This is a genomic window from Mycobacterium sp. NGS68 (assembly GCF_059812195.1).
In genome coordinates, this window is record NZ_JCALCE010000006.1 from 169,582 (window position 1) to 225,562 (window position 55,981).

Consider the following 55,981-nt stretch of genomic DNA (forward strand, 5'->3'; position numbering starts at 1 on the left):
AACGGGTCACCTTCACCGGGTCGGCAACGCCGGCCTTCAGCAGGTCCTCGTACTCACCGGTGGCGGCGTTCAGGCCGGTGCCGGCGGGCGCGTTGCGGACCTTCTCGGCGACAACGCCGGGCTCCAGCCCGGAGTTGAAGGCGATCTGCTTCAGCGGAGCCTCGAGCGCCACGCGCACGATGTTGGCGCCGGTCGCCTCGTCACCCTTGAGGTCGAGCTCGGCCAGGGCCGGAGCCGACTGCAGCAGGGCCACGCCACCACCGGCGACGATGCCCTCCTCGACGGCGGCCTTGGCGTTGCGGACGGCGTCCTCGATGCGGTGCTTGCGCTCCTTGAGCTCCACCTCGGTGGCGGCCCCGGCCTTGATCACCGCAACACCGCCGGCCAGCTTGGCCAGGCGCTCCTGCAGCTTCTCGCGGTCGTAGTCGGAGTCGCTGTTCTCGATTTCGCCGCGGATCTGGGCCACCCGGCCGGCGATGGCGTCCGGGTCACCGGCGCCCTCGACGATGGTGGTCTCGTCCTTGGTGATAACCACCTTGCGGGCCTTGCCCAGCAGCGAGATGTCGGCGGTCTCGAGGGACAGGCCGACCTCTTCGCTGATGACCTGGCCACCGGTGAGGATCGCCATGTCCTGCAGCATCGCCTTGCGACGGTCACCGAAGCCGGGGGCCTTTACGGCCACCGACTTGAAGGTGCCGCGGATCTTGTTGACGACCAGCGTGGACAGCGCCTCGCCCTCGACGTCCTCGGCGATGATCAGCAGCGGCTTGCCGCCCTGAATGACCTTCTCCAGCAGCGGCAGCAGGTCCTTGACGGTCGACACCTTCGACGACACCAGCAGGATGTAGGGGTCCTCGAGGACCGCTTCCTGACGCTCGGCGTCGGTGACGAAGTAGCCCGAGATGTAGCCCTTGTCGAACCGCATGCCCTCGGTGAGCTCGAGCTGCAGGCCGAAGGTGTTGGACTCCTCGACGGTGATGACGCCCTCGTTGCCGACCTTGTCCATCGCCTCGGCGATCAGGTCGCCGATCGACTGGTCGCCCGCGGAGATGCCCGCGGTGGCCGCGATCTGCTCCTTGGTCTCGACGTCCTTGGCCGACTTGAGCAGGGTCTCGGTGACCTTCTCGACGGCCTTCTCGATGCCGCGCTTGAGACCCAGCGGGTTGGCGCCGGCGGCAACGTTGCGCAGGCCCTCCTTGACCAGCGCCTGAGCCAGCACCGTGGCCGTCGTCGTGCCGTCACCGGCAACGTCGTCGGTCTTCTTGGCGACTTCCTTGACCAGCTCGGCGCCGATCTTCTCGTACGGGTCCTCCAGCTCGATCTCCTTGGCGATGGACACACCATCGTTGGTGATCGTGGGGGCACCCCACTTCTTCTCCAGTACGACGTTGCGACCCTTGGGGCCCAACGTCACCTTTACCGCGTCGGCGAGGGCGTTGAGGCCCCGCTCGAGACCGCGACGGGCCTCTTCGTCGTACGCAATTGTCTTGGCCATTGCGAAGTGATTCCTCCGGATTGGGGATGACTACGTTCTGGCCGGGCGCAGTGCCCGCGACGGACGACCAAAGCTGGTCTCACCGTCCCGACCTAGCACTCGCCGGTCGCGAGTGCCAACGTCATTCTTAGCACTCGCCTATCCCGAGTGCAAGAAAGGGTCCGCGGGTTCCGCCGGGAGCGTAACGGCGCGACGTCAGCCGGCGACGTCAGCGACGTGACATACCCCGCGAGTGCGGACGCGATCCCCGAACTCAGCGATCGCCGCCTCCAGATGTTCGCGAGTGAAGTCGGGCCACATTACGTCCACGAAGTGCAGCTCCGAGTACGACGAGTGCCAAAGGAATCCGTTCGAGAGGCGCCGCTCGCCGCCCGTTCGGATGATCAGGTCCGGGTCTTGCATCTCGGGGGCATACAGCAGACGCCGGAACTCCTGCTCGCCGCCGCCGATGTAGCGCTGGGCCGCATCGAGCACCTCCTGGCGTCCGCCGTAGTTGAGCGCGACGAACAGCGTCATCCCGGTGTTGTGCGCAGTGGCTGCCTCGGCGTGGTCGATTGCATCGACCACATCTGTCGGTAGGCCGTTGCGTACCCCGAGTAATCGGATCTTGATGCCGCAGGGTTCCAACACCTCCACGGCGCGACCGAAATTCCGTGCGAACACCCCCATCAGGGTGTCGACTTCGCCGACCGGGCGCGACCAGTTCTCCGTCGAGAAGCTGTACAGCGAGAGCTGTTCGATGCCTAGTTCGGCCGCGTCCCGCGCGCGCAGGATCGAAACGGTGGCCGCCGCCAGGTACCCTTCTTCGGCGGTCAGCCCGCGGGCCTCTGCCCAACGCGAGTTGCCGTCGGGAATCAGGGCCAGCGTGCGCAGTCGGCCCGCCGTGAACGTCGCCGGCAAAACGCTGTTCATCGAGTGCATTGCATCCGGCTTTCAGTGAGCGGTCGATTTTCGGGCGTTAGTTGGTTGCGGGCGGTGAAAGATCCGCGGGCATCTCCTCGATATCCGGACCGGCTGCGCCGCGAGCGGGCAGGACGGCGGCGACCGCCGCGGCGGCGAGCAACGCGATACCTGCACAAACCAGACAGCTCGCCGTCAGACCATTGAGAAACGCCGCTTGCACCGCATGCCGCATCGACTCGGCCTGCGCTGCCGATTGCTGGTCGATCGTGTGCTGCGCTGCCGCCATCGACTCGCGCATCGCCTGGCGCGCGGCGGGATCGAGGCCGGCGAAGGCGGACCTGCGATCTAGTCCGGAGTGATACACCGATGCAAAGACGCTGCCGGCGATCGCTACGCCGAACGTGGCGCCGAGTTGGCGGGTGACCCCGGCAACCGCCGATCCCACGCCGGCGGCGTCGACGCTCAATGAACCCATGATCGCCTCGGTCGCCGGGGGCATGATGAACCCGACGCCGGCGCCCAAAAGTGTCATCGCGCCTCCGATCACCCAGTAAGGGGTACCGGTACCGAAGAAGCCCGACCCCGCGATCGCGGCGGCAAAGATCACCAACCCACCGACTACTACCGCCGTCGTGCCGAACCGTTCGGCGAGCCGCGGGGCCACAACGCTTGCGACCGCGACCGAAACGGCCAGGGGCAGCAACCGCACGCCGGTTTCGAACGCCGTATAGGTCGTGACAAATTGCAGATACTGCGTCATCACGAAGACAAATCCGCACAGCGCCAGGTAGGCGGCAGTCCCGGCGAGGTTGCCTCCGGAGAATCGCCGGTCGGCGAACATCGACAGATCCAGCATCGGGTGCGCCGTCCGCGATTCGTGCCAGACGAAAGCGGTGATCGCGACGGCGGCCACTACGAATCCGCCAGTGGTACGAATATCGGACCATCCGACGTTGGGCGCCTCGATAATCGTGTAGATCAATGCGGTAACCCCAGCTGCGGACAGCAGCAGTCCCGCGATATCGATCGGTGTCCCGGCAGGATCACGTGAAGTCGGCACGAACACCGTCACGCCCGCCGCGGCCACGACGCAGATGGGGACATTGATCCAGAAGATGGACCCCACCGAGAAGTGTTGAAGCAACGCCCCTCCGGTGATGGGCCCCACGACCACGCCGAGTCCGTTCATCGCCGACCACAGCCCTATCGCTTTGGCGCGCTGAGCGGGTTCGGTGAAGATGTTGGTGATCAGCGCGAGCGTCGTCGGAAAAATGATGGCCGCACCGGCTCCCATCGCGGCGCGGGCGGCGATGAGCGCTTGGGGAGATGTTGCGCCGGCAGCGGCTGCGGACGCTACGGCGAAAAGTGCCAGGCCGAATGTGAGCCAGCCCCGCCTGCCGTAGCGATCGCCGAGGTTGCCGGCCGGCAGTAGCAGGCCCGCCGCGATCAGGAAGTACGCGTCGACAATCCACTGCAGTTCGGCATTGTCGGCGCGCAGTTCGCGCGACAACGAGGGCAGTGCGACGTTGACGATGGTCAGATCGATGCTGGCGACGAAATTGCTCAGGCACATGACGGCGAGCACGGTGCCGAGGCGAACACGAGCAGTCATATGGATCGTGCCGCCATAGGTAGCCGGGATTCGTGGACTGTGGGCCAACGCCGGGGGTCGGGCCCGAGCGCCGTCAACAGGTGGACCTGGCTGCGGCACCAGGGCGACACGGGAACGATGGCGCCGATGGTGAGATCGCGTACGAACTCGGGCCAGGGCAGCCATCGGAAAGCACCGACCTCATCGAAGTTCGGTCGCGGTTCGGCGTTGCTTCGTACCCGATACACCGGGCACATTTCGTTTTCCACGGTGCCATCGGCCATGACGGCCCGGTAGCGGAAATCGGGCAGGATCAGATCGATGCCATCGGCTACCAGGCCGAGCTCGGTCGCCAGCCGCCGTGCGACGGCGTCGGGCAGGGCTTCGCCGGGCAACGGATGTCCGCAACAACTGTTTGTCCACACGCCGGACCAAGTCAGTTTCGTCGCGGCCCGGCGCGTAACCAGCACGCGCCCGGCGGCGTCGAACACATAGCAGGAGAACGCGAGGTGCAGCGGAGTGTGCGCGGAATGCACCGTTGCCTTTTCGGCAACGCCGACTGCGACACCGCACTCGTCGAGCAACACCACCTGCTCGACCGCCGTTGCGGACCCGACGACGACATCCAACGGGTTTCGCATCAAGAAGTCCGGCTCGTGATCAATTCAGCCAATGCGTGCAGCTCGATTTGCCCACGCGAGTGCGGACGCGCGGCGTGCAGCGCTTCCAGCGCGGCGGATCGGTGCCGCGTCGCTTCGACTTCGGCCCACGCTCGACCCCCCGCGTCGTCAATCAACTCGGCCATGCGCGCCAATTCCGAATCGTCGGGTCCGGCGGTGCTGTTATAACGGGCCGCCAATTCGCGCCCAGCCGGTGTTCCTGAACACAAGGCGGCGACCACCGGCAATGTCTTCTTTCTCGATTTCAGATCGGAGTAGACGGGCTTGCCGGTGGCCGCCCCCTCTCCCCAAATCCCAAGGATGTCGTCGATGAACTGAAATGCCAGTCCGAGATGACGGCCGAACTGCCGGTACATCTCCGCCAGCGCCATATCGTCGACCGCCGCCAGCGAACCGAGTTGGCATGCGACACCGAACAGCGCTCCGGTTTTTTGCTCAGCCATCCGCAAACACTCTTCCGGCGAAACGTCGTTGCGCTCTTCGAACGCCAAATCGCTGGATTGGCCGGCGCAAAGTTCGAGCACGGCGGCCCGCAGGGCGTCGCCGCAGACACCGCTGCCCAAGACGTCGAAAGCCAGCACCAGCAGCGCGTCCCCAGTCAGCAGCGCCCGCGGTACACCAAACGCCGACCAGGCCGTCGGACGGTGCCGCCGCACGAGATCACCATCCATGATGTCGTCGTGCAGCAACGAAAAGTCGTGCACCAATTCCACCGCTACCGCGGGTCGGATCGCCGCTTCCGGCGGACCGCCCGCAGCACGCGCACACGCGATGGTCAGCGCCGAGCGTATTGACTTGCCACGCGCTGCCTCGACTTCGCGGCCGGAAGCGTCCCACCATCCCGAATGGAAACCGGCGACGTGCCCGACATCGGGCGGCAGTGCGTCAAGGACCGCACGCTGCGTCGGTTCGATGAGTAGCCGGGCCCGCGCCAACGCAGCTTCGATGATCGCCGAACCCTGGTGCCGAATGGGAGGATCGACGATCTCGGTCATGCGTACCGCCCTTCTGCGCACGGCTTCCGGCTGCGAAAGAAAAGCCGCCCAGGACTACGGAATTTACTTCAGCGTCAGCACGTCCACACCCGAATTCGTCGCAAATCGGCGGCCTCAAGGAAACTTCACGGGGACATGTGTTCGCGCAGGCATGTCGGGCCGCGTCGCGATTGTCACGGGCGCAACACGGGCCTCGGCTATGAAACCGCGGCTGACCAGGCCCGGGCCGGGGCATACGTGGTGGCGCGCACCCTGGCTAACGGCAAAGCAGCCGCTGCCGCTCGAGAAGCACTCCCCCGGCGATGGTTTCGCGCTGACCCCGCTTGGGCAAGCCCGCGGGTGCGTATGTTCTTGGCATGACCTCAAACGCCACCGAGACCCGCAAATGGTCGGATTCCGACATCCCGGACCAGAGCGGCCGCGTCGTCGTCATCACCGGCGCCAACACCGGTCTGGGCTATCACACCGCCGCCGCGCTGGCCTTCCGCAGCGCGCACGTGGTGCTCGCGGTGCGCAACCTGGAAAAGGGCAACGCCGCGCTGGCCCGCATCGTCGCCGCCGCGGGCGGGGAGCGCGCGAAAGCGGACGTCACGCTGCAGGCCCTGGACCTGACCTCGCTGGATTCGATCCGCTCCGCCGCGGACGCGCTGCGCGCCGCCTACCCGCGCATCGACCTGCTGATCAACAACGCCGGGGTGATGTGGACGCCCAAACAGCTCACCCAGGACGGCTTCGAGCTGCAGTTCGGCACCAACCACCTGGGCCACTTCGCGCTGACCGGGCTGCTCCTCGACCACCTGCTGCCGGTGCGCGGTTCGCGCGTGGTGACCGTGAGCAGCCTCGGACACCGGATGCGCGCCGCGATCCACTTCGACGACCTGCAGTGGGAGCACGGCTATGAGCGGATCGGCGCCTATGGCCAGTCCAAGCTGGCCAACCTGCTGTTCACCTACGAGCTGCAGCGCCGGCTGGCCGCCAGCCCGACGGCCGCCACCATCGCCGTGGCCGCCCATCCGGGCGGCTCCGCCACCGAGCTGGCCCGCAACGTCCCGCGGATCCTGCGGCCCCTCAACATCCTTGCGCCGCTGCTCTTCCAGAGCGCGGAGTCCGGTGCCTGGCCGACGCTGCGGGCCGCCACCGATCCGAGCGTGGAAGGCGGGCAGTACTACGGCCCCGACGGCTTCGCCGAGCAGCGTGGCCGTCCCAAGCTGGTCCAATCCAGCGCGCAGTCCCACGACGAGAACCTGCAGCGACGGCTCTGGACCGTTTCCGAGGAACTCACCGGCGTCAACTTCCCGGTGTAGACCATGCGATCGGTACACGAACATCAGCGCGTCGTCGGCGAGATGATCCAGGCGCGGCCGGCAGCCGCGGTCGCTTTGACGGCCGCGCAGGGACTGGTCCTGGCCGACGACGTCGTGGCGCGGTTGGCGCTGCCCGTCTTCGACAACTCCGCGATGGACGGCTACGCGGTGTGCGCCGACGACGTCGCCGCGGCCACGGACGAGACTCCCGTCGTGCTGCCGGTCGTCGAGGACATACCCGCCGGGCGCACCGACGAGCTGACGTTGCAGCCCGGCACGGCCCACCGGATCATGACGGGCGCGCCGCTGCCCGCCGGGGTGACGGCCGTCGTCCCCGTCGAGGACACCGACGGCGGGGAGGCCGCGGTGGCGATCAGGCGGTCCCGGCCGGCCGGCGCGCACATCCGGCGCGCCGGGGAGGACGTCGCCACGGGCACCACCGTGCTGCGCGCGGGCCAGGTCGTGACGCCGGCCGTGCTGGGCCTGGCTGCGGCGCTGGGCATGGCCGAGCTGCCGGTGGTCCCGCGGCAGCGGGTGCTGGTGATCTCCACCGGATCGGAACTCGTGGCGGCCGGGACCCCGCTGCGGCCCGGACAGATCTACGAGTCCAACTCGGTCATGCTGGCCGCGGCCGTCCGCGACGCGGGGGCCGAGGTCGTCGCCACCTGCACCGCCGGCGACGACGTCGCGCAGTTCAGCGCGGTCCTCGATCGCTACGCTGCGGGCGCGGACCTGATCATCACCAGCGGGGGCGTCAGCGCCGGCGCGTACGAGGTGGTCAAGGACGCTTTCGGCAGGGACGGTGGCCAAGGTGTCGAGTTCGTCAAGGTGGCGATGCAGCCGGGCATGCCGCAGGGCGTCGGCCGGGTGGCCGGCGTGCCGATCGTGACGCTGCCCGGCAATCCGGTCAGCGCGCAGGTGTCGTTCGAGGTGTTCATCCGGCCGGCGCTGCGCAGGGCGATGGGACTGCCGGATCCCGAACGCTCGCACCGACTGGCGCTGCTCACCGAGACGCTGAGTTCGCCGCGCGGCAAGCGGCAGTTCCGCCGCGCGGTGTTCGACCCCGAAGCCGGCACGGTGACCAGCTACGGCCCGCCCGCGTCGCACCACCTGCGCTGGCTGGCGTCGGCCAACGGGCTGTTGGACATCCCGGAGGACGTCGTCGAGGTGACGGCGGGAACCCAGGTGCAAGTGTGGGATCTGACCTAGTGGCGAACGCGAGCGCGGCGCAGCCGGTGTCAGCCCGACTGGCCAGAGGCGCCGTGGCTCAAGGGGCCGGTGCCGCCGCCGCCCACCCCGCCGGCCGCGCCGGTGGTACCGCCATTACCGCCGCCGCCGATGGTTTCGGGGCCGACGGGGAAGCCGGCTCCGCCGGTGCTACCTGAGCCGGGCTGGCCGGTCCGGGTCGCGGGACCGTTGATGAATCCGCCGCTGCCGCCGCCACCGCCGGCACCGGAATCGGTCTGCACGCCGATACCAGCGCCGACCGTGCTGCTGCCGGTGGCGCTGCCACCGGTACCGCCGGTACCGCCGGTGCCGGAGACGATGGAGCCGGACGCTCCGCCACCGCCACCGCCACCGCCAAAGGCCACCAACGTGTTCGGGTCCGCGCTTGTGGAGTAGCCGCCACCGCCACCGCCACCGCCACCGCCGCCCGCTCCGCCGGTAGCGCCGGAGGCGGTGTCACCGGAGCCACCGGTCCCGCCGCCCCCGCCGCGTCCGATCGCGATGCCGCCCGCGTTGGCAGTACCGCCGGCGCCTCCCGAGCCGCCCAAGCCTCCGGCGCCACCGCTCGCGCCGGCGCCGCCGGCGTCACCACCGGCTCCGCCGGGCCCACCGCCGCCACCACCACCAGCCAAGGCGGCGCTGTTGACGGTGGTGGCGTTGCCTCCACCGCCACCGGTACCGCCGTTGCCGCCTTGGCCGCCGTCACCGTTGGTGCCGCCGCCGCTGGCTGCGCCGCCGGCGCCCCCTGCCCCGCCGGTACCGCCGTTGCCGCCGGTGAGGCCGGGGCTGGTGCCGATGATGTTGTTGGCTCCGGTGTCGCCGCGTCCGCCGTTGCCGCCGGCACCGCCGTGGCCGCCAACGCCGGACGACCCGCCGGTCCCGCTGCCGCCGCCGGCGTCGCCGGCCGCCGCGCCGACGCCGCCCTGACCGCCGTCGCCGCCGCCGGCGCCGGTGCCGGTGGTGCCGAAGCTGTAGCCGTCGGCGCCCTGGCCGCCCTGGCCGCCGTCGCCGCCGGTGCCCCTGATGCCGCCGCTGCCCGCGCTGCCGCCCGCACCGCCGGCGCCGCCGGCCCCGCCGGTGCCGCCGGTGTGGCTGCTGGGGCCACCGGTGTCGGCCCGGCCGCCGGAACCACCGTTGCCGCCGTGTCCGCCGCTGCCCGCATGACCCGCGGCTCCGGTGCCGACGCCCGCCGCCCCCGCGGCGCCGCCGTCACCGCCGTGGCCGCCGTTGCCGCCGTTGTTGCCGGTTCCGGTGCCGGCATTGCTGTAGCTGTAGCCGACACCGCCGCCACCGCCCCCACCGCCGCTGCCGCCGTTGCCGTTGGTGCCGCCGGCGCCCGCGCTGCCGCCCGCTCCGCCGGCCCCGCCGTCGCCGCCGCTGAGGCCCGCGATGGTCACCAAGCCGTTGCCGTTGTCGCCGCGGCCGCCCTGCCCGCCATGGCCGCCGTCACCGGCGGTGCCCGCATGCCCGGCGGCACCGGTCGCCCCCAAGACGGCGCTCGAAGCGCCTCCGGCCCCACCGGCGCCGGCACCCCCGCCGGCCCCGCCGGTACCGCCGTCACCGCCGACCGTGCTGTAGCCCAACCCCGAGCCACCGTCCCCGCCGGCCCCGCCGCCGCTGCCGTCGCCGCCGATACCGCCGGCCCCGCCGGTCCCGCCCAGCCACGCGGCGTTGGCGCCACCGGCGCCACCGGCCCCGCCGGAGCCACCGGACCCGCCGGACCCGCCGGTCTTCCCCGGAATGGTGGTGGAGGCCCCGTCCGTGCCGGCCCCGCCGGCACCGCCGTCCCCGCCGGACCCACCCACACCGTTGACCGAGAACAGCTGCCTGTTGGCCCCGCCGGCCCCACCGGTGCCACCGGCGCCGCCAGAGGAGAGGGGGCCACCGACGCTGCCCGCGGCACCGTCACCGCCCGCCCCGCCGGCTCCGCCGTTGCCGCCGCCGAGGAGCCCGTTGGCGCCCCCGTTGCCGCCGGCGCCGCCGACGCCACCGTCCGCGGTGGCGTCACCGCCGGCGCCGCCGCGCCCGCCCGCGCCCCACAAGCCCGCCGACCCCCCGGCGCCGCCGCTGCCGCCGCTGGGGCCGTCGGCCCCGGCCGCCCCCTTACCGCCGTTACCGATCAGCCATCCGCCGTCACCGCCGCTGCCGCCGGGCGTGGTCGCATCGGCACCGTTACCCACCAACGGGCGCCCGGTCACATCCTTGACCGGGGAAAACACCGCCAACGCCTGCAACTGCTGCTGCAGGGACTGCAACGGGGCGGCATTGGCGGCCTCGGCCGCCGCATATTCCTGACCCGCGCGGGCCACCAGCCCGGCGAAGCGGGCGTGAAAAGCCGCCGTCTGCACGCTCAGTGCCTGAAAGTCCTGGCCGTAGCCGGCGAACAGCCGGGCCAGCGCACGGGACACGTCGTCGGCGCCGGCCGCCACGATCGAGGTCGTCGCGGGCGCCGACGCCGAGGTGGCGTGTCGCAGCGCCTGCCCGATCCCCGTCAAATCCGCCGACGCGTCGGCCAATTCCTGCGCGGAAGCAATTAGCAAAGACGACATCGCGAACTCCCTTACCGCTCGAGCCCAGGGAAACCGACAGCGTCCACATCGTAGCTGGTCAAGCCCCATGCGCAAGGGTTTTCGGGTGCCCCCGTGAACGGATCTAGGCCGCGTCGCGGTGGAACTCGTCGGCGGCGTCGAGCGCCTTGGTGCAGCGGATGACGACCGCCGCGACCGACAGCATCACCGGGATGGTGATCAGCGCCGCCGACAGGCCGAACGCGTCGGACAGGTAGCCGATCAGCGGCGGTCCGAGCAGGTAGCCCACCCATCCGACCGCGGCGACGATCGCGATCGCCGACCCGGCGCCGCCGGCCGAGTAGGCGGCGCTGAACGCGGTCGGGACCAGCAAGGCCACCCCGGCGCCCAGGCAGGCGAAGCCGACGACGCTGACCCCGGGGTTGGCGGCCGCCAGCGTCACGCTCATCCCGACGACGGCGAGCATCGCCAGGGCCGGCAGCAGCCGCCGACTGGCGACGCGTGCGTGCAGCCGGATCGCACCGAACCGGGTGGCGACCATCGCCGCCGTATACGCCGCATAGCTCAGTGCCGAGACTCCGGCTCCGGCGCCGACCACGCTGTGCACGTAGTTGGCCGACCAGTCGGCCGCGGCGCCCTCGCACAGGAACGACGCGAACGCCACGGCCGCGAGGATCGCCACGGTCCGGTTCATCCAGGCCCGCTTGGTGCCGCCCGTTTCGGGTGAGTCCGCGGCCTGGTCCGGAATCAGGTTGCGCGCCAGCGGTTCGACGACGGCGGCGACGACGACCCCGGTCACCGCCAGCTGCAGGGTGAGGTCGATGCCCGCGATCACGCACGCCGCGCCGATCGACGCCCCGATCAGCCCGCCGACACTCCACATGCCGTGGAAGCGGGCCATGATCGGGGCCCGGGCGAGCCGCTCGACCGTCCCGGCCTGGGTGTTCATCGCCACGTCCAGCCCACCCTGGAGCAGTCCCCACAACGCCAGGGCCAAGAACAGCGTCAGCCACGACCGGGACAGCCCGATCGTCATGGCCGCGGCGGCGTAGCCCGCGGCCGTGATGGGCACCAACCGCTGGCTCCCCCAGCGTGGCAGCGCCCACTGGCTCAGCACCGTGGCCGCGACCGACCCGACCGGCGCACCGAGCAGGGCGGTTCCGAGCGCGCCGTCGGACAGGGCGAGTTCGGCCTTGATGTGGGGGATGTGGGCCACCCACGACGACGCCACCACGGCGTGCGCGACGAAGGTCGCGGTGACGGCGACCTTCGCCCGGCTGAGCTGGGTTTCAGCGTTAAGTCGCGACATCCGCCGGGTCCCGGTGGAACTCGTCGGCGGCGTCGAGCGCGCGCGTGCAGCCGATGACGACGGCCACGATCGTCAGCATCACCGGGATCGTGATCAGCGCCGCCGACAGTCCGACCAACCCGGCGAGTTCACCGATCAGCGGCGGACCGAGCAGGTGTCCCACGAAGCCGGCGGTGGCCACGATCGAGATGGCCGATCCGGCGCTGCTGACCGAATAGGCGGCGCTGAACGCGGTCGGCACCAGCAGCGCCACGCCGGCCCCCAAGCCGGCGAAGCCGATCACGCCGAGCACCGGGCTGGCGGTCGCCAGCGCGACGCCCATGCCCACCGCCGCGAGCAGAGCGAGCGCCGGGAGCAGCCGCCGGCTGGACACGCGCGAACGTAGTCCCAGCGTGCCGAACCGCGTCACGACCATCATCAGCGCGTAGGCCGTATAGCTCAGCGCCGACAGGCTCGGGCCGGCGCCGACCACCTCATGCAGGTAGGTGGCAGACCAGTCGTTGGCGGTGCGCTCGCACAAGAACGACACGAACACCACCGCGGCAAGCACGGCCACCGGGGTCGTCAGGTACGCCCGCTTCGGCGGCGCCGGATCGGCTGCGACGGTGGGTTGCCGGGCGTCGGGAGCCAGCCGCCACGTCAGCGGCACCACGACGACCAGCACGACGCCGGCAAGGATCACCAGCTGGTCCGTCAGCCCGATACCCGCGCTGACGGACGCCACACCGATCACCGCGCCCAGCAACGCGCCCAGGCTCCACATCCCGTGGAAGCGCGGCATGATCGGGGCCCGCGCGAGCCGCTCGACGGTGGCGGCCTGGGTGTTCATCGCGACGTCCAGCGCGCCCATGAACATCCCCCACAGCGCCAGCGCAGCGAACAGCTGCGGCCCCGACTTGGCCAGTCCCACAGTCACGCCGACGGTCGCGTAGCCCGCGACCGTGACGGGCACCAGCCGGTGGCTGCCCCACCGCGGCAGCGCCCAGTGGCAGAGGACGGCGGCCACCACCGACCCGAGCGGGACACCGAACAGGGCGGTCCCCAACTCGGGGTCCGACAGCCGCAGGTGCTGCTTGACGGCCGGGATGTGGGCCGCCCACGACGAGAACACCACGGCGTGCGCTATGAATGCCGCCGTCACGCCAACCTTCGCGCGACGCAGCCGCCTGGCGTCACGACCGAGCGATTGCGTGGAAATTCCCGGCCCCCTCAGTCAGTCGCGGACAAGGGAATTCCCAAGACGGCCACGGACCAACCGTAAGATGACCGCGTGGCAAGACGCCCTGCCGGCCCTTCCGGCCCCCAGCACCTCGTTGACTTGGTGCGCTCCACCGTTCCGCCGATACATCCGGCCGGGCTGCCGTTCATCTCGGCCGGGCTCGCAACCGCGTTGGCCGGCCGACGCTACCGGTGGTTGCGCCGCGGCGGCCTGTTTGCGGCCGGCGCCTGCGCGGCGTTCTTCCGTCACCCGCCACGGGTGCCACCCCCTCGTCCCGGCGTCGTCGTCGCGCCCGCCGACGGCCTGATCTGCGTGATCGACTCCGCCGCCCCGCCCGCCGAGCTAAGCATGGGTGACGCGCCGCTGCCGCGGATCAGCATCTTCCTGTCGATCTTGGACGTCCACGTGCAGCGCGCGCCAGTCGGCGGCGAGGTGATCGCGGTGCAACACCGGCCCGGCCGGTTCCTGTCCGCCGATCTGCCCGAGGCCAGCGCCGAGAACGAGCGCACCAGCCTGCGGATCCGCACCGCCAGCGGCGCCGACGTCGTCGCCGTGCAGATCGCCGGCCTGGTGGCGCGGCGCATCGTGTGCGACGCGCACGTCGGGGACAAACTGTCGATCGGCGACACCTACGGCCTGATCCGCTTCGGGTCCCGCCTGGACACCTACCTGCCGCCGGGCTCCGAGCCGCTGGTCAAGGTCGGGCAGCGCGCGATCGGCGCCGAAACCGTGCTGGCGGAGCTGCCGTGAAGCCGCGGCTGCGGACGCCGACCGCGAGCCTGCGCCTGCTGCCCAGCGCCATGACCGTCGCCGCGATCTGCCTCGGCCTGTCCGCGGTGAAGTTCGCCAACGACCAGCGCTACACCGAGGCGATGGCGATGCTGGCCGTCGCGGCGATCCTCGACGCGCTCGACGGCCGGGTCGCGCGGCTGCTCAACGCCACCTCGAAGATGGGCGAGGAGATCGACTCGCTGGCCGACGCGGTGAACTTCGGCGTGGCGCCGGCCCTGATCGTCTACCACACCCTGCTGTCGCACGCCCGGGTCGGCTGGATCGTCATTTTGGTCTATGCGGTGTGCATCGTGCTGCGACTGGCGCGCTATAACGCCAGCCTGCACGGCGACGGCCCCGCCTACGAAAACCAGTTCTTCACCGGGATGCCCGCCCCGGCGGGCGCGATCGGAGCCATCGGACCGCTCGCGGCCAAGATGCAGTTCGGCGACGGCTGGTGGACGTCGGAGGTGGCGGTGTCACTGTGGATGGTCGGCGTGTCGCTGCTGGTGGTGAGCACGATTCCGATGCGCAAGATCCACACCTTCGCGGCGCCGCCGAAGATGGTCGTTCCCTTGCTGGTGCTGCTGGCGATCGGCGTCGCCGCCGCGATCGAGTACGGCTACCTGGTGATTCTGGCGATCATCGTCGCCTACGTCATCCACATCCCGTTCGCCGTGCGCACGAAGGCCTGGCTGGCCGCGCACCCGGAGGTGTGGGAGGACCAGCCCAAGCAGCAGCGCCAGGTCCGCCGGGCGCAGCGCCGGGCGCAGCACCCGAATCGGCGGATCGTGGTCCGCCGTTCCAACGACCGCCTGGGGCTGCGCAAGCCGCGCGGGCGCGTGCCGTGACTTTCCCCGGCCCGGGGGACGCGCGCCGCCAGCTGGCCCTGACGGCCCGGCTGAACACTTCCGCCGTGGACTCGCGCCGAGGCGTCATCCGGCTGCACCCGAGCGCCGTTGCCGCGCTTGGCATCCGGGAGTGGGACGCGGTTGCGTTGACCGGGTCGCGGACCACCGCGGCGGTCGCCGGCATGGCCGGTGCCGATGTCCCCGTCGGCACCGTGCTGCTGGACGACGTGACGCTGTCCAACGCCGGCCTGCGCGAGGGCACCGCGGTGATCGTCAGCCCCGTGATCGTCTACGGCGCGCGGACGGTCACGCTGAGTGGGTCCACCCTGGCCACCCAGTCGATCTCGTCGGTCACGCTGCGCCAGGCGCTGCTCGGCAAGGTGATGACCGTCGGCGACGCGGTGTCGCTGCTGCCCCGCGACCTCGGCCCGGGCACCTCCACGTCGACAGCGACCCGCGCGCTGGCCACCTCGGTCGGCATCAGCTGGACCTCCGAGCTGCTGACGGTCACCGGAGTCGATCCCGACGGCCCGGTCAGCGTGCAGCCCAACTCGCTGGTCACTTGGGGTGTCGGGGTTCCGGTCGACGCCGCGGCGTCCGCCCGCGAGCACGCCAGCGTCTCGACCCCGGAGATCCAGGTGGAGGAGCTCAAGGGTGCCCAGCCGCAGGCCGCCAAGCTCACCGAATGGCTCAAGCTGGCGCTCGACGAGCCGCACCTACTCAAGACGCTGGGCGCGGGGACCAACCTGGGCGTGCTGGTGTCGGGCCCGGCCGGCGTCGGGAAGGTGACGCTGGTGCGCGCGGTGTGCGCCGGCCGCCGGCTGGTGTCGCTGGACGGCCCGGAGGTGGGCGCGCTGGCCGCCGAGGACCGGCTCAAGGCCGTGGCGTCCGCGGTGACCGCGGTCCGCGGTGACGGTTTGCAAGGGGGCGGGGTGCTGCTGATCACCGACGTGGATGCCCTGCTGCCGGCCACCGCCGAGCCAGTGGCCGCGCTGATCCTGGCCGAACTGCGCACCGCGGTGGCCAGCGACGGCGTGGCGCTGATCGCCACCTCCGCGCGCCCCGACCAGCTCGATCCCCGGCTGCGTGCGCCCGAGCTGTGCGACCGGGAGCTGGGCCTGCCGCTGCCCGACGCCGCGACCCGCAAGGCGCTGCTGGAGGCCTTGCTGCGACAGGTGCCCACCGGCGACCTCGAGCTCGACGAGATCGCGCGACGCACACCGGGTTTCGTCGTCGCCGACCTGGCCGCCCTGATGCGGGAGGCGGCGCTGCGGGCCGCCGGACGGGCCAGCGCCGACGGCCAGGCGCCCACACTCAGCCAGGAGGACCTGCTCGGCGCGCTGACCGTCATCCGGCCGCTGTCCCGCTCGGGCAGCGAAGAGGTCGCCGTCGGAAGCGTGACGCTCGACGACGTCGGCGACATGGCCGACGCCAAGCAGGCCCTGACCGAGTCGGTGCTGTGGCCGTTGCAGCACCCCGACACCTTCGCCCGCCTCGGCGTCGACCCGCCGCGCGGCGTGTTGCTGTACGGCCCGCCCGGGTGCGGCAAGACGTTCGTGGTGCGTGCCCTGGCCAGCACCGGTCAGCTCAGCGTGCACGCCGTCAAGGGCTCCGAGCTGATGGATAAGTGGGTGGGCTCGTCGGAGAAGGCGGTGCGCGAATTGTTCCGCCGCGCCCGCGATTCCGCGCCGTCGCTGGTGTTCCTCGACGAGGTGGACGCGCTGGCGCCGCGGCGCGGACAGAGCTTCGACTCCGGCGTGACGGACCGGGTGGTGGCCGCGCTGCTGACCGAGCTCGACGGCATCGACCCGCTGCGCGACGTCGTCGTGCTGGGTGCCACCAACCGGCCCGACCTGATCGACCCGGCGTTGCTGCGGCCCGGCCGGCTGGAGCGGCTGGTGTTCGTCGAACCGCCCGACGCCGCCGCCCGACGCGAAATACTGCGCACCGCGGGCAAGTCGATTCCGCTGAGCGCCGATGTCGACCTGGACAGGGTGGCCGCTCAGCTCGAAGGCTACAGCGCCGCCGACTGCGTGGCGTTGCTGCGCGAGGCCGCGTTGACCGCGATGCGCCGGTCTATCGACGCCGCCGACGTGACCGCCGCCGACCTCGAAGCGGCCCGCAAGGCCGTGCGACCGTCGCTGGATCCGCTGCAGGTGGAGGCTTTGCGCGCGTTCGCGGGGTCCGGGTAGCGCGTTTGCCGTTCGCGGCGTTGGGTATCGCTGTCCGATGCAGCGTTGGCGTAGCCCCTTGCGGGGGCCCTGGCTGACGTCGGTGTTCGGGCTGGTCCTGCTGGTGGGGCTGCCGATCGTGATCCTGACAGGTTTGCTGTCCTACATCGCGTACGGACCGCAGTTCGGGCGGGCGTTGCCGGTAGACGTGGGGTGGCTCAAGCTGCCCAGCTTCGACTGGCCCACCCGCCCCGTGTGGCTGTATCGACTCAGCCAGGGCCTGCACGTCGGGCTGGGTCTGGTGCTCATCCCGGTGGTGCTGGCCAAGCTGTGGTCGGTGATCCCGCGGCTGTTCGCCTGGCCCCCGATTCGGTCGATAGCCCAAGGGCTGGAACGGCTTTCGATCACGATGCTGGTTGGCGGCATCCTGTTCGAGATCGCCACCGGCGTGCTGTACATCCAGTACGACTACGTCTTCGGGTTCAGCTTCTTCCCGGCCCACTACTACGGGGCCTGGGTGTTCATCGCCGGGTTCGTGATGCACGTCGTCGTCAAACTCCCGCGCATGATTAGCGCGTTGCGATCGATGTCGCTGCGCGACGTGCTGCGCACCGGCCGCGCCGATACCCGCCCCGAGCCACCCGATCCCGACGAACTCGTCGCCGCACACCCCGCCGAGCCCACGATGAGCCGGCGCGGAGCGCTCGGTCTCGTCGGCGGCGGGGTGTTGCTGACCGCATTGGTCACCGCGGGCCAGACGCTCGGCGGCGTAGCCCGTCACTTGCCGTTGATGCTCACCACCGGTGATACCACGGGCAAGGGCCCCAACGACTTTCGGATCAACAAGACCGCGGCCGGCGTTGGCGTCAACCCGGCGGACGCCGGTGACGACTGGCGGCTGCGCCTGGGGGGCGGGCCGGCGCCGGTGGCGCTGCGGCGGGCGGACCTGGCTTCGATGGCGCAGCACACCGCGCGGTTGCCGATCGCCTGCGTGCAGGGCTGGTCGACGGTTCAGGCGTGGAGCGGCGTGCGACTGGCCGAATTGGCAGCCCGCGCCGGGGTGCCGCGGCCGCGCTGCGCGCAAGTGTCGTCGCTGGGACAGAAAGGCTACTTCAACAGCGCCACACTGGCCGCGAACCAGATCGCCGATCCGGACGCCATGTTGGCGCTGCGGGTGAATGGCGCCGACCTCTCGCTGGATCACGGCTACCCGGCGCGGATCATCGTCCCCGCCCTGCCCGGCGTGCACAACACCAAGTGGGTGACCGCGATCGACTTCGAGGCGGGCTGAGATGCCGCGGTATGGCTCGAGTCTGCTCCACTTGCTGACGATGGTGGCCGGTTTCGCCCTGGCGGGCTACCTGGTCGTCACCGCTGGCCCGGCGGTCCTGTGGAAGCCGGAGGGCGCCTGGTGGAAGTCGATGGCGGTGTGGTTCGCCGCGGCGATCGTCTTCCATGACCTGGTGCTGTTCCCGCTGTATGCCCTGACCGATCGGCTCACCGGCATGTGCAATTACCTACGCGTTCCGGCGCTGGGTTCCGGCCTGCTGCTGCTCGTCTTTCTGCCCGGCATCATCAAGCAGGGGGCCACGAAGTATGCCGAAGACACCGGCCTCACCCAGGCCCCTTTTCTCGGCAGGTGGCTGGTGCTGACCGCGGCGATGTTCGCGACCAGTGCAGGTGTATACGCCGTGCGGCGCGTCCTCGCGCACCGCGCTGCGGAGTTTCGGCGGTGACAACCACAGAGGTGGGCACCGCCCGGCGCTGGTCGATGCTGCTGGTATCGCAGGCGGCGACGCTGTCGGCCAACGTGTTCATCAACGGCGTCGCGTTTTTGATTCCCGCCCTTACCCACCGCGGCAACAGCCTGGTGCAGGGCGCGCTGCTGGCGTCGATGCCGAGTGTCGGCATGATGTTCACGCTGATCGGCTGGGGCTACCTGCTGGACCGCGTCGGCGAGCGGATCGTGCTGTCGTTGGGTCTGGGCTTGACGGCCGCGGCGGGGTTCGCCGCGGCCTCGATGCACTCGATGGTGTTGGTCGGAACGTTTCTGGTGCTCGGCGGCATGGCGGCCGCGAGCTGCATCACAGCCAGCGGGCGGCTGGTCACCGGCTGGTTCCCCGAGCATCGTCGAGCCCTGGCGATGGGGATCCGGCAGACGGCGCAGCCGTTGGGAATCGCGGTGGCCGCCTTAGCCATGCCGGAACTCGGCAAACGCAGCCTGTCGCTGGCGCTGTTGTTTGCCGCGGGGCTGTGCGCGTTGGCGGCGGTGGTGAGCGCGGTTGCGGTTCACGATCCCCCGCGCGAGGAACGATCCGACGTCGACATGCAGGAACTTGCCGACCTGTATCGCGGAACGGCGTTGTGGCGCATCCACTTTGCCTCAGCGCTGCTGATGGTGCCGCAACCGGTGGTGCTGACGTTCATGCTGGTCTGGTTCACCGTCGAGCACCACCTGTCCGTGGCGTGGGCGGGTGTGCTGGTCGGTGTCTCGCAACTGTTGGGGGCGGCGGTGCGGGTGGCGGCCGGGAGCTGGGCGGACCGGATCGGGTCGCGGATGCGGCCCGTCCGCACGATCGCCGTGGTCACCGCCGTGGTGATGCTGCTCCTGGCGCTGACCGATCAGTTCAACTGGCCGATCTCCCTGGCCCTGATGGTCGCCGCGTCGGCGATCACCGGAGACAACGGGTTGCCGTTCACCAAGATCCCGGAGATCGCCGGGCCGTTCTGGAGCGGATGGGCGCTGGGCAAGCAGAACACGTTCGAGCGGCTGGTGGTGGCCGTCGCGCCGCCGGTGTTCGCTCAGCTCATCATGGTGGCCGGCTATCCGCTGGCGTTCGCGGTGTCGGGCCTGTTCCCCTTGGCGGCGCTGCCCCTGGTGCCGGTGCGCTCGCGGTAGGCCTGCAGCACCGCCCGGGCGGAGGCGGCGACGTCGGACTCGAGCCAGCCGGGCAGCGGGTCGTCGTGCGCGTGCCGTCGTACGACGGCGTACGGCAGGTCGGCCACCGCCCTGCTGACGGCGTCGACGGCCCGGGCGTCGGCGCTGCCGTACAGCTGCGCGGCCAACTCCCGAACTCGTTGCAGCAGCGGGGCGTTCATGTCGGCGAGCGTCTTCGTGAAGTCCGCGTCGGGCGCACCGTCGCGCAGGTCGTCGGGCCGGATGGTCAGCAGCAGGCGCGCGTCATCGGGCGATTCGCGCGCAAAGCCGATGGCCGATACCGCCATCTCTGTGGCGGTGTCGAGGGCGGTGGCCCCCGACGCGGCGAGCGCTCCCGCCTGGAAGCGCCGCAGGGCCCGCAGCCAGGCGGCGGTCACCACGCCGTCTCGGTTGCCGAACCGGTGATACAGCGTGCCGGCCGGCGCGCCGCTGGCCTTGGCGATCGCCGCCACGCTCGCCGCCCGCGGCCCGTGGGCGAGCACCAGGTCGCGCGTCGCGTCAAGGATCGCATCGGTTTCATGCTTTCGCGGAGGTGCCACGATCTAGTACAGTCCTTCTATATGGAACGATTACCCTATATCGATGAGCATGCTATCTCAATCGACGCGTCCGCCGCGGAAGTCTGGTCGGCGCTGCTGCGCGTGATGTGCCGCGATCCCGCCGACCCGAGCACCGTCCCGTTCGGCTTCGTGCTCGACGAGGCGACGGAACCGCGACGGCTGGCGCTGAAGGGCCGGCACCCGTTCGCGGTCTACCGCTGGGTGTTCGAGCTGGACTCGGACGGCAGCGTTGTCCGTCTGCGGGCGTTGTCGTGGGCCGCATTCCCGGGGCCGCACGGCAAGGTGTACCGCGCGCTGGTGATCGGTACCGGCGGGCATCGCGTCGCGGTGCGCGCGACGCTACGACGCGTGAAAAGTGCAGTGGCACAGGATCGGCGGCGGGCGACGGTATGAACTGGGGTGTGCGGGCGGCGGAACTCGCCGCCCCGCTCCCCTGCGACGCGCTGTGCCCGCGTGGTTTGGGGGCGGACCGCGCGATCAGCATCGCGGCCCCGCCGCGCGTCGTGTTCGCCTGGCTGTGCCAGCTGCGCGTGGCGCCCTACAGCTACGACCTGCTGGACAACTTCGGCCGGCGCAGCCCGCGGCGACGCGACCCCGACCTGGTTCACCTGGGCGTCGGGCAGCGGTTCATGACGCTGTTCACCCTGTGCTCGTTCGTCGACGACGAGCAGGTGACGTTGCGGGCCCGGGGCGTGGCGGTGACCTACGCGGTGCGCCCCGAGGGCGACGGCACCCGGTTGCACGTCCGCGTAAGGTTCGGCGGGCGCCGGCCGCTTGCCCGATTGGTCTCGCTGGGCGACCTGGTGATGATGCGCAAGCAACTTTTGACGCTGAAGTCGCTCGCCGAGCGGGAGACAGCCCTGCCGAGCAGACGCGTCCCGCCTGGGCTAGCGTCACCCGACATGACCACACCTCCGACTGCGCTCGACGTCGTGGATGGGATCGACCTATCAGGCAAGGTGTGTGTCATCACCGGCGCCTCGTCGGGGCTGGGCCGCGAGTCCGCGCGGGCGCTGGCCGCCGCGGGCGCGCACGTGATTCTGGCCGCCCGCAACCAGGACGCCCTGGATCAGGCCGTGCATTGGATACGTGACGAGGTGCCCGACGCGCGCGCCTCGACGGTGCGCCTGGACCTGACCGCGCTGGCCGGCGTGCGCTCGGCGGCGGCTGCGATCCGCGAAATGGCGCCGGTGATCCACGTGCTGATGAACAACGCCGGCGTCATGTTCACCCCCTTCGGGCGCACGCAAGACGGTTTTGAGATGCAAATCGGCACAAACCATTTCGGCCACTTCGAGCTGACGAGGTTGCTCACCGCGCAGCTCGCCGCCGCCGCGGGCGCCCGCGTCGTCAACCTGTCCTCGGGAGGCCACGTCCTCGGCGACGTCGATCTGACGGACCCCAACTGGGAGCGCCGCGAATACGACAAGTTCGTCGCCTACGGCGCAGCAAAGACCGCCAATATCCTGCACGCCGTGGAGGCCGACCGTCGACTGCGAGACGACGGAATCCGTTGCTACGCTGTCCATCCCGGCACCGTCGCCACCTCGCTGGCGCGGTACATGTCCCGGTCGGATTTCGCACAACTGCGCGAAATGGCCAACGGCCCGCTCGACCTCGTCACACCCAACCGCGGCGCGGTCACCCAGGTCTGGGCCGCGGTGAGCCCCGTCCTCGCCGACCGGGGCGGGCTCTATCTCGAGGACTGCCGGATCAGCGAAGCGGCGCCCCACGCCGTCGACGGACGGCACGCCGAGGAGCTGTGGGCGCTCTCCGAGGAGCTGTGCGCGAGCGCCGCGGCGCATTAGAGCAAAAGCCCCAACATCCGCCGACGGAATCGTGATACTGAGAGCAAATTAACGCGGCGGAAGGTAATGCCTGATGTCATACGTAATCGCGGCAACGGAAGCGCTCTCGGCGGCGTCGGAGGACTTGAGCGGGGTCGGGTCGGCCATCCGCGCGGCCAACTCGGCCGCGGCGGCGTCGACCACGCAGGTGCTGCCCGCCGCGCAGGACGAAATCTCGGCGGCCATCGCGGCGCTGTTCGGCTCCCACGCTGCGGAGTATCAGGCGCTCAGCGCGCGGATCTCGGGTTTCCACGCGCAGTTCGTGCGGCTGTTGAACTCCGGCGGGGCGGCGTATGCAGCAGCCGAGGCAGCTAACGCCTCTCCCCTGCAAGGGCTCGAAGACCTTGCGGTGTTCTCGCCGGTCAAGCTGGCCACGGGACGACCGCTGGTCGGTAATGGCTCCAACGGAGTCGACGGCACCGGCAACGGCGGCGGCGCCGGCGGCTGGCTGTACGGCAACGGCGGCAAGGGCGGGTCCGGGGTGGCCGGCGGCACCGGCGGGGCCGGCGGGGCAGCCGGGTTGTTCGGCCGCGGCGGCGACGGCGGGGCCGGCGGCAACGCGACGGCGGCGGGCGGGTCCGGCGGCAACGGCGGCGCCGGCGGAGCGGGTGGACTGCTCGGCGGGGGCGGCGGCGGCAATGGCGGCAAGGGCGGCGACGGGCTGGCCGGCGCGTCGGGTCAGGCCGGGGGTAACGGCGGGGCCGGCGGCGCGGGCGGGGCCAATCAGCAGCTCTACGGGGGCACCGCCGGTAACGGCGGCGCAGGTGGCGCCGGCGCGGCGAGCGGGGCCAATCCCACGGCCGACCTGACCGGGACCGGCAGCGTCGGCTTCACGGGCGGTACCGGCGGCGACGGAGGGGCCGGCGGGGCCAACCACGCGCTGGCGTCCGGGACCGCCGGCGACGGCGGTGACGGCGGTGCAGGCGGGACGGGCGGGACTGGCGGTAAGGGCGCGCCTGCCCTGATCGGCAACGACGGCTACCAGGGTGGGGCCGGCGGCGCCGGCGGCGCCGGCGGAGCGGCGGGCGCGGCGGGCGCCGGCGGCGGCGGCAGCGCGGGTGTCGGCGGTACCGGCGGCGAGGGTGGCACCGGAGGTGACGGCAGCCAAGGCAGCATCATGGGTCGCGGCGGTAACGGCGGCCAGGGCGGCGTCGGCGGCAGCGGCGGCGGCACTCCCCACGGCGGCACCAATGGGAGCGGCGGCCAGGGCGGCGACGGCGGCGGCGGGGGTGCCGGCGGCGACAACGTCTCCAGCGTGGCCGGCAGCCAAATCGCGGGCGGCGGGGGCGGCGGCGGCGGGGCCGGCGGAACGGGCGGCGCTGCCGGCACCGGCACCGGCGATGGCGGCAACGGCGGAGCAGGCGGAAGCGGCGGCGGGGGCGGCGCCGGCGGCAGCGCGACCGTCAGCAAGACGAGCACGAGCGGAAACACCACCTACAGCACGTCGATGACCGCATCGGGCGGGGCCGGCGGTGCCGGCGGCATCGGGGCCAGCACCACCGGCGCCACCGGCGGCGCGGGCGGCGGTGGCGGTGGCGGCGGCGCGGGCGGTCAGGCCAGCTTGAACCTTGCCATCGGCGGTGGCGGTGGCGGCGGTGGTGCCGGGGGTCTCGACACCTCCGGCGGCGGCACCAGCGGCACCGGGGGCAACGGCGGCAACGGCGGCGGTGCCAGTCACACCGACTCGACCGTTACTCCCCCGGTAGGCGGAAACCCTGGCGGTGGTACTTTCTCCACCACCCACCAGCAGGGTGGCAATCGTGGGATCGGCGGCGACGGCATCGGCGGAGGCGGGGGCGGCGGGGGCGGCGCCGTCGGCGCGGCCGCTTCTTCGAGCGGCATCGGCGCGGGGGGCGACGATGGTGTCAACGGCGGGGCAGGCGGCTTGGGCGCCCTCAACAACAACTACGGCAACGCCGGTGGCCAGGGCGGCACCAGCAGCGGCAGCGGCGGGGGTGGCGGCGTCGGCGCCTTCTCACTTATCGACGGCAGCTCCGGCCAGAACAGCTGACGCCCCCCGCCGAGCACCTACTGGCCCAGCCGGAACTCCACGGCGGCGGCCACGGATTCGACGGCGTCGGTCAAAGCGACCAGCCGATCCGCGGCCGACGGCGCCGACAACACGGCATACCGGTCGGCCGCGCCGATCGGTATGCGCTGCGCCAACCCAAACAGCCGCTGCCCCGGGTCATCTCGATCGATGTCGCCGTAGTCCAGCAACACCTCGCGGCCCGGCAACCGCGCGCCGCGGGCGTCGGCGATCCGGCCGAACAGCTCCATCACCCGGTCTTCCAGGTTGACCAGCTGCGCCTCGATCACGGGATCACCGGGCTCGTCCGGCCAGAGCTCGACGCGCGCGCGAGGGTAGGGATCGTCGGGCAGCCAGTCGCGCACGCGAATCCGGCCGCCGGTCCGGCACTGCAGCGAATACCGGCCGGCGCCGCGATCGACGCAGTCGGCGATCCGCGACAGCACGCCGACGTCGCAACGGTCGTCGCCGCCGCCGACCTCCCGCCCGCGCTCGATCATCACGACACCGAACGGCTCGGCCGTCTGAAGGCAGTGCCGCACCAGCGCGCCGTAGCGCGGCTCGAAGATGCGCAGCGGCAGATCCTGATTCGGCAGCATCGGCGATTCCAACGGAAACATCGCCCACTCCACGACGTTGCCGGGTTCGGGCATGCTAGATCTCCAGTTCGGCGACCAGCGCGTCCACGACGGCGCGCAGATCGCCATCATGCTCCTCGGCCACTCGCCGCTGCCGCTGGTACGACGCTCCGCGACGGTAGATGTCGGCCACGGCGGCCAACTCGTCGACACAGTGCAGGGACCGCGCGATCGGCTGCAGCCGGGTCAGCAGGTCGTCGAGGTCCTCGGTGACCAGCCGTTCGTTGCTATCGGCGTCCAGGATGATCACCGCGTCCAGGCCGTAGCGCGCCGCGCGCCACTTGTTCTCCTGGACGTGCCACGGCGGCATCGTCGGCAGCGACTCGTCGGCCTCCAGACGCCGGTCCAGATCGACGATCAGGCAGTGCGTCAGCGCCACTAAAGCGCCCAGCTCCGTAAGGTTGGACACGCCGTCGAAGATACGTACCTCCAGCGTGCCGAGGTGCGGCGAAGGCCGGATATCCCAACGGATTTCGTTCATGTGGTCGATGATGCCGGTCTTCTTCTGGTCGGAGACGAAACCCTCGAACTCCGCCCAGGTCTGGAAGTGGAACGGCAGCCCCGCGGTGGGTAGCTGCTGAAACATCATCGCCCGGTTGCTGGCGTAGCCGGTGTCGTGTCCACCCCACCACGGCGACGACGCCGAGAGCGCCAGCAGATGCGGATAGTAGTTGAGCAGCGAGGTCATGATCGGCATGACCTTGTGCGCCGAGGAAATGCCCACGTGCACGTGCACTCCCCAGATCAGCATCTGCCGGCCCCACCACTGGGTGCGCTTGATCAACTCGGCGTATCGCGGTGCGTCGGTGAACTTCTGGGAGGACCACACCGCGAACGGGTGGGTGCCGGCGCAGAACAGCTCCATGCCACGCTCCCGCACGATTCGCCGCGCCGGGCCCAGCGTTTCCCGCAGATCCTCCATTGCCTCGGCCGCCGACCCGCAGATGCCGCTGACCACCTCCACGGTGTTGCGCAGCAATTCCTTGTGCACACGCGGGTTTTCACCGATCTCGGCGATCACTGCGGTGGCTTCGTTGCTCAGGTCCCGGGTCTGCGCGTCGACTAGCGCGAACTCCCACTCCACGCCGACCGTCGGCCGAGGCGAGCGTGCGAAATCGATATGGACCGGCGAGTTAGCCGGTACCGATGACACCGCACGCCACCCGCTTGCCGGCGTCACCCGTCTTCATCGTCTCCTCGTCGGGACCCGACGCCCCGTTGGCCTGCTTGTAGCGATCCGGGATGTTGGCGAAGTTGTCGGTGCCGGCGTGGATGATGATCGAGGTCTTGTCGCCGGCCAGCAGTTCCTCCGCGGTGAAGCCGTCGGTGGTGGTCACCAGCAGCGCGCCGCCGTCCTTGCGCACCTGCAGCGAGGTCAGGTCACCGCTGGAGTGCCCGCTGTGGCCCGGCGCCTGGAAGTGGCCGCCGGCCGACAGGAAGTCGCCCTTGGGCCCGTCGGTGCCGGGCGCCACCGAATCCGCTTCGCACTTGCCCACCTTGTGCACGTGCATGCCGTGGAAGCCGGGCGTGAGCTTGTTGCCGGTCGCCGTGACCGTGACCGTGGCATAGCCGTTGTTGAACTCGAACTTCGCCGTCGCGACCTCGCTGCCGTCGGGAGCCTTCAGCACCGCGGTCAGGGGCCGCCCACCGGCCGGCGCCGCGGTGCCCGACGCGGGGGTAGTGCTGGCGTGCCCCGAGTGGCTTTCCGGCGCGGACGACGATCCGGTCCACACCGGCGGCTGGGTGCCCGGCGTCGACGACGGCTGTTGGGGGGACGAGCACGCGCTGAGCAGGACTACACAACTGGCCGCGGAAACAGCGGATATGGCGGCAGTGGCGGCGTTGCGGTGACCGGCGAAAATAGGCATAGCCAGCAGCCTAGCGTGGCGACGATCCGCGCCGAAACCATTCAGCCTCACTCGGTTACCAGGACGATGACCCCGGGCGGCTTGTCGACGAGCGCTTGGATGCGCCGCTCGACCGGCGCCCCCAGATTCTTGCCCACCGCTTCCGCGGTGGCCTTCTCGCCCTCGGCGTCGCCGTAGTACACCGTGGTGGCCGAGACGTCGGACACGCTCATGTTGGTGACCTCGGTCACCTTGAAGTTGGCGGCCTTCAGCTGGTCCCCGACCCGCGCGGCGGCACCCTCTTTGGACGAGATGTTGTAAACCCGCACCTCGGACTGCGCCGGAGCCGGCTTGCCGCTGCTCGAGCCCGGCGCGGCGGGGGCGCTGCCGCCGGGGGCCGACGAGGCCGACGAAGACGACGACGCCCCAGACGAGGAAAAGTCGTCGGAGTTCCCGGACGAGCCCAGCGCCCGAAAGCCGAGCAGCAGGAAAATGACGCCGAGGAACAACAGCACCATCACCATGGCCCGTAGGGGAAGCCCCGAAGAGTCGGGTACGCGCGCGTTCATCGAGTTCACTGTAGCCAGGAGAAGTCCAGAACCCGCAAAAGCGCTCGCCGCGACGCGCGGAAAGTCAGGTCACTTCGAAGCCGAGGCGCCGCGCGGCGCGCGCCTTCTGCCGGCTGGCGCGCAGCCGTCGCAGCCGTTTGACCAACATCGGGTCGGCGGCCAACGCTTCGGGACGATCCACCAGTGCGTTGAGCACCTGGTAGTAGCGCGTCGCCGACATCGAGAACAACTCCTTGATGGCGTCTTCCTTGACACCGGCGAACTTCCACCACTGCCGTTCGAAGGCCAGAATGTCGTGTTCGCGGCGGGTCAACCCGTCGGCGATCTCCGCATCGTCCCCCGATCGATTTGCCCGCGCCATGGCGCTGTCCATATCGCTTCCCCTGGACCCTTTCGGAGAATCTGCTGCTCGATGACTTGACTTACAGACGGGCACGTTTCGGCGATTATTGAACCACGCCGGGAACTATCGCGCCGGAATGCAGACCCGCGAGTCGTTGGATTGATCACATAAGCTAGCCGACCATGGCAGTCGTTCCCATCCGGATCGTGGGAGATCCCGTCCTGCACACGCCCACGACGCCGGTGCAGGTGACCGCCGACGGCTCGCTGCCGCCGGAGGTCACCGAGCTGATCTCGACCATGTACCAGACCATGGACGAAGCGCACGGTGTCGGCCTGGCCGCCAACCAGATCGGTTATGGGCTAAGGCTGTTCGTCTACGACTGCGCCGACGACCGCGGCCAGACCGCCCGTCGCCGCGGCGTGGTGGTCAACCCGGTGCTGGAAACCTCCGAAATTCCAGAGACCATGCCCGATCCCGGCGACGACGACGAGGGTTGCCTGTCGGTGCCCGGCGAGTCGTTCCCCACCGGCCGCGCCAAGTGGGCGCGGGTCAGCGGGCTGGACGCCGACGGCAATCAGGTCACCATCGAGGGCACCGGCCTGTTCGCCCGCATGCTGCAGCACGAAACCGGGCACCTGGACGGCTTTTTGTACCTGGACCGCCTCATCGGCCGACACGCCCGCGCCGCCAAGCGCGCCGTCAAGTCGCACGGCTGGGGCGTGCCCGGCCTGTCGTGGACTCCGGGTGAAGGACCCGACCCGTTCGGTCACTGATGGTGTCGTGGCCGGCCCTGGGGACGCGGGTGTCGGTGCGCTACCGGCGGCCCCCGGGGTCGGTTCCGCCGCTGACCGACGCGGTGGGCCACCTACTCGCCGTCGAGCCAATGGCGCGGGTACGCACGAAGACCGGCGCGGTGGTGGAGTTCGCGGCCGCCGACGCGGTGGCGCTGCGGGTCCTGACCGACGCGCCGGTGCGCACTGCGGAGATCCGCTCGCTCGAACACGCCGCGGCCGCGGCCGCGCCCGGCCGCGAACAGACGTGGCTGCACGGCTGGCTGCTGCGAACCGGGGACGGCGTCGATTACGCGGTGCCGCTTGACGTTTCGGCGTCCGCGAGCACCTTGCCGGCGATCGTCGACTGGTACACACGGCGCGGCCTGCGGCCACGGCTGGCCATCCCCGACCGGCTGCTGAGGCCACCGCCCGGCCTGACCGGCGAGCACACCGAGCGGGTGCTGGTGCGCGATGTGGGCAACGTCACGCCGGCCTCGTCCGACGAAACCCGCTGGGTGGGCGTGTCGGCGGACCGCGCCGCCGAAGACCTGGCGTCGGCCGCCGCGCATGGTGCCACCCGCGCCTACGTGTGCGTGCGCGACGACCCGGACCATGCCGCCGCCGTCGAGGCGTTGGGTTTCCGGCTCCACCACCGCCGCCGCTACTTCGCGGTGCCGCCGGGCGCCTGCGATACCTTCTAGCCATGGTTAATGGCGACGACCCGCTGCGCCCGGCTTCGCCGCGCTTGCGATCGCCACTGGCCGATCGCGACGACCCACTGCTGCGCCTGGCCACCTGGAATGTGAATTCGATCCGCTCCCGACTGGACCGCGTCGTCGACTGGTTGGAGCGCGCCGAGATCGACGTGCTGGCCATGCAGGAAACCAAGTGTTCCGACAGCCAGTTCCCCACGCTGCCCTGGTACGAACTCGGCTACGAGGTGGCGCACGTCGGCTTCAACCAGTGGAATGGCGTGGCGATCGCGTCCCGCGTCGGGCTCGACGACGTGCAGATCGGCTTCGACGGCCAGCCCACCTGGAGCAGCAAGCCCGACGTGGCCGCCAGCGCGGAGGCCCGCGCCCTCGGCGCCACCTGCGGCGGGGTGCGGGTGTGGAGCCTCTACGTGCCCAACGGCCGAACGCTGGATGATCCGCACTACACCTACAAGCTGGATTGGCTTGCCGCGCTGCGTGATACAGCCGCCGGTTGGCTGCGCGAGGATCCCGCGGCGCCGATCGCACTGGTCGGCGACTGGAACATCGCCCCCACCGACGAGGACGTCTGGAGTCCAGAATTTTACGTCGGCTCCACCCACGTCTCACAGCCGGAGCGCGACGCCTTCAGCGCCATCGTCGACGCCCAATTCACCGACGTGGTAAGGCCTTTCACGCCGGGGCCCGGGGTGTACACCTACTGGGATTACACCCAGCTGCGGTTTCCGAAGAAGCAGGGCATGCGGATCGACTTCATCCTCGCCTCGCCGGCGCTGGCGGCCCGGGTGACCGACGCGCAGATCGTCCGCGAGGAGCGCAAAGGCAAGGCACCCAGCGATCATGCGCCGGTGCTGGTCGACGTCCGCACGGACTAATTCGACGCACCGCGCGCGCTCTACCAGCGTTCATTGTCTGCGACTTTGTAACGTGGCAGGCTTTTATTTGAAACATGGTAGGAACAACCTTTTGTTGCTGTGAGTGTTTGACGCGCAGGTATATAAAGGTGAATAAAACAGGGAGTGAACATGAGTGTCGTCGGCGGAGCGGTTCGTGGTGCTAGTCGAGCGGTGAACCGTGCTGCATCCGCGACCACGGCCGCCGCGGGCGCCGTCGGCGGCGCGGCGGTGAATGGCGTCGTCGGGGGTGTCAAGGGAGCCGCTGAAGGCATCCAGAAAGGCATCGGCAGCGGCAGCAAGTCGACGGCCGCGGCCGCTGTGGGGCTCGGCGCGCTGGGCGTGGCCGGCCTCGTGGAATGGCCGATCCTGCTCGCGGTCGGCGGCGGGGCGCTGGTATTGCGCAAGATGACGCAGAAACCCGAAGAGTCCCAAAAGTCGGGGGCAGCGCCCGCGAAGACGAAGCTCGCGCCGGTGCCGGATGAGCCCGCGCCGGAACCGGCCGATGCACCGCAGAAGGCGCCCGCCAAAGCACCCGCCAAGACTGCCGCGAAGAAGACGGCCGGCCGGCGGGCGGGGTCGACCAACCTGCGCAGCACCAACTAATCGGCAGCGTAGATCAGCAATTGAGCATTACATCGAACGCTTTGTCATTGCCCCTGCGCGTTTTCTCGTCGGGTTTCGGCGCCGCGACGGCCGTCGCGGGCACAATCACCAGGACCGCCGAGTCGGTCGCCAAGACCGGCGCGGAAATCGCGGCCATCCCGCTGCGCGAGGGCACCAAGGTGCTCTCCGGCGACCTCTCCCTCGAGACGCTCAGCCGGCACTGCTGGCGCGGCGAGGACCGGGCCTGGATCGAGGTACGCGGCCTGGCCGGGACCAGCGACGGCCTGTTGGGGCAGGCCGTGCTCGACGCGGTCCGCGCCCACCCTGGCGTCAGCACCGCCAGCCTGAACTACCCGCTGTCGCGGGTGGTCGTCGGCTTCGGCGGCACGGACCAGGGCACAGCGACGCTGCGTGAACTGTGCCGGGTGGTCGACGACGCCGAGACCCGTTGCCGTGCACTGCGAGACGAATCGGCTCCGGGACGCAGCCTGCCGGGCGACGGCGTGGTCCTGGCCACCAGAGCGGCCATCGTGGCAGCCAACGCGGCCGGGCTGGGCGTAGCGCTCACCGGCCGCATTCTGCGTCTGCCGACGCTGCCCGTCGCCATCGCCGCCGGGATCACGTTCTTCGACTACCAGCCCTGGCTGCGCCGTCAGCTGGACCAACGGATCGGCGGGCCGGCGACCGACACGGTGGTGACGCTGGTCCAGGCGACCAGCCAGACCCTGTCCCAGTCCGTGACGTCGTTGGCGATCGGGCTGACCATCCAATCGATGAAGGCCGCCGAGGTCCAGGCCGAGCAGAAGGTCTGGGAGCTGCACGAACCGGCCCTGGCGCAGCACGCCGACCAGCCACCCACGTACTTTTCGCCGCGGCCGCAGCCGTCGCGGGGCATGGAGCGCAACGTCCGTCGTTTCGCGCTGCTGCAAGCGATCAGCTCCGGGGCGCTTGGCTTCAGCAGCCGCAATTTGCTGACGACCGCCACCGCCGTGCAGGTGACCACGCCCAAGGCCAACCGCACCACCCCGGAGTCCTTCGCCACCACCCTGGCCCGCGGCCTGGCCGAACGGCACTCGGTGCTGCCGCTGCGGCCCGAAAGCCTGCGCAGGCTGGACCAGGTCGACGCGATCGTCATCGATCCGCGCGTGTTGTGTACCGGCGCGCTGCGCGTGTCGCGCATCCGCGGCGCCGACGACAGCGAACTGGCCGCGGCGTGGAGCCGGGCCCAGCTCATGCTGGAGAACGCCAGCGTGCGCCCGGGCTGGCGCGCGGTGCGCGGGATATCCGGCGTCCGGCCGGACGCCAAGGTCGAGGCGCTGTTCTTGCCCGTGCACGATCCGCTGGCCTCGGCCGTCGTCGCCGAAGCCCACCGCACCGGCGCGGAACTGATCACGGTGGACGCCGAGGCGCTGGACGACCTGCGGGCGGCGTTCGACGAGGTGCGGCCGCTGCGCAGCGGGTCGGACAAGGCCATCGACGACGCGCTGGCCGCCGCGGTGGCCGCCGCGCAACAGCAGGACAGGACGGTCGCGGTGTTGTCATCGTCTGCCGCACAGGCGATTTCGTCGGCCAACCTGGCACTGGCCGTGGCGCCGGCTCAGGACGGTGGCGCGCCACTGTTCAACGCCGACCTGCTGTTGCCGGACCTGACGGCCGCCTGGCGGGTGGTGCACGCGCTGCCCGCGGCCAAGGCCGCAACCGCCCGCGGCGCCGGGATCGCTGCGGGCGCCACCGCGATGGGATCGCTGTTCATGATCCCGGGCGTGCGCGGCAACCTGGGCTCGGAGACGGTGAACGTCGGCGCGGCGGCGGGCCTGCTGTCGGGCTATCTGCTCGCCCGCGGCATCCTCAACGCGGACACCCCCCGCCCGGCGGCCGTGCACGAATGGCATGCGATGCCCGTCGAGCAGGTCCGCAAAGCCTTGCCCACGCCCGACGGTGACGCCGCGCCGGAGCCCTACCACCGCGGCACGCAGCCGACGGAATCCCCGCTGGAGTCGGTCTGGCAGCTCGCCAAGGCCGTTCGGGCCGAGCTGTCCGACCCGCTGACGCCGGTGATGGCGCTGGGCTCGGCGGCCAGCGCGATCCTCGGTTCGCCCGTGGATGCGGTGCTGGTGGGCACGGTCCTGACGGGCAATTCGATCCTGGCCGCCGCCCAGCGGCTGCGCGCCGAGAAGCGGCTGACCCATCTGCTGGCGCTGCACACCCCGCCGGCCCGCAGGGTCACCACCGGCCCGGACGGTGAGCGGATCTACACCGAAGTCGACGCCGCGCACCTGCGCCCCGGCGACGTCATCGAGGTGCGCACCCACGAGGTGGTGCCCGCCGACGGCCGGATCATGGAAGAGGTCGACGTCGAGGTCGACGAGTCGAGCCTCACCGGCGAGTCGCTGTCGGTGGACAAACAGGTCGAGGCAACGCCCGGCGCCCCGCTCGCCGAGCGTCACTGCATGTTGTTCGCCGGGACGACGGTCGTGGCCGGCACCGCCCTGGTGCTGGTGACCGCGGTCGGCGCCGACACCCAGCAGCGCCGCGCCGCCGACCTGATCTCCGGCGAGCTGTCGTCGGAAATCGGCCTACAGCATCAGCTCGGCCAGCTCACCACGCGGGCGCTGCCGGTCAGCATCACCGGCGGCGCGCTGGTCGGCGCGCTCGGCCTGGTGCGCCGTATCCCGCTGCAGCACGCGGTGTCCAGCGCCATCGCGATCGCGGTCGCCGCGGTTCCCGAGGGGATGCCGCTGGTGGCGACGCTGGCCCAGGCCGCATCCGCCCGACGGCTGACGAAATTCGGTGCGCTGGTTCGTGTTCCGCGGTCCGTGGAGGCGCTGGGCCGAATCGAGGTGGTCTGCTTCGACAAGACCGGCACTCTGAGCGAGAACCGCCTGCGGGTGTCGGAGGTCCACCCGCAGACCGGCCACTCCGAGGACGAGGTGCTGCGCTGCGCGGCCCACGCCGCGCCGGCGGCGAAGGGCAGCCTGCAGGCGCACGCGACCGACGTCGCGATCGTCGAGGGTGCCGTCGCGGCCGGCGCGTTCGACGCGGACAGCGGCGCGGTCCCCACCGCGCACCTGCCGTTCCGCTCCGGCCGGGCGTTCTCGGCGTCGGTGACCGGCGCCGAGCTCACCGTCAAGGGCGCGCCCGAGGTGGTGCTGGCGGCGTCGGGCCAGGACGCGCTGCTGGACAGCACGGTCGCCGGACTGGCCGCCGGCGGGCTGCGGGTGATCGCGGTGGCGCGGCGCACGCTGACGGCGAAGCAGGCGCAGGCGATCGCGGACAACCCCGACGACATCGCCGAGTACGCCAAGGACGGCCTGACCCTGCTGGGTTTCCTCGGCCTGTCCGACACGCCGCGGCCGCAGGCGGCCGGCCTGCTCTCCACCCTGCGGTCCCAGGGGGTCGGCATCAAGCTGATCACCGGGGATCACCCGATCACCGCGACCGCGATCGCCGAGGAACTCGGCCTACCGGTCACCGCCGAGCAGGTCATCACCGGCGCCCAGTGGGAGGCGCTGTCCCGCAAGGACCAGGAACGCGTCGTGACCGAACGGGTGATCTTCGCCCGCATGACACCGGAGAACAAGGTCCAGGTGGTGCAGACGCTGGAGAACGCCGACGTGCGGACCGCGATGGTCGGCGACGGGGCCAACGACGCCGCGGCCATCCGGGCGGCGACGGTCGGCATCGGTGTCGTCGCGCACGGCAGCGACCCGGCCCACCTGGTGGCCGACGTGGTGCTGATCGACGGCCGCATCGACGCGCTGCTGGAAGCCATCGAGGAGGGCCGGCAGCTCTGGCGGCGCGTGCAGGCGGCCGTGCAGGTCCTGCTCGGCGGCAATGCCGGTGAGGTGATCTTCGCGATCATCGCCAGCGCGATCACCGGCACGTCGCCGCTGAACACCCGCCAGCTGCTGCTGGTGAACACCATGACCGACGCGCTGCCGGCCGCGGCGCTGGCGGTGAGCAAGCCGCGCGGCACCGTCGACCCCAACCTGCGCGGCGTGGATCAGCCCGCGCTGTGGAACGCCGTCGCGATCCGCGGCGTCGCCACCGCGGCGGCGGCCAGCGCGGCCTGGCTGATGGCCGGGGGCACCGGACTGGCGGGTCTGCCCGGGCTGCCGTGGCTCCCCGCGCTGCCCGCGCTGCCGGGGGCGGGGCTGCTCGGCGCCGCGGGCATGGGAGCGGCGCAGCGCGCGTCGACGGCCGCGCTGGTCGCGCTGATCGGGGCCGAACTGGGCCAGACGCTGCTGGAGTCCCAGGCCCCCATGGTGGTGCTCACCGCGGTGGGCTCGCTGGTCGGCGTGGGCGTCCTGATCAGCATCCCGGGCGTCAGCCAACTGTTCGGCTGCACCCCGCTCGACCCACTCGGCTGGATCGAAGGCCTGGGTGCCGCCACCGCCGCGACCATCGGCGTCGCGGTGCTCAGCCGCTTCTTCGACGCTCGCGAGCTGCCGGCGGCGCCGCAGCCCCCACCGGCTCCCGCTCCGCCGCCCGAATCTCCAGGACGCCCGCGCGCCACAGGAACGCATAAAGTTCCTGCAAAGGGGCACGCAAGAGCGAGACAATCGGCGAAATCAGTGGATCGGCCTGCGGGGGGTCGGTCCTCAACATACGTCCGACGGTGACCGCGCGATCGGGCTCCGCGGCAAATCCTTCGTTACCGAAAGGCAAATGATGGCGGAAAAGAAGACACGTCGGTCTACCTCCCAGCGTGACGCCCTGGAGCAGATCCGCGAGGGTGAAACGTTCGCCATCAACCTGCCGGTGATCGGTCAGGTGGAGATCCCGCGACCCGAGCAACTGGCCTACTACGCCGGTCTGGCCGCCCTGGCCGCGTTCGAACTCATCGACTGGCCGGTCGCGGTGGTTATCGCGGCCGGGCACCTGATGGCGAGCAACCATCACAACCGGCTCCTCGAGGAGTTCGGCGAGGCCATGGAAGAGGCCTAGCAAGCCCTGTCCCAGTCCCCCTAACCACGGTCGCGAGGTCAGCCGGCAGGGTCGCGCCCACTATCGCTCGACGTCCTCGGGGGTTTGGTGCCCGCCAGCGCGTCGGCGAGCGTCGGGTAGAGGTCGAAGATGCGATCCAGCTCTGTGACCTGGATCGGCTGCAGCACCGGCCCGTGGTTGGCTACCAGCCGGACCGCGGTCCCGGTCTTTCGGCCCTGCTCGTGACACTCGAGCACCGCGTTCAATCCGGCGCTGCCGAAGAAGCTCACCGGTTGCAAATCGACGATGAGCAGCCGGGCCGGGTGGGCCCCGGCCATGTCCAGTGCGTCGGTCAGGTTGGCGACCAGCTGATCGACGGTGCTGGAGTCGACATCGCCCTTGACGCACACGACGACCGAGTCATCGCGGGCCTCGTGATCGACCACCAACAGATCCATTGCGTTTCTCCGCCTCGAATGCGTCAAATCCGGCTGGTAGACGACCTGCGGAGCCCGATGCCGCCGCCGTCCAAAACGCTATGAGCCTAATCGGCCTGCTAGGCGGGGTCAGCACCGATCCGCTCGTGCACCGTGAGCAATAGATGGTCGAACTTGTTCTGTGTGGTGGCCGACATCGGCGGCAGGGTCTGCACCTCGGCGACCAGCTGGGCCGCCAGCGCCCGCAGCTTGACATTCGTCTCCTGTGAGCGCCACTGCAGGACCCGAAACGCCTGGTCAGCGCTGACGCGGTAGACGGCCATCAGCACGCCTTTGGCTTGCTCGATCGCCGCCCGGCTCTCGAACAGGTCCGGCAGCGCCTCGTCCAGCACCTCCTGGCGCGTCTCGTCGAACGTGTCGGTGAGATCGATGTAATGCCCGGCGGTGCCGAGCACCGCACCGGACTCGTCCAGCATGCGGTCGGCCACCACGATCGCGTCGTGCTCGTTGCCCGCGGTGTCGACGAACCGGTGCCGGCTCGAGAACGACTCCCCCGACCGCAGCGCGTAGTCGAGCAGGTCTTGGACGTGCGCGCGGTCCTCCGGATGCTTGTGCGACAGCAGCAGCTTGGTCGTCGGCACCACGGACCCGGGTTCATACCCGTGCATCCGCGCCACCTCGTCGGACCACTCCCAGCGCTGACCCACGAACCAGAACCGGAAGCTCCCCACATTCAGGTACTTGCCGCCGCCGACCGCCGCGCTGATCAGCTGATCGGGCGTCTCGGATGCGCCTTTCTTGGCCGGTTGTTGCACGCCTTGAATCATCCCATTGCGCAGCGGCAGCGGCTACCACTAGTGCGAACAACGCCGCTTCGGCTCGCGCGCCCGGCGGGCTTTAGGCGTGAGCCAGGCCTTTCGACGTCAGCCGGCGGCTGCTACTGCACCGGCAGTTTCAACACCCGATTATTCTCCGCGTCGGCGACATAGACATTCCCGACGGCATCCACTGCCACGCCTGCCGGCTTGCTGAGGCCGATGAATGGCAGTACTTCCTGGCTGGTCGACCCGATTGCCAGCATAAGCACCTGATTGCTTGCCGAGTCGCTGACGTAGACGTCGCCGGCGGCATTCAATGCCAAACCGTTAGGGGTCTGCAGCCCGGTGATCGGCAGCACTTCCTGCCTCGAGGAGCCAGCCGCCAGCTTGAGCACCCGGCTGCCGTTGGCGTTGCCACCGGCAGAGGCGACATAAACGTTGCCGGACGCACTTACCGCGATGGCGGACGGAAAACCATCGATGTCGAATGGCAGCACTTGTTGACTCGTCGCCCCCGCCGGAACCTTCAGCGCTCTCATGCTGGCGCTACTCATGTCGGTCACATAGACAGCGCCGGTGGCATCTACCGCCAGAGCGAGCGGCTGGTTCAGTCCGGTGAAAGGCACCACCTGCTGGCTGAACGACGCTGTCGTCAGCCGTAGCACTTGGTTGGTCTGCACGTCGGTGACGTACACGTTGCCAGCGGTGTGGGCCGCCACACGGCCTGGAGCGAAATTGCCCGTGAACGACCGCTCTTGCTGGCTGGACGAGCCGGCCGGCAGTTCCAGCACCCGCATTTTGCGGTCGACAACATAGAGGTTGTTAGCGGTGTCCACGGCCACGCTGAGGGGCGCCGCGAGGCCATTGAACGGCAGCTCGACTTGGGCGCGATAGCCGCGCTGCGATGAGGTCGGCGGCCCAGGAGAGTGATTTCTCGTGAGGACCGGAATGGCTATGCCGGCCGCGCTCGCGGCCAGCGCACCGCCGGCGATCAACTGCAGTGTGGTGCGCCGACTGATCCCACCGCCTTTCTTGGGGGTCGACGGTGTGGGTCGCCGGGACACCGTCGCGGTGGCGGCGTCGGGCGAGTCCTTCACGGTCGCAGCTGCTGCGTTGGCGGGCTTCGCCGCCGACTGCTTCGTTCGGATGCGTGTCGGATTCGCGATGGGTTCGTCGATGGGGACGATGATGGCGTCGTGGGCGGCGGTGGCCAATTCCACTGTGGTGGCATACCGCCGGTCGGGGTCTTTGGCCATCCCGGTGGCGATCACCTCGTCAACCGACATGGGCACTTGCGGTCGGGTGATCGAGGGCCGCGGAGGCGGGTCATGCAGATGCGCGGCGATCAGCCGTGGCGTTGTATCCCCGGTGAACGGCTGCTGTCCGGTCAGGGCTTCGTAGAGCACACAGGCCAGCGAGTAGATATCGACGCGACCGTCCTCTTCTCCCCGGCCATGCAACCGTTCCGGGGCGATGTAGGCAAATGTGCCAATGGTGTTGCCGGACTTAGTCAATCGTGTCTCATCGGCAGCGCGGGCGATCCCGAAATCGATCAGATACGCGAAATCGTCCTCGTCGAGCAGGATGTTGGACGGTTTGACGTCGCGGTGGATCAGCCCGATCTTGTGCGCGGCGTGCAAGGCCTTGGCGACCTGCTCGATGATGCGCACTGCCCGCGCAGGTTCCAGCGGCCCGTCACACAGCACGCTGGCCAAATCGCGGCCCTCCACCAGCCGCATGCTCACAAACAAGCGGTCCTCGATCTCCCCGTAGTCATAAATCGGGATGACGTGTGGGCTATTCAGGCTGGCCGCCGCCTCGGCCTCGCGGCGAAACCGCTGCGCGAACTCCTCCTCGTGACCCATCTGCGCCGGCAACACCTTGATAGCCACCGTCCGCTTCGTCACCGTGTCAAACGCGCGCCACACCTCACCCATGCCGCCGCGGCCCAGCACCTCGACCAGCCGGTAGCGACCGAACGGCGTGCCCTCGCCATCACCGTCCACGTTCTCGATTCCTTCCGAGACGAAACACAAAGTACCGCGAATTACGACCCTAGAAGCTTCGACGGACCCACCACAGCCGAACGCCAGTCAAGCTTTCGCGCAGCGCCTCGCAGAACTCTCGAACTCAGCCTCGGTGATCCGCTGACCTGCATGACCGGAGATCCGCTCAGCAGAATTGCGCGGCGACCGGGCGATGGAGTTGCGGTGTGCGGGCCTGGATTGTGACGCGACGGCCGAACTTTCCAGGGCAGTGTCGCGCGGGCTGGTCACCAGCCAGGGCGCCGCGCATTGCCCTCGCTCACCACCGCGCGGGCTGCCAATCACCCCAGCGCTGCGCTAGCGTGGGAAACGACCCAACCAAACACACGCGGGAGCGCATGCCCAGTGCGCTGAGAGGACGGCTCGGGGCCGTCGACCGTAGGAACCTGACCGGGTAATGCCGGCGTAGGGAGATGCAGGATGACCGTAACGATCGAACCGTCGGTGACCACCGGACCCATCGCGGGCAGCAGCAAGTTCTACCACGACGTGCAGGGCATGCAGGTGCCGTTCCGCCGGGTGCACCTGTCCACCGGCGACCACTTCGACCTCTACGACACCTCCGGGCCGTACACCGACCCGAGTGCCGTCATCGACCTGGCCGCCGGGCTGCCGCCCCGGCCCGGCGTGGTCCGCGACCGTGGCACCCAGCTGCAGCGCGCCCGCGCCGGCGAGATCACCGCGGAGATGGCGTTCATCGCGGCCCGCGAAGGCATGCCCGCCGAGCTGGTGCGCGACGAGGTCGCCCGCGGCCGGGCGATCATCCCGGCCAACCACAACCACCCCGAAAGCGAGCCGATGATCATCGGCAAGGCCTTCGCGGTCAAGGTCAACGCGAACATCGGCAACTCGGCCGTCACGTCGTCGATCGCCGAGGAGGTCGACAAGATGGTGTGGGCCACCCGCTGGGGTGCGGACACCATCATGGACCTGTCCACCGGCAAGAACATCCACGAGACCCGCGAGTGGATCCTGCGCAACTCGCCGGTGCCCGTCGGCACCGTGCCGATCTACCAGGCGCTGGAGAAGGTCAAGGGCGACCCCACCGAGCTGACCTGGGAGCTCTACCGCGACACCGTGATCGAGCAGTGCGAGCAGGGCGTGGACTACATGACCGTGCACGCCGGCGTGCTGCTGCGCTATGTGCCGCTGACCGCCAAGCGGGTCACCGGCATCGTGTCCCGCGGCGGCTCGATCATGGCCGCCTGGTGCCTGGCACACCACCGGGAGTCGTTCCTGTACACCAACTTCGAGGAACTCTGCGACATCCTGGCCCAGTACGACGTGACTTTCTCGCTCGGTGACGGCCTGCGGCCCGGCTCGATCGCCGACGCCAACGACGCCGCCCAGTTCGCCGAGCTGCGCACCCTGGGCGAGCTGACCAAGATCGCCAAAGCCCATGGCGTGCAGGTGATGATCGAGGGCCCCGGCCACGTGCCGATGCACAAAATCGTGGAGAACGTGCGGCTGGAGGAGGAACTCTGCGAGGAGGCACCGTTCTACACGCTGGGCCCGCTGGCCACCGACATCGCCCCGGCCTACGACCACATCACCTCCGCGATCGGCGCGGCGATCATCGCCCAGGCCGGCACCGCGATGCTGTGCTACGTCACCCCGAAGGAGCACCTGGGCCTGCCGGACCGCAAGGACGTCAAGGACGGCGTGATCGCCTACAAGATCGCCGCGCACGCCGGTGATCTCGCCAAGGGCCACCCGCACGCCCAGGACCGCGACAACGCCCTGAGCACGGCGCGTTTCGAGTTCCGCTGGAACGACCAGTTCGCGCTGTCCCTGGACCCCGACACCGCGCGGGAGTACCACGACGAGACGCTACCGGCCGAGCCCGCCAAGACCGCGCACTTCTGCTCGATGTGCGGGCCGAAGTTCTGCTCGATGCGCATCACGCAGGACGTGCGGGACTTCGCCGCCAAGCACGGCCTGGAGACCGAAGAGGACGTCGACGCCATGTTGGCCGCCGGCATGGAGGAAAAGTCCCGCGAGTTCGCCGACCACGGCAACCGGGTGTATTTGCCTCTGACCCAGTGAACTACCTGCCCCTGCCGTCGCCCGGGGCGACGCCGCTGCGGGTGCTGACCATCGCCGGATCGGACTCCGGCGGCGGGGCGGGCATCCAGGCCGACATGCGCACGATGGCGCTGCTCGCCGTGCACGCCTGTGTGGCCGTCACCGCGGTCACGGTGCAGAATACGTTGGGCGTCAAGAGCTTTCACGAGGTTCCCGACGACATCGTGGCCGGCCAGATCGAGGCCGTCGTCACGGACATCGGCATCCAGGCCGCCAAGACCGGGATGCTGGCGTCGTCGTCCATCATCGCGACGGTGGCGGCCACGTGGCGCCGGCTGGGACTGACCGTCCCGCTCGTCGTCGACCCGGTGTGCGCGTCCATGCACGGGGATCGCCTGCTGGCCCACGAGGCGCTGGATTCGCTTCGCACCCAGTTGTTTCCGTTGGCCACGCTGGTGACGCCCAACCTGGACGAGGTGCGGCTGTTGGTAGACATCGACGTCACCGATTCGACGTCACAGCGGGCGGCGGCCAGGGCGCTGCACGCGCTGGGCCCGCGTTGGGCGCTGGTCAAGGGCGGGCACCTGCGGACCTCGCAGTTCAGTTGCGACCTGTTGTACGACGGCACCGACTTCCACGAGTTCGATGCGGAGCGCATCCCCACCGGCAACGACCACGGCGGCGGCGACACGCTGGCCAGCGCGGTGGCGTGTGCGCTGGCGCACGGCTACACCGTGCCGGACGCCGTCCGTTTCGGGAAGCGCTGGGTCACCGAATCTTTGCGCGCCGCTTACCCGCTGGGCCACGGCCACGGCCCCGTTTCCCCCCTGTTCCGGCTCGGGCTATGAACCTCGACCCGATCGCGGGCGTCGCCCACGAACCCGACGCGGGGGCCGACGGGCCCCCACGAGGCGTGGTCGTCCTCACCCACGGCGCCGGTGGAAGCCGGGACGCCGCACTGCTGCAACAGCTTTGCGACGAGTGGGCGCGGCGGGGCTGGCTGGCGGTGCGCTACAACCTGCCCTACCGGCGACGCAGACCGAAGGGCCCGCCATCCGGCTCGGCCGCCGTCGACCAGGCGGGGATCGTCGAGGCCATCGAATACTGCCGCGGGCTGGCCGACGGCCCGCTGATCGCCGGCGGACATTCCTACGGCGGCCGGCAGACGTCGATGGTGGCGGCCGCCAAGCAGGCCCCGATCGACGTGCTGACGCTGTCCTCCTACCCGGTCCATCCGCCGGGCAAGCCGGAACGCCTTCGCACCCAGCACCTGCCCGACATCGCGGTGCCCACCGTGTTCACGTTCGGCACGTCGGATCCCTTCGGGACCCCGGCGGCGGTGCGCGACGCCGCCGCGCTGATCGGCGCCCCGACGGAACTCGTCGAGATCACCGGCGGCCGCCACGACCTGGGCTCGAAGACGCTCGACGTCGCCGCCCTGACCGTCGACGCGGCGCTGCGGCTGCTGAGCCGAGGCCCCTGAGCCAGGGCACCAGCCCTAACCTTCGGCGCCAAACAGCGTGAGTTCCATCAGCTTTCGCACACACGCCTGGCTGTAGGCCGAGGCGGATTGCGGCTCGTCCGGATTGACCATCCGGCCCAGGTCGACCACCAGCGCCATCGCGGCGTGCACCAGAAAACGCGCCTGGACGGGGGTGAGCAGTGGCCGGGCGGCCGTCAAGAGGCCCACCCACGAGTCGATCGTCGAGCGCTGCAGGTTGTGCAGCAGCTTCTGGTCGGCGAGCGTCAGGTTGACCCGTTCGGTGTAGTAGACCTCGGCCAGTTCCGGGTTGGCGAACGACGTGGCGACGTAGGCGTCGATCAGCAGTGTCAGCGCGGGGCGCGGCTCGGTGAGCGCGCCCAGGATCGGCGAGAGTTGCCCCGAAACCCGGTCCGCCGCCCGGCGCAACCCGGTCGACAGGATCTCGACCTTGCCGGTGAAGTAGCGGTAGATCCCCGATACCGGCACGCCGGCCGACTTGGCGATCTGCGCCATGCTGGTCTCGGAATAGCCACGCTCCTTGAACAACGCCATCGATGCGTGCAGCAACGCTTCGTAGACGCCGGCGTCCTCGGCGAAGATCCGCCAGGACGCCGGGCGGGGCAGGACGTCGCCCGGCTGCGGCAGTTCCGCGCGCAGGACCGCCGAGGCGGCCTCGGCCAGCAGCATCCGGATATCGTCGGCGGGCAGTCGTGTCCCGTGGTCGACGATGCTGCCGATCACGCTGAGCACCCCGGCCGACAGCATCCACCGCTGCACTGACACCAGATCGGGCCGAATCTCGATGAGCGGCTTCTGAATTCGGCGATTCACCACCTTGAGCTGACTGGTCAGCGCCGCCTGGTCCTCGGCCCGCAGGTAGCGGGCCTGCCAGCGGTACAGGCCACCGGAGGCGCGGCTGTCCAGGGTGGCATCGACCAACCCGGCGATCAGCTCGTCCAGCATCGCTGCCGGGTCGTCAAGGTCCGGCACGTCGGTGCAGTCGACGAGCAGCTGGCTGAGCTCCATGACGGCGCCACGGAACAGGTCGTACTTGCCGTCGTAGTGGCGGTACAGCGCGGCCGCCGAGATCCCCACTTTGGCTGCGATGGTCTCCATGCTGACCGCGTGATATCCCTGCGCGCTGAACGCCTCCGCGGAAGCCCGGGCGATCTGCGCTTTGCGGTCCTTTGGCCGACGCCGGATGCCGGCTACCAGTTCGCCCGGTGAGCCGGACGCAACGGAACCGGTCGACATCGCTTCACCATAGCCCGCGCCGGCGCATCCCAAACCTTTCCGAACCTTAACCCACGCTTTCGCGTCGCGAGAATCTCCATTAACATAGCGAGGATGTCCGATGACATCGCCCGAAGTGAACCGCGCATGCTGCAGAGGATCCGCCGGGTGCTCGACTTCGAGGTCACCATCGGCCAGCTGATCGTCCTCGGAATAATCCTCGGCACACCGTATCTGCTGGTGGGAACCGTCTGGTCGGCCACGCACACGCAGCATTTGAGCCAGATGCACGGCGTGGACCTGGCCGTGTCCTTCCTGGGTTCGATCGTGTCCTGGCCGGTCCTGCTGTTCTCGAACGTGTGCATGACCTGAGCGCACAGGAGCCCGGCCAATGAAGCGAAGTGTCCGATCACCAATTAACATCCGGGGGGAAGACGTGAGCCATCGGCAGATGTTCATCGGGATCGCGGGGGTGCTGCTGGCCGCTCTCGGCCTGGCGGCCTTGCTGCTGCCGATCTACCTGGACCAGCACGACATGTATGGCATCAAGGTCCTCTGCGGAAACGGCCTCGGCGAACAAGTCAGCGACGGCCACTTCGCCGAGCAGTGCGGCAGCGCCCGCCTAATCCGTCTCGCCTGGGCCATTCCCACCGCGGCCATCGGCTGGCTGCTGGTCACCACCTTCCTGGTGATGTGGGTCCACAACGGGCAGCGGCAAGCCGACGCCGAGCCCGCGCACTATGTCCCGCATCCGGAGATCGCCGGGCCCATCACGCATCCCTGGCACGTCTCCTGACTACAGGGGATACCGCGTGTAGCACGCGTCCATCTGTCCGACGACACCGCCGCGGAACGCCGCGATCCGGGTGAACCCGGCCGGCACCGTGCTGCCGTCGGCGTCGCTGGCGACCAGGCGGTTGGTCAGCAGCCCCGACACGGCCTCGTCGAGGTCGCCGGCCGTGAGCATCAGCTCCTTCTTCGAGGGCAGCTCGATGGGCTCGGCCATCTTGCGGTGTGCGACACCGGTCAGGCATGCCGTCCGCAACGCGGTCCACGGGCTCTGCATCGGCAGGTTGCGTTCGTGCTGCACGGCCAGCGCGTACCTCGACATCACGATCGACAGGGCCGTGTCGTCACCCTGCGGCAGCGAGTGCTGCTTTGAGCCGGCGACCTTGGCCAACGCGGCCAGGCCGGACAGGTCGACCACGATCGTGTTGGTGGCGGGGCAATACGACGCCGGCGGGCTGGCCTTCGCGTCAGCACAGTTGGCCGCGGTGTAGGAGAGCTTCGGCGGATTCTTGGGCGAGAAGATCTTGCCCATGAGCTCCATCAGCGTCGACAGCGTGTCCTCGTTGATCGGGACCTCGCCGGTCTCCGTGTCCCCGTTGGAACCCCGCCGCAACGCTTTCGGCAGGTCACCGCGGCGCTGCTCGATTTCCTTCAGATTGATCGCGGCACACGCGGAGGTGCCGTTGATGAAGCCCATCTGGAAGGCACTGACCCGGTCCAGGGCGGATCCGTGCTCGTCGTCGTTTTCCTGGTCCGAGTCCATCACCGGGTCCCGGGTGGTGATGATCCCCGCCAGCACGTGGTCGAGCCCGTCGGCGGTGCTCAGGGTGAATCGCTTGGACTTGCCGTCCGCCACGTTGAACAGGTAGACGCCGGCAAAGCAGTCGGCCTGCTGTTCCTTGACGATCGTGGGGTCTTTGCGGGTGACCAGTTTGGCCATGTATTGCAGGGCATGTCCGAACTCGTGGGCCAACACACCATTGACCGACATATCGCCGAAATACTTCTGCGCGGCGGCCATGAAATTACCGCGGTCCCAGGCGATCAGGTTGCAGCGCGAGGTGTAGAACGCGTTGGGCATCTTGTAGGTCTGGTTGTGGCAGATTGTCGGGCTTTTCCGGTCGGTGGAGTCGTAGGAGACGTACTTGTCCAGCGGCTTGAACGAGCCCTGCAGCGGCTTGTTGTAATGCGCCTTCCAGAACTCCTCGAGGTCGTTGAGCGACAGTAGCGACAACTTGTCGATCGCTCCGTTGTTGGTGTTGACCACCGTGCCGGTGGCGGGGGGCGAATTCGGTCGGGGTCCGCTGGGCCCGTTGGTGGCGGGCAGGCCCCCCACCCGGAACGGGTCGTTGAGCATCGACAGCGCCCGGCCCTCGACGATCGTGCTGCAGCCCGCCAGCATGAAGACCGCCGTAGCGCACGCGAGCGCCGCTCGTACCCCCGTGACCGCCGCCCGGCGGTGACGAGCACGACGTAGTTTTCGCCCGTGGCGATTCATTGACCAACCCCGTCCCGACAGGCCTGACAGCAAACCAAGGAACACCATCTTAGAACGCTGCGCTCCGGTAGTGACACGGACGAACTCCGCGCGGCCTCGAGCCTGCGCAGGCGGCGCCGAGGACGGCGCTTTCGTCAACCCACCCTCGCGCGGTGCCGCTTGTCGTGCGGCGGAACTCCGTTGACGCCCCCGATGGACCCCGCGTAGGTCCCCACCGCGTAGCCCACCCCAGAACCCATGACCGCCAACGCTTCCCGGTTGACGTTTTCCACCGTGTCGCGCGGACTCTGGTAATTGGGATCGAACCAGGCACCGACCTGTCCGCCCCAGAGTCGGGCCTGCACCGCGGTTTTCGGTTGCGAGGCACCGGTATTCATGCCGCCGATCGGGACACCGGCGACCAGGAAGGGGTGGTAGTCGGTCCTGGTGTTCAGGGCCATGTCGGCGGGGCGTTTGCCGGCCAGGTTCAGGTAGCCGGCCAGGGTCCGCTCGATGCCGGCGGAGCCCTCCGGCACATCCGCCGGCGCCACCCCGGGCCCCGCCGGACCCGACTGGTCTCCGTCGTCGGTGAAGAAGCCGGCGTTCGGCGAGCCCAGCATGTCGAAGTTCAGGTACAGCGCGATGTCGTTGAGTCGATCGCGATCCAGCCCGAAGACGTAGTCAATGGCCCCGTTGAGGCCGTCCTCGGCGGCCCCCCAGAACACGAAGCGCACCGCGTTGGTCACCGGCGCCAACGGGCCCATCTGCAGCGCCGTTTCCAGCACGGCGGCGACCCCCGACCCGCTGTTGTTGATGCCCGGACTATCCCGCCCGGTGTCGAGGTGCGTGCCGACGATGACGACCTCGTCGGGCTTGCCGGTCTTGGTCTGTGCCAGCACGTTTCGCGAGGTGACCTTGCGCGTCTCGGCGTCCAGCACCAGCCGCACCGGTGCGCCGGTGCGCTCCAGTGCGGCGGCGCCGTTGCCGCCGACGACGGCGACCGGCACGGTCAACTGGTTGTAGTAGCCCGGGTTGAACAACGTCGGCGGGGCGCCGGAGCCGCTGGGCTGGCTGACGACGATCAGCGCCGCCGCGCCCCTGGCCACCGCGCTGTTCTGCTTGTCGACCACCGAGCAGCGGGTGTCGTCGACGACGGCGATGGCCCCTTTGGGCATCACCGGCGGATAGTCGGCGGGCGAACAACCGGTCGGCTGCACGGCCCGGACCGGCTGGCCGGTCAGCCCGCCGGACGGCGTCCGGACCAGCAGCGAAGCCTGGTCCACCGGATAGCTCCGGCCCGCTACGGAAAGCGACGGCTTCCCCGGCGACACCGTGTACAACCGGTCGAATTGCGGAGTCAACACGTCGAACCCTCTGGCGCGCAAAGCCTTCGCGACGTACTCGACGCTGGCGTCGAAGCCCGGCGTGCCCTGCGCCCGGTTGCCCTTGTTGGCGTTCGCGATATCCTGCAACGCCCGCAGGTGGGTGAACATCCGGTCCACGTTGATCTTTGCGGCCAACTCGCGGCCCAGGTCCGGGGCCGCCGGCGGCGACGCGGGCCGGTGCGACGAGCAGGCCACCAGCAGCCCGATCAGCAGGCCGGCTACCAGCAGGACCCGCCCCACGCGCCGCCTCATGGCTTGACGAGCACGTGTCGCGTGCGGTCTCCCATCACCGGAACGCCGTTTCGCCCGCCGAGGTCCTGCGCGTACAGCGCAACCACGTAGGCCACCCCGCCGCCCTGGATGCCCAGCGACGTGCGGTCGATGTGTTCGAGCGTGTCGCCCTTCTGGTGGTAGTTGGGATCGAACGGTTCACCCGCTTTACCGCCCCACAGCTTGGCCTGCTCGTCGGTCATCTTGCCCTCGGCGCCGGAGAACAGGCCGCCGGCCGGGATTCCCGACAGCGTGAATCCGTCGTAGTCCGAACGGCCGTCGAACCCGGTGTCCTGCGCGGTCTTGCCGGCCGCCTTCAGGTAGGAGACAAAGGTGCGTTCGATGCCGGCCGAACCCTCCGGCACCACCGGCTGGCCGCGGTCCTTGAGCGCCAGCGACTGGTCCCCGTCATAGGTGAAATAGCCGGGGTTGGGCGAGGCCAACATGTCGAAATTCAGGTACAGCGCAATGTGTTTGAGCGCATCGAGGTCCAGATCCTGGACGTAGCGCCGCGACCCGATCAGGCCGAGTTCCTCGGCGCCCCAGAAGCCGAACCGCACCGCGTTGTGCACCTGCGGCGAGTTGCCCAGTTGCAGTGCGGTTTCCAGCACCGCGGCCACCCCCGACCCGTTATCGTTGATGCCCGGCCCGGCCTGGACGCTGTCCAGGTGCGCGCCGACCATCACCACGTTGTCGGTCGACCCCGTCTTGGTCTGCGCGATGATGTTGCGCGCCTTGACACTCTGGGTGCTCGCGGTGAGCTTGATGGTGGCCGGCCCGGTTAGCCCGTGCAGCACAATCCCGTCCGACTTGGTGATGCTGACCACCGGGATCTTGACGTCGGTGTTCTCTCCCAGGGTGCCGCCCATGTGCTGCTCGTCGACGTTGTCGACGATCACCATGGCCGCCGCTCCGCGCTGCACCGCGGCGTCGAGCTTCTGCGCGAACGGGCAGGTGCCGCGGTTGACCACCACCACCGCACCCTGCGCCGGCAACCCGTCGTAGTCCGACGGCGTGCACCCGGGGCTGTCGTCGGCGGGCGCGGCCACCAGCGGCCCGGTCACGCCGTCCGGCGGGGTGGGCAGGCTGAATTCGAGTGCACGCGCCTCGAGGTTCTTGCCGCCCGCGCTCAGCGAGCCCTTCTCGGAGTGGAACACGCGAGCGGAGAACTCCGGCGTTTGCACTTCAAACCCTTTGCTGCGCAACGTGTCCACCACATAGTCGACGCTGGCGTCGTAGCCAGGGGTGCCCACCGCGCGGGTGCCGTTGTTGGCGTTGGCGATGTCCTGCAGCTTCGTCAGGTGACGCATCATGGCGTCGGTGGTGACCTTGTTGCGCAGCCCGGTGGCGAACTCGGCCGCCGCGGGATTTGCGGTCGGCTCCGCCGCGGTGCATTGCCCACGGGAGCAGCCGGCCAGAATCAGCGTGAGGGCGAGCACGGCGAGCACGGCCTGAAGCACCGTCGTCGGCCTGGATTTGTTGACCATCGCGCCCAAGGTTAGCCGTTGTGCACCCGCGCCTGATAGCCCCGCCTCGGACGCCTCAGACGAACAGTGCGCTGAATGGCGCGACGGGAATGTTGCGCACGATGAACCACGCCGCCGTCAGCACCAGGGTGACCGTTGCCGCCCACCGCCGATGCTGCCAACTCCCGATCCGGCGCCCCCGAACGCGGCCGTAGGTCCACGCCAGATACGCCCAGACCAACAGCCCGGCCGCCACCAGCCCCAGGGCGTTAAACCTCGCGGCCGCCGCCACATTGCCGTGCAGGAGCGAATACAGCATCCGCATGCTGCCGCAACCGGGACAGTCGATACCCAGCAGTGCCTTCGTCGGGCACACCGGCAGCCAACCGTGCGGCGTGGTCGGATCACCCACCCAGATCGCCGCGCACACCGCCGCCGCGGCCGCGGCCACCAGGAGCGGCGCGCCCAGACTCCGGGTCGCCGACCCCTGGCGGGTCACCACGAATAGCTCCGGAGCTTAGAAGAGCGTCGCGACCATCGCCGAGTCGTGACTGGCACTGAAGGCACCCACTGCGATCAGCACGCCGTAGATGACGGCGACGACAACACCGGCGATCACCGACCAGGTCACCCACTTCTTGGCGGCGGCAGCGGAAGCCTGCGCCTCGGCGTATTGGCCCTGCGCCCACAACCCGCTGACCTGGCTCGACTTGACGATCGCGACGACGCCAAACGGAAGGCAGCAGAACAACGTCGCCAGAATCGACCACACCAGGTAGTTGTTCGGCTGAGCGCCCGGCGGCTGCGGCGGATAGCCGGGAGCGGGGGGTTGCGTCATGGATTCTCCAGTCGTGAGAAGTAAGCTGTGCGAAGCGGTGCATACCATACCCGAGGTTTGCCACGTCGGCACTATCAAACGCAATTCCCAACGGGGGCCCGCGCGTAGCGCGCGGGCCCGATATCGAAATCGGCTGCCAATCATCGGTTTTCGGTGATCCCGACTCTCCCGGGCAGATAATTTCCAGCGGAATATATTGCCCGGACAGGGCATAGCCTTACGATGCCCCCGGGGGAAACCTCTGCTTCGGTTAGGAGTGAACCATGCGCCATCTCAACACCGCGCTGCGCGCCGCGACGGTCGCCACCCTGGTGGGCGGCTTTGCCTGCCTGGGCACCCTCACCGGGAACGCGGATCCCGCGGATCCCGCCGACACACTCGCCGCCAACCTGTCGAAGGGCTACAACACCAGCAACTGCAACCCGATACCGGGACCGAGCGGCACGCAAGCCGTGCTGGAGTGCGGGCAGAACACCGACCCCGCCGGGCCGGCCTACGCCAAGTATTCGCTCTTCGCCAACGGGAACGACCTCAGCACGTCGTTCACCAACAGCCTCGCCGGGGCCACCCTGGGCAACTGCGGCGATACCAAGTCACCCACCGTGTGGCACCAGGGCAGCAACCCCACCGGCAACGCGGGGCAGGTGGCCTGCGGGACCTACCAGGGTCAGGCCGAGGTCATTTGGACCACCGACGCCAAGGGCGTGATCAGCTTGGTCCGCGCGGCCAACGGTGACACCGCGGCGCTGTATCAGTGGTGGCGCACCAACGGCTGAATGCCGCCGCGCGACAGCGACCCAGAATGACAGTTTCTATCGGAATGTGTTGCATCGTAGGGGCATAACCCCGTTTGGGTCGATTAAGAAAACGCTCCCTTACGATTGGCGCGGCCAATACACTCCTGAAGTCAGCGTTATCACCCCCCGCCGCTCAGACACTTGTAGGAGTCACACATGCCTCAACTCACGACTGCGCTGCGCGCCACCATGGCCGCGGCTCTTCTGGGCAGCTTCGGCTGCCTGGGCACGGCCGTCGCGATCGCGGACCCCACCGCCAGCCCGGCAGACCTGAACACCCTGGCCGGCTCCCTGTCGAAGGGATACACGCAGGACGCCTGCAAGTCGGGTTCGTTGAGCAGTGGCGTCCTCGCCGAGCTCGACTGCGGGCAGAGCCCCGACTCCAGCGGGCCGGCCTCGGCGATCTACCAGCTCTACGGCAGCTCCACCGATCTCGCCGCCGCGTTCACCTCCAACATCAACGGCATCTCGCTGACCGCGTGCACCGAGGGCGGCGACAAGTCACCGGGCACCTGGCACCAGGGCAGCTCCGGGACGGCCGGACAGGTGGCCTGCGGGCCCTACCAGGGCGCCGCGACGCTGACCTGGACCATCGACGCCAAGAAGGTGCTGGGCCACCTGCGCGCGTCCAACGGTGACGTCGCCGCGCTCTACAAGTGGTGGCAGGCCAACGGGTAACGTTAAATTCCCTGGGCCGCAATCAATTCCGCGACCGCTCGCATCCCGGCGGCGTTGGGATGCAGGGGCGCGGTCCGCAACGGTAGTGGCAGACCGGGTCCGGTAGTCCACGGCAGCCGGGACCACGCATGGTGGTCCCGGCTGGCTGCGGCTGCGTGCACTACCTCGCAGCCGGTCGCCCCGGCGGCCTCGGCCGTGAGCCGTTCCAGGGTCGCCGCCACGTGCCGGCCCAGCTCGGCATCGGGTTCCGACAGTGGCGATGCAGACTCGCCCGCGGGCGGCAGCACCGTCAGGTAGTCGACGAAGTAGATGCGGGCCTTCGGGGCCCGCTCGCGCAGCGTGCGACCGACCTCGCACAGCGAATCGCGTACCTGGGCCAGGGCCCGGTCGCGACCCTGCCGGTCGCGCAGCTCACGGATCCGGTCGCCGAGCAGCGGCAGTCCCCCCGCGAAACTCGGTAGCGACGCGGCCATCAGCAGCGGGATGTAGCCGACGTCGTTTCCACCGATGGTGACCGTGATCAACGCCTCCGAACCGTCCAGCGCCTCGATCTGCGGCGGCACGCCGTTCTGCCGATCGGTGAGCACGTGCGCGGTGGTCGCGCCGGAGTAGGTGACGTCGGTCAGGTCGAGGCCCAGTTGCTCGGCGACCAGATGCGGGTAGTTGCGCGCCGACCGCCCCGCCCGCCACGGGGCGCCCCGGGCGCGGGGCCGGATACCCGGGCCGGCCGCCATTGAACTGCCAAGCGCGACATAGCGACTCATAGGTCCGGACTGGATGCCTGCGCCCAGAAACGCTTCGGGATGCGCCCGGCCCGACGTGCCAGATAGCCGGCGGTGACGGCGGCCGCCATCGCGGCGGCCATCGCCGGCGGGTCCGCGGCCCGGGTCACCGCGGTGGCCAACAGCACCGCGTCACAACCCAATTCCATCGCCAGCGCGGCGTCGCTGGCCGTGCCGATGCCGGCGTCGAGCACCACCGGGACACCCGCGCCGGCGACGATCATCTCGATGTTGTGCGGGTTGGTCAGGCCCAGGCCGGTGCCGATCGGCGAGCCAAGCGGCATCACCGCCGCGCAACCGACGTCCTCCAGCCGGCGCGCCAGCACCGGGTCGTCGTTCGTGTACGGCAGCACCACGAAGCCGTCGTCCACCAATTGTTCTGCCGCCCGGACCAATTCGATCGCGTCGGGCAGCAGGGTGCGCTCGTCGGCGATGACCTCCAGCTTGACCCAGTTGGTGTTCAGCGCCTCGCGGGCGAGCTGGGCGGTGAGCACCGCCTCGGCGGCGCCGCGGCAGCCCGCGGTGTTGGGCAGCGGCGTGATGCCCAACCGGTTGAGTAGGTCGAGCAGACCGGTGCCGCCCTCGGCGTCCACCCGGCGGATCGCGACGGTGGTCAGCTCGGTGCCCGACGCGATCAGCGCCTCTTCCAGCACCGCCAGGTTGCCCGCTCCCCCGGTGCCCATGATGAGCCGCGACGCGAAGGTGCGGTCCCCGATCGTCAGTTTCGCGTCAACCACCCTGCACCGCCGTCACCACCTCAACTCGCGCACCTTCGGAAAGCTTTGTCGCCCAATCAGATCGGGGCAATACCGACCAATCCAGCGCCACCGCTACGCCGCGGTCCGGGAAGCCCATCGTCTCCAGCAGCGCGGCGACCGTGATCTGGTCATCGACCTCGACCCGTTGCTCGTTGACGATGATGTTCATCGCGCGGCACCCACCAACGCGAGTTCGGACACGATCTGCTCGGCGGTCCACGGCGCCAACAGGAATCCGGACCGGCCGTGACCGGCGGCGACCAGGGTCCGCGCGTCCAGGCGTTGCACAATTGGCAGGTTATCCGGCGTCATCGGGCGCAACCCGGCGGCGCACTCGGCCAGTTCGTATTCGCCCAGGGCCGGCAGCACCGCGCACGCGTCGTCGAGCAGGTCACGCACCCCCGATACGACGGGGGCGGTGTCGCGGCCGTGCTCGTACTGGGTGGCGCCCACCACCACGCCGTCCGCCCGCGGCACCAGGTACACCTGCCGGCCGTGCACCCGCGCTCGAATCACCCTCTGCAACAACGGCATACAACCCTTCCGCCAGCGCAGCCGCAACACCTCGCCCTTCACCGGGCGGACCGGCAGCCCGGGCCACAGCGCGGGCGCGTCGATGCCGTTGGCGATCACCACCGCGTCGGCGTCGACATCCGAAAGCCGGTCGGCCGGCCCCGCCCACCCGACGCCGAGCCGCTCGCAGTCCGCCGACAGCGCGTCGAGCACGGCGCGGTTGTCCACGGCCAGTTCGGTCGGCGCCCGGAAGCCGTGCCGGATGCCCTGGGCCAGCAGCGGCTCGACGTCGCGCGCCGCGGACTCCCACACCACCGGGTGCCCCTGCCCGGACAGCCAGTCGGCGACGGTGCGCAGGTCGGCCACGTCGGCGCGGTCCACGGCCACCACCAGCGACTCGCGGGCGGTGACCACCTTGGGCGAAAGCCCTTCCAGAAAGCCGCCGTCGCGCCACAGCCGCAAGGATTCCAGGCCCAGCCGCAGCAACCGCTCCTCGCCGGGCCACCCTTCGCTGTGCGGGGCCAGCATGCCCCCGGCGACCCAGGACGCGCCGTGTTCGGCGGTGCGGTGCACCCGCACGGACCACCCTGCCTGGGCGGCCCGCCGCGCCACCGCCAGCCCGATGACGCCGCCGCCAACGACTGCTAACGAGCCGGCCGGCGAGCCGGTCATGGCCTGCATCCTCTACTCCCTTCGCCGGCATGATCCGGATCAGGTGTGACGGTAAGGACAGGCCCGGCTTATCCGGCTTCAGGCCGGTGGTGTCCACTCTCAGCCCCGCTGTCAGCCCGGGACTCCCGTGTTGTTCGGCTTCCACGCTAGCGCGCTACGGTCACGATGTGCACGAACGTCTTGCTCAAGCGCGGTTGTACCTGTGCACCGACGCCCGCCGGGAGCGCGGTGACCTGGCCGAATTCGCCGACGCCGCGCTGGCCGGCGGTGTCGACATCATCCAGCTGCGGGACAAGGGTTCGCCCGGTGAGCAGCGCTTCGGCGCGCTGGAGGCGCGCGACGAGCTGGCCGCGTGCGAGATCCTGGCCGACGCCGCCCGCCGCTTCGGTGCCCTGTTCGCGGTCAACGACCGCGCCGACATCGCCCGCGCCGCCGGCGCCGACGTGCTGCACCTGGGGCAGCGCGACCTACCGCCGGCCGTCGCACGCGGGATCGTCGGGCCCGGCACGCTGATCGGCCTGTCCACCCACGACCCGGATCAGGTGACCGCCGCCGCCGACGACGCCGCCACCGAAGATCGCGCCGACTACTTCTGCGTCGGCCCCTGCTGGCCCACCCCGACCAAGCCGAACCGCGCCGCGCCGGGCCTGTCGCTGGTGCGAAAGGCCGCCGAGCTGCGCACGGGCAAGCCGTGGTTCGCGATCGGCGGCATCGACGCGCAGCGGCTGCCCGACGTGCTCGACGCCGGCGCCCGACGGATCGTGGTGGTGCGCGCGATCACCGCGGCCGAGGATCCGCGCGCGGCGGCGCAGCGGCTCAGTTCAGCGCTTGCAGCAGCGAGCTGATCCGGGGACTCAGTGGGGCGTGATCCACGTCCCCGGGCATGCACCAGACGAACACGCCGGCCTCGATCTCCATGGTGCGCGGAAGGCGTTGCCGCCGTTCGTCGCCGTGGTCCAGCGGCACGGTCGCGGGCGCCGTGCGCAGCCGCTCCCAGCTGGCGGCGAACCCCGGATGCAGCGGCAGGTCGACCACCTCGTCCTCGCCGACCCAGCGCATCTCGGCGCTTTCCCGATTGGGCACGGTCTGCAGCAACTCCCCGGCGTCGGCGACGACGGTGGTGTAGCTCCAGCTGGTGCCGCCGCGCCCCGCGACCTCCGCGGTGACCACCGTCGCCCGCACGGTCAGCCGCTCGGCGGTCAGCCCGGCCTCCTCGTGCGCCTCGCGGACCGCGGTCTCCTCCGGCGTCTCGTGGCTGTCGCGGGCGCCGCCCGGCAGGCCCCAGGTGCCGCCCTGATGGCTCCACACCGCCCGGTGCTGCAGCAGCACCGCGGGCGTGCCGTCGGGCAGCGGCGCGCGCAGCAACAGGCCGGCCGCGCCGAATCTGCCCCAGTAATGCGCGCCGCGCTCGGAGATCACCCACCCGTCACCGTCGCCGCGCACCAGATCAGAATAGGCAGGCCGCGCGCTACTCGGCGTCCCCGGCAACGAAACGCGCGTCGACCGCGGCTGAGACCTCGATGTCCGCGGGCAGCAGTTCCACGGTGCCGCCGCCACCGGGCGCCCCGGCCGCGCGCAGGTAGGCGGGGCCCTGGGGGGCGATGCCCTGCGGGGGGAGGTTGGGGCTCAGCATCCCGGCGTCGGCCACGGCGACCGGACGGACCTTGCCCAGGCCGAGCGCGTCGGAGTACTGCTGCGCGCGCACCACGGCGTCCGCGACCGCGCCGGCCCGGACCTCCTCCAGCAGCTCGCCGCGGCGGGACGAGGTCAGCATCCAGTCGACGCC

Annotated in this window: 54 protein-coding genes, 1 pseudogene and 1 riboswitch (2 of these 56 running past the window's edge); of the genes and pseudogenes, 25 read left to right on the forward strand and 30 right to left on the reverse strand. The window is 70.0% G+C overall.

The features are described from left to right. The 5 genes from groL to AC5Y5V_RS09695 form a co-directional block, all read right to left on the reverse strand. Window positions 1-1,495 carry the 5' portion of a chaperonin GroEL gene (groL, locus tag AC5Y5V_RS09675; protein WP_499933343.1) on the reverse strand. The gene continues 131 nt to the left of window position 1, outside the view, so the window shows 1,495 of its 1,626 coding nt (coding positions 1-1,495); its start codon is at window positions 1,493-1,495; the stop codon falls past the left edge of the window. Window positions 1,496-1,690: 195 nt separating this feature from the next. Further along, complete coding sequence (gene uppS / locus AC5Y5V_RS09680) at window positions 1,691-2,407, reverse strand: polyprenyl diphosphate synthase (protein ID WP_499933345.1); 717 nt, start codon at window positions 2,405-2,407, stop codon at window positions 1,691-1,693. Window positions 2,408-2,453: 46 nt separating this feature from the next. Further along, on the reverse strand, window positions 2,454-4,010 hold the full coding sequence (locus AC5Y5V_RS09685) for an MFS transporter (protein WP_499933347.1): 1,557 nt from the start codon (window positions 4,008-4,010) through the stop codon (window positions 2,454-2,456). After that, window positions 4,007-4,630 (reverse strand): isopentenyl-diphosphate Delta-isomerase, encoded by a 624-nt coding sequence (idi, locus tag AC5Y5V_RS09690; protein ID WP_499933349.1) that lies wholly within the window; start codon window positions 4,628-4,630, stop codon window positions 4,007-4,009. The genes AC5Y5V_RS09685 and idi overlap by 4 nt, the downstream gene beginning before the upstream one ends. Next, complete coding sequence (locus tag AC5Y5V_RS09695) at window positions 4,630-5,664, reverse strand: polyprenyl synthetase family protein (RefSeq protein WP_499933351.1); 1,035 nt, start codon at window positions 5,662-5,664, stop codon at window positions 4,630-4,632. Before AC5Y5V_RS09695 ends, idi begins: the two co-directional genes overlap by 1 nt. A gap of 356 nt (window positions 5,665-6,020) precedes the next feature. On the opposite strand from AC5Y5V_RS09695, the gene AC5Y5V_RS09700 reads away from it, so the two are divergent. Together AC5Y5V_RS09700 and moeA are read left to right on the forward strand one after the other, a co-directional pair. Continuing rightward, window positions 6,021-6,968, forward strand: coding sequence for an SDR family NAD(P)-dependent oxidoreductase (locus tag AC5Y5V_RS09700; RefSeq protein ID WP_499933353.1), 948 nt, complete (start codon window positions 6,021-6,023; stop codon window positions 6,966-6,968). Between the two features lie 3 nt (window positions 6,969-6,971). Then, window positions 6,972-8,177, forward strand: a complete 1,206-nt coding sequence (moeA, locus tag AC5Y5V_RS09705; RefSeq protein ID WP_499933355.1) for a molybdopterin molybdotransferase MoeA — start codon at window positions 6,972-6,974, stop codon at window positions 8,175-8,177. Window positions 8,178-8,206: 29 nt separating this feature from the next. On the opposite strand, the gene AC5Y5V_RS09710 is transcribed toward moeA, so the two are convergent. The 3 genes from AC5Y5V_RS09710 to AC5Y5V_RS09720 form a co-directional block, all read right to left on the reverse strand. Continuing rightward, entirely contained in the window at window positions 8,207-10,744 is a 2,538-nt protein-coding gene (locus AC5Y5V_RS09710) for a PE family protein (protein WP_499933357.1), read from the reverse strand. A 103-nt stretch (window positions 10,745-10,847) separates the two neighbouring features. Then, entirely contained in the window at window positions 10,848-12,032 is a 1,185-nt protein-coding gene (locus AC5Y5V_RS09715) for an MFS transporter (RefSeq protein ID WP_499933359.1), read from the reverse strand. Then, window positions 12,019-13,194 carry an MFS transporter gene (locus AC5Y5V_RS09720; protein ID WP_499933563.1) on the reverse strand — a complete coding sequence of 392 codons (1,176 nt, stop codon included), beginning with the start codon at window positions 13,192-13,194 and terminating at the stop codon, window positions 12,019-12,021. The genes AC5Y5V_RS09715 and AC5Y5V_RS09720 overlap by 14 nt, the downstream gene beginning before the upstream one ends. Before the next feature lie 108 nt (window positions 13,195-13,302). Between AC5Y5V_RS09720 and AC5Y5V_RS09725 the strand changes: the two genes are divergently transcribed. From AC5Y5V_RS09725 to AC5Y5V_RS09750, 6 genes are read left to right on the forward strand one after another with little or no spacing between them, the layout of a single operon-like run. After that, entirely contained in the window at window positions 13,303-14,001 is a 699-nt protein-coding gene (locus AC5Y5V_RS09725) for a phosphatidylserine decarboxylase (protein WP_499933363.1), read from the forward strand. Next, on the forward strand, window positions 13,998-14,873 hold the full coding sequence (pssA, locus tag AC5Y5V_RS09730; protein ID WP_499933366.1) for a CDP-diacylglycerol--serine O-phosphatidyltransferase: 876 nt from the start codon (window positions 13,998-14,000) through the stop codon (window positions 14,871-14,873). The genes AC5Y5V_RS09725 and pssA overlap by 4 nt, the downstream gene beginning before the upstream one ends. Then, the gene (locus tag AC5Y5V_RS09735) at window positions 14,870-17,065 is read left to right on the forward strand and encodes an AAA family ATPase (RefSeq protein ID WP_499933368.1); all 2,196 of its coding nucleotides are present in this window, start codon (window positions 14,870-14,872) and stop codon (window positions 17,063-17,065) included. Before pssA ends, AC5Y5V_RS09735 begins: the two co-directional genes overlap by 4 nt. 37 nt (window positions 17,066-17,102) lie before the next feature. Beyond that, on the forward strand, window positions 17,103-18,335 hold the full coding sequence (locus AC5Y5V_RS09740; RefSeq protein ID WP_499933370.1) for a molybdopterin-dependent oxidoreductase: 1,233 nt from the start codon (window positions 17,103-17,105) through the stop codon (window positions 18,333-18,335). Between the two features lie 40 nt (window positions 18,336-18,375). Next, window positions 18,376-18,780 carry a hypothetical protein gene (locus AC5Y5V_RS09745; RefSeq protein ID WP_499933566.1) on the forward strand — a complete coding sequence of 135 codons (405 nt, stop codon included), beginning with the start codon at window positions 18,376-18,378 and terminating at the stop codon, window positions 18,778-18,780. Continuing rightward, a complete protein-coding gene (locus AC5Y5V_RS09750; protein ID WP_499933372.1) occupies window positions 18,777-19,943 on the forward strand; it encodes an MFS transporter in 1,167 nt (388 codons plus the stop codon). Before AC5Y5V_RS09745 ends, AC5Y5V_RS09750 begins: the two co-directional genes overlap by 4 nt. Here the strand turns inward: AC5Y5V_RS09750 and AC5Y5V_RS09755 are convergent. Then, window positions 19,868-20,521 carry a TetR/AcrR family transcriptional regulator gene (locus AC5Y5V_RS09755; RefSeq protein WP_499933375.1) on the reverse strand — a complete coding sequence of 218 codons (654 nt, stop codon included), beginning with the start codon at window positions 20,519-20,521 and terminating at the stop codon, window positions 19,868-19,870. The two genes, AC5Y5V_RS09750 and AC5Y5V_RS09755, sit on opposite strands and share 76 nt — an antisense overlap. 21 nt (window positions 20,522-20,542) lie before the next feature. Here AC5Y5V_RS09755 and AC5Y5V_RS09760 point away from each other — a divergent pair, with 21 nt between their 5' ends. From AC5Y5V_RS09760 to AC5Y5V_RS09770, 3 genes are all read left to right on the forward strand, one after another. Next, window positions 20,543-20,935 carry a hypothetical protein gene (locus AC5Y5V_RS09760; protein ID WP_499933377.1) on the forward strand — a complete coding sequence of 131 codons (393 nt, stop codon included), beginning with the start codon at window positions 20,543-20,545 and terminating at the stop codon, window positions 20,933-20,935. Between the two features lie 509 nt (window positions 20,936-21,444). Next, window positions 21,445-22,350 (forward strand): SDR family NAD(P)-dependent oxidoreductase, encoded by a 906-nt coding sequence (locus AC5Y5V_RS09765; protein WP_499933569.1) that lies wholly within the window; start codon window positions 21,445-21,447, stop codon window positions 22,348-22,350. Window positions 22,351-22,423: 73 nt separating this feature from the next. After that, entirely contained in the window at window positions 22,424-24,400 is a 1,977-nt protein-coding gene (locus AC5Y5V_RS09770; RefSeq protein ID WP_499933380.1) for a PE family protein, read from the forward strand. Between the two features lie 17 nt (window positions 24,401-24,417). Here the strand turns inward: AC5Y5V_RS09770 and AC5Y5V_RS09775 are convergent, their stop codons facing one another. The 5 genes from AC5Y5V_RS09775 to napA all read right to left on the reverse strand — a co-directional run bounded on the left by AC5Y5V_RS09775 (window position 24,418) and on the right by napA (window position 27,845). After that, window positions 24,418-25,071 carry an LON peptidase substrate-binding domain-containing protein gene (locus tag AC5Y5V_RS09775; RefSeq protein ID WP_499933382.1) on the reverse strand — a complete coding sequence of 218 codons (654 nt, stop codon included), beginning with the start codon at window positions 25,069-25,071 and terminating at the stop codon, window positions 24,418-24,420. A 1-nt stretch (window position 25,072) separates the two neighbouring features. After that, window positions 25,073-26,209: a glutamate--cysteine ligase gene (locus tag AC5Y5V_RS09780; RefSeq protein WP_499933384.1), complete on the reverse strand. Its 1,137-nt coding sequence runs from the start codon at window positions 26,207-26,209 to the stop codon at window positions 25,073-25,075. Beyond that, window positions 26,190-26,924 (reverse strand): superoxide dismutase[Cu-Zn], encoded by a 735-nt coding sequence (sodC, locus tag AC5Y5V_RS09785; RefSeq protein ID WP_499933386.1) that lies wholly within the window; start codon window positions 26,922-26,924, stop codon window positions 26,190-26,192. Before sodC ends, AC5Y5V_RS09780 begins: the two co-directional genes overlap by 20 nt. A 47-nt stretch (window positions 26,925-26,971) precedes the next feature. Then, window positions 26,972-27,472, reverse strand: coding sequence for a LytR C-terminal domain-containing protein (locus AC5Y5V_RS09790; protein ID WP_499933389.1), 501 nt, complete (start codon window positions 27,470-27,472; stop codon window positions 26,972-26,974). Window positions 27,473-27,536: 64 nt separating this feature from the next. Then, entirely contained in the window at window positions 27,537-27,845 is a 309-nt protein-coding gene (gene napA / locus AC5Y5V_RS09795) for a nucleoid-associated protein NapA (RefSeq protein WP_003873790.1), read from the reverse strand. A gap of 152 nt (window positions 27,846-27,997) precedes the next feature. Between napA and AC5Y5V_RS09800 the strand changes: the two genes are divergently transcribed. The 5 genes from AC5Y5V_RS09800 (at window position 27,998) to AC5Y5V_RS09820 (ending at window position 35,425) form a co-directional block, all read left to right on the forward strand. Next, window positions 27,998-28,591: a peptide deformylase gene (locus tag AC5Y5V_RS09800; protein WP_499933395.1), complete on the forward strand. Its 594-nt coding sequence runs from the start codon at window positions 27,998-28,000 to the stop codon at window positions 28,589-28,591. Then, window positions 28,591-29,292 carry a GNAT family N-acetyltransferase, cg3035/Rv0428c family gene (locus AC5Y5V_RS09805; protein WP_499933397.1) on the forward strand — a complete coding sequence of 234 codons (702 nt, stop codon included), beginning with the start codon at window positions 28,591-28,593 and terminating at the stop codon, window positions 29,290-29,292. The genes AC5Y5V_RS09800 and AC5Y5V_RS09805 overlap by 1 nt, the downstream gene beginning before the upstream one ends. Before the next feature lie 80 nt (window positions 29,293-29,372). Beyond that, window positions 29,373-30,179 (forward strand): exodeoxyribonuclease III, encoded by an 807-nt coding sequence (locus AC5Y5V_RS09810; protein WP_499933572.1) that lies wholly within the window; start codon window positions 29,373-29,375, stop codon window positions 30,177-30,179. A gap of 150 nt (window positions 30,180-30,329) precedes the next feature. Then, window positions 30,330-30,803 carry a hypothetical protein gene (locus tag AC5Y5V_RS09815; protein ID WP_499933399.1) on the forward strand — a complete coding sequence of 158 codons (474 nt, stop codon included), beginning with the start codon at window positions 30,330-30,332 and terminating at the stop codon, window positions 30,801-30,803. A gap of 47 nt (window positions 30,804-30,850) precedes the next feature. Further along, window positions 30,851-35,425, forward strand: coding sequence for a cation-translocating P-type ATPase (locus AC5Y5V_RS09820; protein WP_499933402.1), 4,575 nt, complete (start codon window positions 30,851-30,853; stop codon window positions 35,423-35,425). Here AC5Y5V_RS09820 and AC5Y5V_RS09825 read toward each other — a convergent pair. Continuing rightward, window positions 35,334-35,576: pseudogene (locus tag AC5Y5V_RS09825) on the reverse strand (hypothetical protein); the annotation flags it as partial. The gene AC5Y5V_RS09820 and the pseudogene AC5Y5V_RS09825 overlap by 92 nt on opposite strands. On the opposite strand from AC5Y5V_RS09825, the gene AC5Y5V_RS09830 reads away from it, so the two are divergent. Then, complete coding sequence (locus AC5Y5V_RS09830) at window positions 35,472-35,750, forward strand: hypothetical protein (protein ID WP_499933405.1); 279 nt, start codon at window positions 35,472-35,474, stop codon at window positions 35,748-35,750. The pseudogene AC5Y5V_RS09825 and the gene AC5Y5V_RS09830 sit on opposite strands and share 105 nt — an antisense overlap. Window positions 35,751-35,788: 38 nt before the next feature. On the opposite strand, the gene AC5Y5V_RS09835 is transcribed toward AC5Y5V_RS09830, so the two are convergent. The 3 genes from AC5Y5V_RS09835 to AC5Y5V_RS09845 all read right to left on the reverse strand — a co-directional run bounded on the left by AC5Y5V_RS09835 (window position 35,789) and on the right by AC5Y5V_RS09845 (window position 38,990). After that, complete coding sequence (locus AC5Y5V_RS09835) at window positions 35,789-36,187, reverse strand: STAS domain-containing protein (protein WP_499933407.1); 399 nt, start codon at window positions 36,185-36,187, stop codon at window positions 35,789-35,791. A 98-nt stretch (window positions 36,188-36,285) separates the two neighbouring features. Continuing rightward, a complete protein-coding gene (locus AC5Y5V_RS09840; RefSeq protein ID WP_499933409.1) occupies window positions 36,286-36,993 on the reverse strand; it encodes a PAS and ANTAR domain-containing protein in 708 nt (235 codons plus the stop codon). 110 nt (window positions 36,994-37,103) lie between these two features. Further along, the gene (locus AC5Y5V_RS09845; RefSeq protein WP_499933412.1) at window positions 37,104-38,990 is read right to left on the reverse strand and encodes a serine/threonine-protein kinase PknD; all 1,887 of its coding nucleotides are present in this window, start codon (window positions 38,988-38,990) and stop codon (window positions 37,104-37,106) included. Between the two features lie 357 nt (window positions 38,991-39,347). Then, window positions 39,348-39,459: riboswitch (TPP riboswitch) on the forward strand. On the opposite strand from AC5Y5V_RS09845, the gene thiC reads away from it, so the two are divergent. The 3 genes from thiC (at window position 39,450) to AC5Y5V_RS09860 (ending at window position 42,537) form a co-directional block, all read left to right on the forward strand. After that, entirely contained in the window at window positions 39,450-41,075 is a 1,626-nt protein-coding gene (thiC, locus tag AC5Y5V_RS09850; RefSeq protein WP_499933415.1) for a phosphomethylpyrimidine synthase ThiC, read from the forward strand. Its footprint overlaps the riboswitch before it by 10 nt. Next, window positions 41,072-41,902, forward strand: a complete 831-nt coding sequence (gene thiD, locus AC5Y5V_RS09855; RefSeq protein WP_499933418.1) for a bifunctional hydroxymethylpyrimidine kinase/phosphomethylpyrimidine kinase — start codon at window positions 41,072-41,074, stop codon at window positions 41,900-41,902. Before thiC ends, thiD begins: the two co-directional genes overlap by 4 nt. Next, complete coding sequence (locus tag AC5Y5V_RS09860) at window positions 41,899-42,537, forward strand: alpha/beta hydrolase family protein (RefSeq protein ID WP_499933422.1); 639 nt, start codon at window positions 41,899-41,901, stop codon at window positions 42,535-42,537. Before thiD ends, AC5Y5V_RS09860 begins: the two co-directional genes overlap by 4 nt. A gap of 15 nt (window positions 42,538-42,552) precedes the next feature. Here the strand turns inward: AC5Y5V_RS09860 and AC5Y5V_RS09865 are convergent, their stop codons facing one another. After that, a complete protein-coding gene (locus AC5Y5V_RS09865; RefSeq protein WP_499933575.1) occupies window positions 42,553-43,740 on the reverse strand; it encodes a TetR/AcrR family transcriptional regulator in 1,188 nt (395 codons plus the stop codon). A 177-nt stretch (window positions 43,741-43,917) separates the two neighbouring features. On the opposite strand from AC5Y5V_RS09865, the gene AC5Y5V_RS09870 reads away from it, so the two are divergent. Then, the gene (locus AC5Y5V_RS09870; protein ID WP_499933578.1) at window positions 43,918-44,142 is read left to right on the forward strand and encodes a hypothetical protein; all 225 of its coding nucleotides are present in this window, start codon (window positions 43,918-43,920) and stop codon (window positions 44,140-44,142) included. A gap of 64 nt (window positions 44,143-44,206) precedes the next feature. Continuing rightward, complete coding sequence (locus AC5Y5V_RS09875; RefSeq protein WP_499933426.1) at window positions 44,207-44,566, forward strand: hypothetical protein; 360 nt, start codon at window positions 44,207-44,209, stop codon at window positions 44,564-44,566. Here the strand turns inward: AC5Y5V_RS09875 and AC5Y5V_RS09880 are convergent, their stop codons facing one another. From AC5Y5V_RS09880 to AC5Y5V_RS09900, 5 genes are all read right to left on the reverse strand, one after another. Further along, window positions 44,567-46,078, reverse strand: coding sequence for a neutral zinc metallopeptidase (locus AC5Y5V_RS09880; RefSeq protein WP_499933580.1), 1,512 nt, complete (start codon window positions 46,076-46,078; stop codon window positions 44,567-44,569). Window positions 46,079-46,191: 113 nt separating this feature from the next. After that, a complete protein-coding gene (locus tag AC5Y5V_RS09885; protein ID WP_499933428.1) occupies window positions 46,192-47,673 on the reverse strand; it encodes a M28 family peptidase in 1,482 nt (493 codons plus the stop codon). Next, on the reverse strand, window positions 47,670-49,178 hold the full coding sequence (locus AC5Y5V_RS09890) for a M28 family metallopeptidase (RefSeq protein ID WP_499933430.1): 1,509 nt from the start codon (window positions 49,176-49,178) through the stop codon (window positions 47,670-47,672). The genes AC5Y5V_RS09885 and AC5Y5V_RS09890 overlap by 4 nt, the downstream gene beginning before the upstream one ends. Before the next feature lie 55 nt (window positions 49,179-49,233). Then, on the reverse strand, window positions 49,234-49,659 hold the full coding sequence (locus AC5Y5V_RS09895) for a DUF2752 domain-containing protein (RefSeq protein WP_499933432.1): 426 nt from the start codon (window positions 49,657-49,659) through the stop codon (window positions 49,234-49,236). A 15-nt stretch (window positions 49,660-49,674) separates the two neighbouring features. Continuing rightward, window positions 49,675-49,995: a CD225/dispanin family protein gene (locus AC5Y5V_RS09900; protein ID WP_499933434.1), complete on the reverse strand. Its 321-nt coding sequence runs from the start codon at window positions 49,993-49,995 to the stop codon at window positions 49,675-49,677. 263 nt (window positions 49,996-50,258) lie between these two features. Between AC5Y5V_RS09900 and AC5Y5V_RS09905 the strand changes: the two genes are divergently transcribed. Together AC5Y5V_RS09905 and AC5Y5V_RS09910 are read left to right on the forward strand one after the other, a co-directional pair. Continuing rightward, complete coding sequence (locus tag AC5Y5V_RS09905; protein ID WP_499933436.1) at window positions 50,259-50,771, forward strand: serine/threonine protein kinase; 513 nt, start codon at window positions 50,259-50,261, stop codon at window positions 50,769-50,771. 177 nt (window positions 50,772-50,948) lie between these two features. Further along, the gene (locus AC5Y5V_RS09910; protein ID WP_499933438.1) at window positions 50,949-51,470 is read left to right on the forward strand and encodes a serine/threonine protein kinase; all 522 of its coding nucleotides are present in this window, start codon (window positions 50,949-50,951) and stop codon (window positions 51,468-51,470) included. Between the two features lie 2 nt (window positions 51,471-51,472). Here the strand turns inward: AC5Y5V_RS09910 and AC5Y5V_RS09915 are convergent, their stop codons facing one another. From AC5Y5V_RS09915 to thiO, 4 genes are read right to left on the reverse strand one after another with little or no spacing between them, the layout of a single operon-like run. Continuing rightward, window positions 51,473-52,234, reverse strand: a complete 762-nt coding sequence (locus AC5Y5V_RS09915) for an SGNH/GDSL hydrolase family protein (RefSeq protein WP_499933440.1) — start codon at window positions 52,232-52,234, stop codon at window positions 51,473-51,475. Then, the gene (locus tag AC5Y5V_RS09920) at window positions 52,231-52,935 is read right to left on the reverse strand and encodes a thiazole synthase (protein ID WP_499933583.1); all 705 of its coding nucleotides are present in this window, start codon (window positions 52,933-52,935) and stop codon (window positions 52,231-52,233) included. Before AC5Y5V_RS09920 ends, AC5Y5V_RS09915 begins: the two co-directional genes overlap by 4 nt. Before the next feature lie 46 nt (window positions 52,936-52,981). After that, window positions 52,982-53,179, reverse strand: coding sequence for a sulfur carrier protein ThiS (gene thiS / locus AC5Y5V_RS09925; RefSeq protein ID WP_499933442.1), 198 nt, complete (start codon window positions 53,177-53,179; stop codon window positions 52,982-52,984). Beyond that, entirely contained in the window at window positions 53,176-54,195 is a 1,020-nt protein-coding gene (thiO, locus tag AC5Y5V_RS09930; protein WP_499933444.1) for a glycine oxidase ThiO, read from the reverse strand. The genes thiS and thiO overlap by 4 nt, the downstream gene beginning before the upstream one ends. Before the next feature lie 167 nt (window positions 54,196-54,362). On the opposite strand from thiO, the gene thiE reads away from it, so the two are divergent. Further along, window positions 54,363-55,040, forward strand: coding sequence for a thiamine phosphate synthase (gene thiE / locus AC5Y5V_RS09935; protein WP_499933448.1), 678 nt, complete (start codon window positions 54,363-54,365; stop codon window positions 55,038-55,040). On the opposite strand, the gene AC5Y5V_RS09940 is transcribed toward thiE, so the two are convergent. Next, on the reverse strand, window positions 55,012-55,638 hold the full coding sequence (locus tag AC5Y5V_RS09940) for an NUDIX hydrolase (protein WP_499933452.1): 627 nt from the start codon (window positions 55,636-55,638) through the stop codon (window positions 55,012-55,014). The genes thiE and AC5Y5V_RS09940 overlap by 29 nt on opposite strands. A 25-nt stretch (window positions 55,639-55,663) precedes the next feature. After that, window positions 55,664-55,981: the 3' portion of an SIMPL domain-containing protein gene (locus tag AC5Y5V_RS09945; RefSeq protein WP_499933456.1), read on the reverse strand. 366 nt of this gene lie beyond the right edge of the window; 318 of the gene's 684 nt are visible here — the last part of the coding sequence; its start codon lies off the right edge, out of view — the gene reads right to left on this strand; it ends in the stop codon at window positions 55,664-55,666.

What these genes read in the sequence shown, in the direction of transcription:
- AC5Y5V_RS09740 (WP_499933370.1), top strand. Translation starts at nt 17,103, where the DNA reads ATGCAGCGTTGGCGTAGCCCCTTGCGGGGGCCCTGGCTGACGTCGGTG.
- AC5Y5V_RS09840 (WP_499933409.1), bottom strand. Translation starts at nt 36,993, where the DNA reads ATGATTCAAGGCGTGCAACAACCGGCCAAGAAAGGCGCATCCGAGACG.
- AC5Y5V_RS09695 (WP_499933351.1), bottom strand. Translation starts at nt 5,664, where the DNA reads ATGACCGAGATCGTCGATCCTCCCATTCGGCACCAGGGTTCGGCGATC.
- AC5Y5V_RS09860 (WP_499933422.1), top strand. Translation starts at nt 41,899, where the DNA reads ATGAACCTCGACCCGATCGCGGGCGTCGCCCACGAACCCGACGCGGGG.
- AC5Y5V_RS09760 (WP_499933377.1), top strand. Translation starts at nt 20,543, where the DNA reads ATGGAACGATTACCCTATATCGATGAGCATGCTATCTCAATCGACGCG.
- AC5Y5V_RS09775 (WP_499933382.1), bottom strand. Translation starts at nt 25,071, where the DNA reads ATGCCCGAACCCGGCAACGTCGTGGAGTGGGCGATGTTTCCGTTGGAA.
- thiO (WP_499933444.1), bottom strand. Translation starts at nt 54,195, where the DNA reads ATGACCGGCTCGCCGGCCGGCTCGTTAGCAGTCGTTGGCGGCGGCGTC.
- AC5Y5V_RS09915 (WP_499933440.1), bottom strand. Translation starts at nt 52,234, where the DNA reads ATGAGTCGCTATGTCGCGCTTGGCAGTTCAATGGCGGCCGGCCCGGGT.
- sodC (WP_499933386.1), bottom strand. Translation starts at nt 26,924, where the DNA reads ATGCCTATTTTCGCCGGTCACCGCAACGCCGCCACTGCCGCCATATCC.
- moeA (WP_499933355.1), top strand. Translation starts at nt 6,972, where the DNA reads ATGCGATCGGTACACGAACATCAGCGCGTCGTCGGCGAGATGATCCAG.
- AC5Y5V_RS09815 (WP_499933399.1), top strand. Translation starts at nt 30,330, where the DNA reads ATGAGTGTCGTCGGCGGAGCGGTTCGTGGTGCTAGTCGAGCGGTGAAC.
- AC5Y5V_RS09765 (WP_499933569.1), top strand. Translation starts at nt 21,445, where the DNA reads ATGACCACACCTCCGACTGCGCTCGACGTCGTGGATGGGATCGACCTA.
- AC5Y5V_RS09770 (WP_499933380.1), top strand. Translation starts at nt 22,424, where the DNA reads ATGTCATACGTAATCGCGGCAACGGAAGCGCTCTCGGCGGCGTCGGAG.
- AC5Y5V_RS09715 (WP_499933359.1), bottom strand. Translation starts at nt 12,032, where the DNA reads ATGTCGCGACTTAACGCTGAAACCCAGCTCAGCCGGGCGAAGGTCGCC.
- AC5Y5V_RS09710 (WP_499933357.1), bottom strand. Translation starts at nt 10,744, where the DNA reads ATGTCGTCTTTGCTAATTGCTTCCGCGCAGGAATTGGCCGACGCGTCG.
- AC5Y5V_RS09685 (WP_499933347.1), bottom strand. Translation starts at nt 4,010, where the DNA reads ATGACTGCTCGTGTTCGCCTCGGCACCGTGCTCGCCGTCATGTGCCTG.
- AC5Y5V_RS09890 (WP_499933430.1), bottom strand. Translation starts at nt 49,178, where the DNA reads ATGGTCAACAAATCCAGGCCGACGACGGTGCTTCAGGCCGTGCTCGCC.
- AC5Y5V_RS09745 (WP_499933566.1), top strand. Translation starts at nt 18,376, where the DNA reads ATGGTGGCCGGTTTCGCCCTGGCGGGCTACCTGGTCGTCACCGCTGGC.
- thiS (WP_499933442.1), bottom strand. Translation starts at nt 53,179, where the DNA reads ATGAACATCATCGTCAACGAGCAACGGGTCGAGGTCGATGACCAGATC.
- AC5Y5V_RS09800 (WP_499933395.1), top strand. Translation starts at nt 27,998, where the DNA reads ATGGCAGTCGTTCCCATCCGGATCGTGGGAGATCCCGTCCTGCACACG.
- AC5Y5V_RS09885 (WP_499933428.1), bottom strand. Translation starts at nt 47,673, where the DNA reads ATGAGGCGGCGCGTGGGGCGGGTCCTGCTGGTAGCCGGCCTGCTGATC.
- AC5Y5V_RS09920 (WP_499933583.1), bottom strand. Translation starts at nt 52,935, where the DNA reads ATGGGCACCGGGGGAGCGGGCAACCTGGCGGTGCTGGAAGAGGCGCTG.
- AC5Y5V_RS09870 (WP_499933578.1), top strand. Translation starts at nt 43,918, where the DNA reads ATGCTGCAGAGGATCCGCCGGGTGCTCGACTTCGAGGTCACCATCGGC.
- napA (WP_003873790.1), bottom strand. Translation starts at nt 27,845, where the DNA reads ATGGACAGCGCCATGGCGCGGGCAAATCGATCGGGGGACGATGCGGAG.
- AC5Y5V_RS09910 (WP_499933438.1), top strand. Translation starts at nt 50,949, where the DNA reads ATGCCTCAACTCACGACTGCGCTGCGCGCCACCATGGCCGCGGCTCTT.
- AC5Y5V_RS09900 (WP_499933434.1), bottom strand. Translation starts at nt 49,995, where the DNA reads ATGACGCAACCCCCCGCTCCCGGCTATCCGCCGCAGCCGCCGGGCGCT.
- AC5Y5V_RS09805 (WP_499933397.1), top strand. Translation starts at nt 28,591, where the DNA reads ATGGTGTCGTGGCCGGCCCTGGGGACGCGGGTGTCGGTGCGCTACCGG.
- AC5Y5V_RS09835 (WP_499933407.1), bottom strand. Translation starts at nt 36,187, where the DNA reads ATGGATCTGTTGGTGGTCGATCACGAGGCCCGCGATGACTCGGTCGTC.
- uppS (WP_499933345.1), bottom strand. Translation starts at nt 2,407, where the DNA reads ATGAACAGCGTTTTGCCGGCGACGTTCACGGCGGGCCGACTGCGCACG.
- AC5Y5V_RS09700 (WP_499933353.1), top strand. Translation starts at nt 6,021, where the DNA reads ATGACCTCAAACGCCACCGAGACCCGCAAATGGTCGGATTCCGACATC.
- idi (WP_499933349.1), bottom strand. Translation starts at nt 4,630, where the DNA reads ATGCGAAACCCGTTGGATGTCGTCGTCGGGTCCGCAACGGCGGTCGAG.
- thiC (WP_499933415.1), top strand. Translation starts at nt 39,450, where the DNA reads ATGACCGTAACGATCGAACCGTCGGTGACCACCGGACCCATCGCGGGC.
- AC5Y5V_RS09790 (WP_499933389.1), bottom strand. Translation starts at nt 27,472, where the DNA reads ATGAACGCGCGCGTACCCGACTCTTCGGGGCTTCCCCTACGGGCCATG.
- AC5Y5V_RS09830 (WP_499933405.1), top strand. Translation starts at nt 35,472, where the DNA reads ATGATGGCGGAAAAGAAGACACGTCGGTCTACCTCCCAGCGTGACGCC.
- AC5Y5V_RS09905 (WP_499933436.1), top strand. Translation starts at nt 50,259, where the DNA reads ATGCGCCATCTCAACACCGCGCTGCGCGCCGCGACGGTCGCCACCCTG.